This window comes from Rhodococcus huquni (assembly GCF_055231055.1).
Map to the genome: position 1 here is coordinate 228,189 of NZ_JBUYWE010000004.1, position 57,671 is coordinate 285,859.

53 protein-coding genes and 1 riboswitch (2 of these 54 cut by a window edge) are annotated in these 57,671 nt (G+C 65.1%); of the genes, 35 read left to right on the forward strand and 18 right to left on the reverse strand.

Translation table 11 applies throughout. The features are described from left to right. From ACZI8R_RS10340 to ACZI8R_RS10350, 3 genes are all read left to right on the forward strand, one after another. Positions 1–453, forward strand: the end of a protein-coding gene (locus ACZI8R_RS10340) for a glycerate kinase family protein (protein ID WP_463379506.1). The gene continues 642 nt to the left of window position 1, outside the view; 453 of the gene's 1,095 nt are visible here — the last part of the coding sequence; its start codon lies beyond the left edge, outside the window; its stop codon occupies positions 451–453. A 110-nt stretch (positions 454–563) separates the two neighbouring features. Beyond that, positions 564–914 carry a HesB/IscA family protein gene (locus tag ACZI8R_RS10345; protein ID WP_463379507.1) on the forward strand — a complete coding sequence of 117 codons (351 nt, stop codon included), beginning with the start codon at positions 564–566 and terminating at the stop codon, positions 912–914. Between the two features lie 112 nt (positions 915–1,026). Continuing rightward, positions 1,027–2,001, forward strand: a complete 975-nt coding sequence (locus ACZI8R_RS10350) for a carbohydrate kinase family protein (protein WP_463379508.1) — start codon at positions 1,027–1,029, stop codon at positions 1,999–2,001. Between the two features lie 60 nt (positions 2,002–2,061). Here ACZI8R_RS10350 and asnB read toward each other — a convergent pair whose 3' ends face one another. Beyond that, positions 2,062–3,987, reverse strand: coding sequence for an asparagine synthase (glutamine-hydrolyzing) (asnB, locus tag ACZI8R_RS10355; protein WP_463379509.1), 1,926 nt, complete (start codon positions 3,985–3,987; stop codon positions 2,062–2,064). A gap of 225 nt (positions 3,988–4,212) precedes the next feature. On the opposite strand from asnB, the gene ctaC reads away from it, so the two are divergent. Continuing rightward, complete coding sequence (gene ctaC / locus ACZI8R_RS10360; RefSeq protein ID WP_463379510.1) at positions 4,213–5,289, forward strand: aa3-type cytochrome oxidase subunit II; 1,077 nt, start codon at positions 4,213–4,215, stop codon at positions 5,287–5,289. A 40-nt stretch (positions 5,290–5,329) separates the two neighbouring features. Further along, positions 5,330–5,746 carry a cytochrome c oxidase subunit 4 gene (locus ACZI8R_RS10365; protein WP_463379511.1) on the forward strand — a complete coding sequence of 139 codons (417 nt, stop codon included), beginning with the start codon at positions 5,330–5,332 and terminating at the stop codon, positions 5,744–5,746. 540 nt (positions 5,747–6,286) lie between these two features. On the opposite strand, the gene qcrB is transcribed toward ACZI8R_RS10365, so the two are convergent. The 4 genes from qcrB to ctaE all read right to left on the reverse strand — a co-directional run bounded on the left by qcrB (position 6,287) and on the right by ctaE (position 10,626). Continuing rightward, the gene (qcrB, locus tag ACZI8R_RS10370; protein ID WP_463379683.1) at positions 6,287–7,906 is read right to left on the reverse strand and encodes a cytochrome bc1 complex cytochrome b subunit; all 1,620 of its coding nucleotides are present in this window, start codon (positions 7,904–7,906) and stop codon (positions 6,287–6,289) included. A gap of 53 nt (positions 7,907–7,959) precedes the next feature. Beyond that, on the reverse strand, positions 7,960–9,102 hold the full coding sequence (qcrA, locus tag ACZI8R_RS10375) for a cytochrome bc1 complex Rieske iron-sulfur subunit (protein ID WP_463379512.1): 1,143 nt from the start codon (positions 9,100–9,102) through the stop codon (positions 7,960–7,962). Further along, positions 9,099–9,950, reverse strand: a complete 852-nt coding sequence (gene qcrC, locus ACZI8R_RS10380) for a cytochrome bc1 complex diheme cytochrome c subunit (RefSeq protein WP_463379513.1) — start codon at positions 9,948–9,950, stop codon at positions 9,099–9,101. Before qcrC ends, qcrA begins: the two co-directional genes overlap by 4 nt. Before the next feature lie 64 nt (positions 9,951–10,014). Continuing rightward, positions 10,015–10,626, reverse strand: coding sequence for an aa3-type cytochrome oxidase subunit III (gene ctaE / locus ACZI8R_RS10385; RefSeq protein WP_463379514.1), 612 nt, complete (start codon positions 10,624–10,626; stop codon positions 10,015–10,017). 126 nt (positions 10,627–10,752) lie between these two features. Here ctaE and ACZI8R_RS10390 point away from each other — a divergent pair, with 126 nt between their 5' ends. Further along, positions 10,753–11,217, forward strand: coding sequence for a hypothetical protein (locus ACZI8R_RS10390; protein ID WP_463379515.1), 465 nt, complete (start codon positions 10,753–10,755; stop codon positions 11,215–11,217). A 66-nt stretch (positions 11,218–11,283) separates the two neighbouring features. Further along, entirely contained in the window at positions 11,284–12,357 is a 1,074-nt protein-coding gene (gene trpD, locus ACZI8R_RS10395) for an anthranilate phosphoribosyltransferase (RefSeq protein WP_463379516.1), read from the forward strand. Between the two features lie 21 nt (positions 12,358–12,378). On the opposite strand, the gene ACZI8R_RS10400 is transcribed toward trpD, so the two are convergent. Both ACZI8R_RS10400 and ACZI8R_RS10405 read right to left on the reverse strand, forming a co-directional pair. Further along, on the reverse strand, positions 12,379–12,654 hold the full coding sequence (locus ACZI8R_RS10400) for an Lrp/AsnC family transcriptional regulator (protein ID WP_463379517.1): 276 nt from the start codon (positions 12,652–12,654) through the stop codon (positions 12,379–12,381). Between the two features lie 55 nt (positions 12,655–12,709). Beyond that, positions 12,710–14,461: a DEDD exonuclease domain-containing protein gene (locus tag ACZI8R_RS10405; protein WP_463379518.1), complete on the reverse strand. Its 1,752-nt coding sequence runs from the start codon at positions 14,459–14,461 to the stop codon at positions 12,710–12,712. Between the two features lie 463 nt (positions 14,462–14,924). Further along, positions 14,925–15,093, forward strand: a riboswitch (cyclic di-AMP (ydaO/yuaA leader). A gap of 13 nt (positions 15,094–15,106) precedes the next feature. On the opposite strand from ACZI8R_RS10405, the gene ACZI8R_RS10410 reads away from it, so the two are divergent. From ACZI8R_RS10410 to ACZI8R_RS10425, 4 genes are all read left to right on the forward strand, one after another. Further along, on the forward strand, positions 15,107–15,658 hold the full coding sequence (locus ACZI8R_RS10410) for a C40 family peptidase (protein WP_463379519.1): 552 nt from the start codon (positions 15,107–15,109) through the stop codon (positions 15,656–15,658). 282 nt (positions 15,659–15,940) lie between these two features. Continuing rightward, positions 15,941–17,002 (forward strand): C40 family peptidase, encoded by a 1,062-nt coding sequence (locus tag ACZI8R_RS10415; protein ID WP_463379520.1) that lies wholly within the window; start codon positions 15,941–15,943, stop codon positions 17,000–17,002. A gap of 74 nt (positions 17,003–17,076) precedes the next feature. Continuing rightward, positions 17,077–18,420, forward strand: a complete 1,344-nt coding sequence (locus ACZI8R_RS10420) for a peptidase MA family metallohydrolase (RefSeq protein ID WP_463379521.1) — start codon at positions 17,077–17,079, stop codon at positions 18,418–18,420. A gap of 28 nt (positions 18,421–18,448) precedes the next feature. Beyond that, positions 18,449–19,579, forward strand: a complete 1,131-nt coding sequence (locus ACZI8R_RS10425) for a glycosyltransferase family 4 protein (protein ID WP_463379522.1) — start codon at positions 18,449–18,451, stop codon at positions 19,577–19,579. Between the two features lie 76 nt (positions 19,580–19,655). Here ACZI8R_RS10425 and ACZI8R_RS10430 read toward each other — a convergent pair whose 3' ends face one another. After that, entirely contained in the window at positions 19,656–21,473 is a 1,818-nt protein-coding gene (locus ACZI8R_RS10430; protein ID WP_463379523.1) for an AMP-dependent synthetase/ligase, read from the reverse strand. Positions 21,474–21,633: 160 nt separating this feature from the next. On the opposite strand from ACZI8R_RS10430, the gene ACZI8R_RS10435 reads away from it, so the two are divergent. From ACZI8R_RS10435 to ACZI8R_RS10470, 8 genes are all read left to right on the forward strand, one after another. Then, positions 21,634–22,014, forward strand: coding sequence for a polyketide cyclase / dehydrase and lipid transport (locus tag ACZI8R_RS10435; RefSeq protein WP_463379524.1), 381 nt, complete (start codon positions 21,634–21,636; stop codon positions 22,012–22,014). 144 nt (positions 22,015–22,158) lie between these two features. Then, positions 22,159–22,596 (forward strand): SRPBCC family protein, encoded by a 438-nt coding sequence (locus ACZI8R_RS10440; RefSeq protein WP_463379525.1) that lies wholly within the window; start codon positions 22,159–22,161, stop codon positions 22,594–22,596. An 11-nt stretch (positions 22,597–22,607) separates the two neighbouring features. Then, positions 22,608–23,828 carry an ArsA family ATPase gene (locus ACZI8R_RS10445; protein WP_463379526.1) on the forward strand — a complete coding sequence of 407 codons (1,221 nt, stop codon included), beginning with the start codon at positions 22,608–22,610 and terminating at the stop codon, positions 23,826–23,828. Next, a complete protein-coding gene (locus ACZI8R_RS10450) occupies positions 23,825–24,232 on the forward strand; it encodes a hypothetical protein (RefSeq protein ID WP_463379527.1) in 408 nt (135 codons plus the stop codon). The genes ACZI8R_RS10445 and ACZI8R_RS10450 overlap by 4 nt, the downstream gene beginning before the upstream one ends. A 50-nt stretch (positions 24,233–24,282) precedes the next feature. Then, positions 24,283–25,254 (forward strand): ROK family protein, encoded by a 972-nt coding sequence (locus tag ACZI8R_RS10455; protein ID WP_463379528.1) that lies wholly within the window; start codon positions 24,283–24,285, stop codon positions 25,252–25,254. Between the two features lie 110 nt (positions 25,255–25,364). After that, entirely contained in the window at positions 25,365–26,138 is a 774-nt protein-coding gene (locus ACZI8R_RS10460; RefSeq protein ID WP_463379529.1) for a lysophospholipid acyltransferase family protein, read from the forward strand. A gap of 48 nt (positions 26,139–26,186) precedes the next feature. Then, the gene (locus ACZI8R_RS10465) at positions 26,187–26,678 is read left to right on the forward strand and encodes a polyadenylate-specific 3'-exoribonuclease AS (RefSeq protein ID WP_463379530.1); all 492 of its coding nucleotides are present in this window, start codon (positions 26,187–26,189) and stop codon (positions 26,676–26,678) included. A gap of 68 nt (positions 26,679–26,746) precedes the next feature. Beyond that, a complete protein-coding gene (locus ACZI8R_RS10470) occupies positions 26,747–28,132 on the forward strand; it encodes a class II 3-deoxy-7-phosphoheptulonate synthase (RefSeq protein WP_463379531.1) in 1,386 nt (461 codons plus the stop codon). Positions 28,133–28,136: 4 nt separating this feature from the next. On the opposite strand, the gene pknB is transcribed toward ACZI8R_RS10470, so the two are convergent. Next, positions 28,137–30,164, reverse strand: coding sequence for a Stk1 family PASTA domain-containing Ser/Thr kinase (gene pknB / locus ACZI8R_RS10475; protein ID WP_463379532.1), 2,028 nt, complete (start codon positions 30,162–30,164; stop codon positions 28,137–28,139). Between the two features lie 114 nt (positions 30,165–30,278). Here pknB and ACZI8R_RS10480 point away from each other — a divergent pair, with 114 nt between their 5' ends. Next, positions 30,279–30,647, forward strand: coding sequence for an Rv2175c family DNA-binding protein (locus tag ACZI8R_RS10480; protein WP_463379533.1), 369 nt, complete (start codon positions 30,279–30,281; stop codon positions 30,645–30,647). A gap of 65 nt (positions 30,648–30,712) precedes the next feature. Further along, complete coding sequence (locus tag ACZI8R_RS10485) at positions 30,713–31,072, forward strand: VOC family protein (RefSeq protein ID WP_463379534.1); 360 nt, start codon at positions 30,713–30,715, stop codon at positions 31,070–31,072. Here the strand turns inward: ACZI8R_RS10485 and ACZI8R_RS10490 are convergent. The 4 genes from ACZI8R_RS10490 to ACZI8R_RS10505 all read right to left on the reverse strand — a co-directional run bounded on the left by ACZI8R_RS10490 (position 31,044) and on the right by ACZI8R_RS10505 (position 36,419). Beyond that, complete coding sequence (locus tag ACZI8R_RS10490; protein WP_463379535.1) at positions 31,044–32,009, reverse strand: phytoene/squalene synthase family protein; 966 nt, start codon at positions 32,007–32,009, stop codon at positions 31,044–31,046. The genes ACZI8R_RS10485 and ACZI8R_RS10490 overlap by 29 nt on opposite strands. Continuing rightward, positions 32,006–33,643: an alpha-(1->6)-mannopyranosyltransferase A gene (locus ACZI8R_RS10495; RefSeq protein WP_463379536.1), complete on the reverse strand. Its 1,638-nt coding sequence runs from the start codon at positions 33,641–33,643 to the stop codon at positions 32,006–32,008. The genes ACZI8R_RS10490 and ACZI8R_RS10495 overlap by 4 nt, the downstream gene beginning before the upstream one ends. A gap of 121 nt (positions 33,644–33,764) precedes the next feature. Next, positions 33,765–35,315 (reverse strand): phytoene desaturase family protein, encoded by a 1,551-nt coding sequence (gene crtI / locus ACZI8R_RS10500; protein ID WP_463379537.1) that lies wholly within the window; start codon positions 35,313–35,315, stop codon positions 33,765–33,767. A 6-nt stretch (positions 35,316–35,321) separates the two neighbouring features. Beyond that, entirely contained in the window at positions 35,322–36,419 is a 1,098-nt protein-coding gene (locus ACZI8R_RS10505; RefSeq protein WP_463379538.1) for a polyprenyl synthetase family protein, read from the reverse strand. Between the two features lie 166 nt (positions 36,420–36,585). On the opposite strand from ACZI8R_RS10505, the gene ACZI8R_RS10510 reads away from it, so the two are divergent. Next, positions 36,586–37,533, forward strand: coding sequence for a methylenetetrahydrofolate reductase (locus tag ACZI8R_RS10510; RefSeq protein WP_463379684.1), 948 nt, complete (start codon positions 36,586–36,588; stop codon positions 37,531–37,533). On the opposite strand, the gene ACZI8R_RS10515 is transcribed toward ACZI8R_RS10510, so the two are convergent. The 5 genes from ACZI8R_RS10515 to ACZI8R_RS10535 form a co-directional block, all read right to left on the reverse strand. Further along, complete coding sequence (locus tag ACZI8R_RS10515; protein ID WP_463379539.1) at positions 37,526–38,683, reverse strand: glycosyltransferase family 2 protein; 1,158 nt, start codon at positions 38,681–38,683, stop codon at positions 37,526–37,528. The genes ACZI8R_RS10510 and ACZI8R_RS10515 overlap by 8 nt on opposite strands. After that, on the reverse strand, positions 38,680–39,405 hold the full coding sequence (locus ACZI8R_RS10520) for an LppM family (lipo)protein (protein ID WP_463379540.1): 726 nt from the start codon (positions 39,403–39,405) through the stop codon (positions 38,680–38,682). The genes ACZI8R_RS10515 and ACZI8R_RS10520 overlap by 4 nt, the downstream gene beginning before the upstream one ends. Positions 39,406–39,503: 98 nt before the next feature. Next, entirely contained in the window at positions 39,504–40,304 is an 801-nt protein-coding gene (locus ACZI8R_RS10525) for a carotenoid biosynthesis protein (protein WP_463379541.1), read from the reverse strand. Then, a complete protein-coding gene (locus ACZI8R_RS10530; RefSeq protein ID WP_463379542.1) occupies positions 40,301–41,899 on the reverse strand; it encodes a phytoene desaturase family protein in 1,599 nt (532 codons plus the stop codon). The genes ACZI8R_RS10525 and ACZI8R_RS10530 overlap by 4 nt, the downstream gene beginning before the upstream one ends. After that, on the reverse strand, positions 41,896–42,534 hold the full coding sequence (locus tag ACZI8R_RS10535; protein ID WP_463379543.1) for a GNAT family N-acetyltransferase: 639 nt from the start codon (positions 42,532–42,534) through the stop codon (positions 41,896–41,898). Before ACZI8R_RS10535 ends, ACZI8R_RS10530 begins: the two co-directional genes overlap by 4 nt. Positions 42,535–42,693: 159 nt before the next feature. Between ACZI8R_RS10535 and ACZI8R_RS10540 the strand changes: the two genes are divergently transcribed. From ACZI8R_RS10540 to murC, 13 genes are all read left to right on the forward strand, one after another. After that, positions 42,694–43,137, forward strand: a complete 444-nt coding sequence (locus ACZI8R_RS10540; protein ID WP_463379544.1) for an SAV_6107 family HEPN domain-containing protein — start codon at positions 42,694–42,696, stop codon at positions 43,135–43,137. 223 nt (positions 43,138–43,360) lie between these two features. Beyond that, positions 43,361–43,795, forward strand: a complete 435-nt coding sequence (locus tag ACZI8R_RS10545; protein ID WP_463379545.1) for a DUF3040 domain-containing protein — start codon at positions 43,361–43,363, stop codon at positions 43,793–43,795. 485 nt (positions 43,796–44,280) lie between these two features. After that, the gene (mraZ, locus tag ACZI8R_RS10550; protein WP_463379546.1) at positions 44,281–44,712 is read left to right on the forward strand and encodes a division/cell wall cluster transcriptional repressor MraZ; all 432 of its coding nucleotides are present in this window, start codon (positions 44,281–44,283) and stop codon (positions 44,710–44,712) included. 176 nt (positions 44,713–44,888) lie between these two features. Next, positions 44,889–45,905 (forward strand): 16S rRNA (cytosine(1402)-N(4))-methyltransferase RsmH, encoded by a 1,017-nt coding sequence (gene rsmH / locus ACZI8R_RS10555; RefSeq protein WP_463379547.1) that lies wholly within the window; start codon positions 44,889–44,891, stop codon positions 45,903–45,905. After that, the gene (ftsL, locus tag ACZI8R_RS10560; RefSeq protein ID WP_463379548.1) at positions 45,902–46,570 is read left to right on the forward strand and encodes a cell division protein FtsL; all 669 of its coding nucleotides are present in this window, start codon (positions 45,902–45,904) and stop codon (positions 46,568–46,570) included. The genes rsmH and ftsL overlap by 4 nt, the downstream gene beginning before the upstream one ends. Continuing rightward, entirely contained in the window at positions 46,567–48,420 is a 1,854-nt protein-coding gene (locus ACZI8R_RS10565; protein ID WP_463379549.1) for a peptidoglycan D,D-transpeptidase FtsI family protein, read from the forward strand. Before ftsL ends, ACZI8R_RS10565 begins: the two co-directional genes overlap by 4 nt. Before the next feature lie 170 nt (positions 48,421–48,590). Beyond that, a complete protein-coding gene (locus tag ACZI8R_RS10570; protein WP_463379550.1) occupies positions 48,591–50,234 on the forward strand; it encodes a UDP-N-acetylmuramoyl-L-alanyl-D-glutamate--2,6-diaminopimelate ligase in 1,644 nt (547 codons plus the stop codon). Then, positions 50,231–51,760 carry a UDP-N-acetylmuramoyl-tripeptide--D-alanyl-D-alanine ligase gene (locus ACZI8R_RS10575; RefSeq protein WP_463379551.1) on the forward strand — a complete coding sequence of 510 codons (1,530 nt, stop codon included), beginning with the start codon at positions 50,231–50,233 and terminating at the stop codon, positions 51,758–51,760. Before ACZI8R_RS10570 ends, ACZI8R_RS10575 begins: the two co-directional genes overlap by 4 nt. After that, positions 51,757–52,836: a phospho-N-acetylmuramoyl-pentapeptide-transferase gene (mraY, locus tag ACZI8R_RS10580; RefSeq protein ID WP_463379552.1), complete on the forward strand. Its 1,080-nt coding sequence runs from the start codon at positions 51,757–51,759 to the stop codon at positions 52,834–52,836. Before ACZI8R_RS10575 ends, mraY begins: the two co-directional genes overlap by 4 nt. Before the next feature lie 4 nt (positions 52,837–52,840). Then, positions 52,841–54,355, forward strand: a complete 1,515-nt coding sequence (gene murD, locus ACZI8R_RS10585; protein ID WP_463379553.1) for a UDP-N-acetylmuramoyl-L-alanine--D-glutamate ligase — start codon at positions 52,841–52,843, stop codon at positions 54,353–54,355. Then, entirely contained in the window at positions 54,352–55,950 is a 1,599-nt protein-coding gene (ftsW, locus tag ACZI8R_RS10590; protein WP_463379554.1) for a putative lipid II flippase FtsW, read from the forward strand. Before murD ends, ftsW begins: the two co-directional genes overlap by 4 nt. After that, a complete protein-coding gene (murG, locus tag ACZI8R_RS10595) occupies positions 55,947–57,113 on the forward strand; it encodes an undecaprenyldiphospho-muramoylpentapeptide beta-N-acetylglucosaminyltransferase (RefSeq protein ID WP_463379555.1) in 1,167 nt (388 codons plus the stop codon). The genes ftsW and murG overlap by 4 nt, the downstream gene beginning before the upstream one ends. Further along, a protein-coding gene (gene murC, locus ACZI8R_RS10600; RefSeq protein WP_463379556.1) for a UDP-N-acetylmuramate--L-alanine ligase crosses the window boundary here: on the forward strand, positions 57,110–57,671 show its 5' portion. It continues 920 nt past the right edge of the window; the window shows 562 of its 1,482 coding nt (coding positions 1–562); its start codon is at positions 57,110–57,112; the stop codon falls past the right edge of the window. The genes murG and murC overlap by 4 nt, the downstream gene beginning before the upstream one ends.

The following is a 57,671-nucleotide window of genomic DNA, read 5'->3' on the forward strand; positions in this document are numbered from 1 at the left end:
CGCGAACTGGCGGGCGCGGCGGGGCGCTCCGTGGACGAGGTGCCTGGTGCCGGAGCGGCCGGCGGGCTGGGCGCGGCACTTCTGGCAGTCGGGGCGATCCGCGTATCCGGCGCCGACGTCGTCGCCGAGCGGACGTCGCAGGACGACACCCTTGCCACGGTGGATCTGTTGATCACCGGCGAAGGGCGACTCGACGATCAGTCGTTGCGTGGGAAGGTCGTGACCGCGCTCGCCGGTCGGGCTCGCACGCTGGGTGTACCGGCGATCGCGCTCGCCGGACAGGTGAACCTCGACCCGGACTCGCTCGCCGCTGCGGGAATAGTCGACGCGAGGTCCATCGCCGACATCGCAGGGTCCGTAGAGGTGGCCATGTCGGATGCAGCAGCGCAACTGCGCAGACTGGCGGAGCGTGTAGCGCACGAGTACGGCGGCACTTCCCGACCGAGGACGTGACAGGGGCCGTGTGTCCGATACGATGGGGTAGTTGCTTTGCGGCCCGGGAATAAGATCGGCGCGGAGTACCGTTGAAGCGTTCACGGGTCGACGAATTACAGGGAGAGCCCATGACTGTGCAGAACGAGACCGCCGTCCACGGCGTCAAGATGACCGAGGCAGCGTCCTCGAAGGCGAAGGCATTGCTCGACCAGGAAGGCCGCGACGATCTCGCACTGCGGATCGCCGTGCAGCCGGGCGGCTGTGCCGGCCTGCGCTACCAGCTCTTCTTCGACGACCGCAACCTCGACGGCGACCTGATCGTCGACTTCGACGGTGTCAGCCTCGCGGTCGACCGTATGAGTGCCCCGTACGTCGAGGGCGCCGCTATCGACTTCGTCGACACCATCGAGAAGCAGGGTTTCACGATTGACAACCCCCAGGCCACGGGTTCGTGCGCCTGCGGTGACTCGTTCAACTGAGTCCGCTCGCTCGATCGAGCCGAGACACGGGGCCACAGGGCTTCGCGTCTCGGCTTTTTCGTGCTCTGTACGGTGAGAATTCTCTGTACACCTCCTTGAAAGGCATTCACCCGTGACCATTGCGGTATCCGGTTCCATTGCCACCGACCACTTGATGCGATTCCCCGGCCGCTTCGCCGAGCAGTTGCTCGCTGATCAGCTCAGTCACGTTTCGCTCAGCTTCCTCGTCGACGATCTCGTCGTTCGCCGTGGCGGCGTCGGCGGCAACATCGCATACGCGATGGGAGTCCTCGGAGGTTCACCCGTTCTGGTCGGTGCCGTCGGTGCCGATTTCGCCGACTACCGTCAGTGGCTCGAGTCCAACGGCGTCGACTGCGGTGGTGTCCGGACGTCCACGAGCGCGCACACGGCACGATTCGTCTGCACCACCGACGAGGACATGGCTCAGATCGCGTCGTTCTACCCGGGTGCGATGAGCGAGGCCCGTGACATCACGCTGGCAGACGTGGCGAGTGCCACCGGAACGCCGGAGCTCGTGCTGATCGGCGCCAACGACCCCGAAGCGATGATCCTTCACACCGACGAATGCCGTCGGTCGAACCTCCCGTTCGCTGCCGATCCGTCGCAGCAGCTCGCGCGCTTGGACGGAGACCAGGCGAAGACGCTCATCGACGGTGCGGAGTACCTCTTCACGAACGAGTACGAGTGGGGTCTGCTCCAGCAGAAGACGGGGCTGACCGAGGAAGAGATCAGGGGTCGGGTGAAGGTGCGAATCACCACCCTCGGTGCAAAGGGTGTCGAGATCGTCGACGCGAACGGTGACGTCACCCGAGTCGGTGTCGTCCCGGAGAACGGAAAGGTGGATCCCACGGGTGTCGGCGACGGTTTCCGGGCCGGTTTCCTTCTCGCTCACCTCGGTGGGCTCGGTTTCGAGCGTGCGGCACAGCTCGGTTCACTCGTGGCGGTCCTCGTACTGGAGACGGTCGGAACGCAGGAGTGGACTTTCGATCGTGACGAGGCGCTGAAGCGTCTCGGTGATGCGTACGGCAGCACGGCAGCCGACGAGATCGCTGCCGTCCTGCCCTAGGCGGCTCCGCCGCCTGTGAGTGGTCGACGAGTCTGTGGACTCGTCAACCACTCACAGGGGTCAGAGGGAAACCGGGTAGGCCGGCTCGGAGATCTCCGGCACGATGCGCTTCTCGACGAAGATTCCGTGCCACACCATGAACGTCAGGATCGTCCACAGTCTGCGGCTGTGATCCGACGCGCCGTCGCGGTGGTCGTTGAGCATCTTCGTTACTGCGGTTTTGTCGAACAGATGATCCGTCTCCGAATCCGCGATCTGCTGGTGAGCCCAGTCGAACAGTTCCGTCCCTCGCAGCCAATGGCGGAGGGGGACCGGGAAGCCCAGCTTCGCGCGGTGCAGAACATGCGGCGGCACGATTCCTTCGAGTGACTGCCGCAGCGCGTACTTCGTGGTGTGCTTCGTGATCTTCTGTTCGAGAGGCACCTGGGACGCCACTTCGAACACCTCGGGATCGAGGAACGGAACGCGAAGCTCGAGCGAGTTGGCCATCGTCATCTTGTCGGCCTTGACGAGGATGTCACCTCGCAGCCACGTGAAGAGGTCCAGGTGCTGCATCCTGGCCACCGGATCCCAACCCTGCGAGCGCGCGTAGATCGGCGCTGTCACGTCCTGGTGCGTCCAATTCGGACGGAAGTCACGCAAGACCGAACGCAATTGCGCGTCGCTGAAGCTGCGGGCATTGCCGTAATAGCGTTCTTCGAGGGGCATCGATCCTCTGTGCAGCAGGCTCTTGCCGCGGGTTCCTTCCGGGATCTTCTCCGACAACCGGCCTGCAGCCTTGCGTAGACCACGCGGCAGACGCTCGAAGGGCTTCAAGGACAGCGGCTCGCGGTAGATGGTGTATCCACCGAACAGTTCGTCCGCACCTTCGCCGGACAGCACCACCTTGACGTGCTTGCGCGCCTCTTTCGCCACGAACCACAGCGGGACGAGGGCGGGGTCCGCGACCGGGTCGTCCAGGTACCAGACGATCTCCGGAATCGCTGCCGCGAACTCTGCCGGGCTGACGACCTTCACCACGTGCCGGGCGCCGATCGCCTCGGCGGACTCGGCTGCCACGTCGACCTCGGAGTAGCCCTCACGCTCGAACCCGGTTGTGAACGTGATCAGGTTCGGGTTGTGACGCATCGCGAGCGCAGCGATGGCTGTCGAGTCGATACCACCGGAGAGGAACGAACCGACCGTGACATCTGCCCGCATGTGCTTCGCGACGGAATCCTCGAGAGCTTCCGCGATCTCCGCGTAGCGCGCCTTCTCGGTACCGGCCGCGAACGGACGCACCGGAAAGGTGGGTTCGAAGTATCGGGTGATGACAGGAGCCTCGCCCGGGCGGACGCGAGCACTGCATCCTGATTCGAGGCGCCGAATGTGCTTGTGAAGCGATTCGGGTTCGGGTACGTACTGCAGCACGGTGTAGTGCTCGAGAGCGCGCGGATCGAGTTCGAGTCCGATACCGATCAGGTCCGCGAGTTCGAGCAGGCTCTTCTTCTCGCTACCGAAGGCGGTGCCACCGGTTCCGGTGGCCAGGAAGAGGGGCTTGATTCCGAACGGATCGCGGGCGAGGAACAGTTCGCGTTCCTGTGTGTCCCAGATCGCGAAGGCAAACATTCCGCGAAGACGCCGCACTGCGTCCTCGCCCCAGTAATGGAACGCGGCGACGATTGACTCGCTGTCGCCCTCGGTGTGGAACTGTGCACCGAATTGTTCCGTCAGCTCGGTCCGGATCTCGAGGTAGTTGTAGATCTCGCCGTTGAACGTCAGGGCGTACCGGTCCGGTGCCTCCGGAGGGCCCCAGCGGAGGGGCTGATGTGAATGTTCGATATCGATGATCGACAACCGGTTGAAGCCGAAGACCATGTGGTCGTCGTGCCACGTCCCGTGCTCGTCCGGTCCGCGATGACGTAGGCAGTGCATTGCCTGATCGACCTGCGAAACGGCGTTGTCGCTGGTCTCGTCGGAGGTCAGTAGCCCGAGCAGTCCGCACACAGCGTCCGGTACCTCGTTTCAGAATTGGGATAACACTCCACCGAGTGGAGAGGACAGAGAACTCTCCCGAAAGTATGCCGCAGAAGATCCGAGGCGCCTGCTCGGGCACGCGACGACACGAGTGTGACCCTGAGAGTGGACGGTGCCCGGCTTTGGTCTACGCTGCGTAGTAATTGGGCCTTCCTTTCGGGTGTGCCCTGATGGAATCTGTGCGATCAGGAAGGCGTGAACGTGGCGCAAGGTCGGATCCTTCGGCGGGCAGGGTTGGCAGTATCTCTAGGCATCGCTGCCTTGCTGCTGTCGGGTTGCTCAATCGACAACCAAGTGCTGCGTTTCGGGTGGCCCTCGGGCATCACCCCGCAGGCGCACCGCATGCGTGAGCTGTGGACATGGTCGGTCATCGCGGCACTCGCGATGGGCGTTCTCGTCTGGGGCCTCATCTTCTGGACTATCCTCTTCCACCGCAAGAAGAAGAACTCGCCGGAGTTCCCCAGGCAGACGGCATACAACGTGCCGCTGGAGCTGGCGTACACCGCCGTGCCGTTCCTGATCATCGCGGTTCTCTTCTACTTCACGGTCGTCGTGCAGAACCACGTGCTCGAGAAGGACGACAACCCGAACGTCGTCGTGGATGTCACGGCATACCAGTGGAACTGGAAGTTCGGCTACCGCACCATCGACCTCCGCGACGGCGAACCGAAGTACGACGGTGTCGACCAAGAGGCAGAGGCTGCAGTGCAGTCCAAGGTCGTTCCCGAAGGCGAGTCGGCCGAGCACGGCGAGGGCCACGCCAAGCCGGGTGCAATCCACGGCAAGGATCCGCAGGATCTGTCCTACCTGCACTACGACAAGATCGAGACTGTCGGCAGCAGCCAGGAGATTCCGATCCTCGTTCTCCCGACCGGTAAGAGCATCCAGTTCGAGCTTGCATCTTCCGACGTCATCCACGCGTTCTGGGTCCCCGAGTTCTTGTTCAAGCGGGACGTGAACCCGAACCCGAAGGAAAACCATTCGGACAACGTCTTCCAGATCAGTGAGATCGAGAAGGAAGGCGCGTTCGTGGGCCGCTGCGCAGAAATGTGCGGCACCTTCCACGCGATGATGAACTTCGAGATTCGCGCGGTGAGTCCGGAGAAGTTCGATCAGTACATCGATCTCCGCAAGCCGGCCGAAGAAGGCGGACGCGGACTCACGACCGCCCAGGCGCTCGGAGAGATCGGTGAGACCCCGGTCGCCACTTCCACGACGCCGTTCAACACAGACCGCGAATATCGTCAGGCAACGGTTGCCGAGGGCAACTGAACCGGCTGTCGATTACCACTGACCAAGGACAAGTGCTGATATGAAGATCGAAGCCAAGCTCTTCGAGATCCTGACGGTGTTCTTCATTCTCGTCGCGATCGTGTACGGCGTGTTCACCGCGCTCTCGCGCACCGGCATCGAATGGGCGGGCCTGACCGCAATTTGCCTCTCCGCAGGGCTGACGCTGATCGTAGGAACGTACTTCCGGTTCGTCGCGCGTCGTCTCGATACCCGTCCCGAGGACTACGAGGACGCCGAGATCGCGGACGGTACAGGCGACCTGGGATTCTTCAGCCCCGGAAGCTTCTGGCCGATTCTGCTGGCCGCAGCTGTCGGGCTGACCGCCGTCGCACTGGCCTTCTTCCAGCCCTGGCTTATCGCAGGCGCCGGTGTCGCCGTCATCGCCGCTACAGCAGGTCTGGTCTTCGAGTACTACGTCGGGCCCGAGAAGCACTAGTTTCTTCCGGCACGGACGCACAGAGAGGCGCCGAATCCCATCTGGGTTTCGGCGCCTCTCTTCTGTGTGGAGGCAGTTGTAGGTGATTCCCGGGCCGGGCCCCGACGAATGTCACACCGGTGTTCGTGGGTTGAACGCGTGTGACATTGGTCGGGTGGGTGGTCTGTCTGTGTGGCGTTCTGGGGCAGGTGTGCGGTCGGCCTCGACCAGTTGTCCGATGGTTGGGTGTCGGGTCCGCCTGCCCCTGACGAATGTCACACCGGTGTTCGTGGGTTGAACGCGTGTGACATTGGTCAGGTGGCCGTCGGTGCTCGCATCGCTGTCGGCACCGATAGCGTGATCCATGTTTGGAAATGCACCCTGCGGTGCGCGTTCCCCTGTCGAATGTCACACCGGTGGTCGTGGGTTGAACCTGTGTGACATTGGTCGGAGGGGGAGGGGAGCACATCCGGAGTCGACTGATTCTCGGATGGATGCAGCACAACGACGGGGCCCCGAACCGAATGGTTCGGGGCCCCGTCGTTGTCTGTCTCAGGCGAACTAGTGCGACTCTCCGTTCGAGCTGTCGCCATTGCTGGTCGAGCCGTTTCCGTGTGCACGGTCCTGGTACTCGGTCAGCATCTTCAACTGTTCGTGCTCGCCTTCGTGGTGTGCAGCCTCGAGTGCTGCGCTCTCCTCGGCCGGGTCGGCCTTCACGAGGCTGCCGGAACCGGGCTTGCCGGCCGAACCGAGCTTGTTCATCTTCTTCGGCACGGCCGCACCCTGGTAGGCGAGCGGGATCGCGTGACCGTGATCGTCCACCCCTCCGAGGGGCTGGTGGATCTCGATGTACTGGCCGTTCGGCATCCGCTTGATGACGCCCGTCTCGATGCCGTGCTCGAGTACTGCACGGTCGCTGCGCTGGAGACCCAGGCAGAAGCGGTACGTCACGAAGTACGCGATCGGAGGCAGGAGCACCATGCCGATGCGACCGATCCACGTCATGGCGTTCAGGGAGATGTGGAAGTGGTACGCGATGATGTCGTTGATGCACGACAGCGTGAGGACCACGTAGAACGCGATGGCCATCGCACCGATCGCCGAACGGACCGGAACGTCACGCGGACGCTGCAGCAAGTTGTGGTGTGCATCGTCCTTGGTGAGACGTTTCTCGATCCACGGGTAGGCGATCAGAACCGTGAACACCAGACCCATGATCAGCGCAACGGCGAACACTGCAGGGATCGTGTATCGGTCGAACAGATAGATCTCCCACGCGGGCCACAGACGTGCCATGCCGTCCGTCCACATCATGTAGATGTCGGGCTGAGAGCCGGCCGAGACCTGAGATGGGTTGTACGGACCGATGTTCCAGACCGGGTTGATCTGTAGAACGCCGCCCATGATTGCGAGCACGCCGAAGGTCACGGCGAAGAACGCGCCCGACTTGACGGCGAACACCGGAAGGATGCGAACGCCGACGACGTTGTTCTCCGTGCGACCGGGGCCGGGGAACTGAGTGTGCTTCTGGTACCAGACCAGCGCCAGGTGACCTGCAATAAGGGCGAGAATGATGCCCGGGAGAAGCAGGACGTGAGCGACGTACAGGCGCGGAATGATGAGCTGACCCGGGAAGTCGCCGTCGAAGATCAACCAGTGCATCCAGGTGCCGACGATCGGGATACTCAACGTGATGCCCGAGAACGCGGCGCGGAGGCCGGTGCCGGAGAGCAGGTCGTCCGGGATCGTGTATCCGAAGAAGCCCTCGAACATCGCGAGGATCAGCAGCAGGCAGCCGATGACCCAGTTCGCTTCACGCGGGCGACGGAACGCACCGGTGAAGAAGATGCGAAGAAGGTGAACGACGATCGACGCCGCGAACATCAGAGCTGCCCAGTGGTGAATCTGCCGGACGAACAGGCCGCCGCGCACCTCGAACGAGATGTTCAGGGTGGTCTCGTATGCGCGAGACATGGTGACACCGCGGAGCGGTTCGTACGCGCCGTCGTACACCACGTGGGCGAGCGACGGGTCGAAGAACAGCGTCAGATATACACCGGAGATGAGCAGGATGACGAAGCTGTAGAGCGCGATCTCGCCCAGGAGGAAGGACCAGTGCGTCGGAAAGACCTTGTTGATCTGACGGCGCATACCTGCGGCGAGGTGGTAGCGCGAGTCCATCGCTTCGGCCTGGCCGGCGGCAATGGTCGCTGCTTTTGACTGCGTTGCTGTACTCACGGTCGACGCTCCCAAAATGCCGGGCCGAGTGCTTCGATGAAGTCACCGGTGGTGACAAGGAAGCCCTCTTCATTCACTGTAATAGGCAACTGCGGAAGTGCACGAGCCGCAGGACCGAAGATCGGCTTTCCGTACGTCAGCGCATCGAACTGCGACTGGTGGCACGGGCAGAGGATTCGGTTGGTCTGCTGCTCGTACAGCGACGTCGGGCAGCCGAGGTGGGTGCAGATCTTCGAGTAGGCGAAGTAGTCGCCGTAGTTGAAGCTCTCCTGGCCCTTACGCTTGACGACCTTGGCGGTGTCCTCGGTACGCAGGCGGATCAACATGACCGCATTGCGGATGCCGCGGAGCGATTCGAGAAGTGCGTGCTCGTCGCCACGATCGGACTCGCGGAACGGGAACACCGTCTCCATGGAACCGGCGTCGAGATCTTCCGGACGAACCAGAACGACATCGTTGGGACGACCGGTGTCGCGGCGAATGTAGATCGTCTCGCCCTCGTAGCGAGGAGTCCACCCGGACACCCACAGGGGCGAGTCGTCACCCTTCGACCACGGGTTCTTGATGAGACCACCGAGCGGCATGATCATGCCGAGGCCCAATGCGCCACCACCGAAGATCAGACCGCGCTTGATGATCTTGCGACGGCCGAGCGTGGACGTTTCGAGCGAGTCACCGAGTTCGGCGACGATCGTCTTGCGGTCGGTCTCGGCAGATCCGCCGTCGTGGCGATCCTGGATCGACACCTCTTCGGGGATGAACTTCTTGGTGAAGAGCACCGCGCCGACGCCGACACCGAGGATCGACAGACCGAGGGTGAGGCCGATCAGCGGGGTATAGAGGCTGTATGCGCCGTAAGTCTCCTCGCCCTGACCGGCGTACTCCCACGGCCAGAAGAGGTAGATGGCGATGAACGCGAGAGCGGACAAGCCCGCGATACCGAACCAGATTGCGACCGCACGCTCGGCGCGCTTCTCCGCCTTGGTTCCCTCGACCGCCCAACGATGCCGACGATAGGCAACGTCGACTCCGTCGAGGTTGGTGCCCAGCTCGACCAGTTCGTCACGGCTGAGCTGCTCGAGCTCCTCGTCCGTGTACTTCTTCGGCGTCGCGCCGCCCGAATGGCCAGCGTCGCTCATGACCTTGCTCCGATCCACAATGCTGCACCGACGACAGCGACGATTCCGATGACCCACATGGTCAGACCCTCGGATGCGGGGCCGAGGCCACCGAGTCCGTAGCCGCCGGGGTTCTTGCTCTCACCGGAGGACTTGATGTAAGCGATGATGTCCTTCTTCTCCTCCATCGTCAGCTGACGATCGGAGAACTTGGGCATGTTCTGCGGGCCCGTGACCATTGCCGCGTAGATCTGCTGCTCGTTGGCGGGGTCGAGGACCGGCGCGTACTTACCGGAGGACAGCGCGCCGCCGCGACCGGTGAAGTTGTGGCAGGACGCGCAGTTGAGGCGGAACAGCTCACTGCCTCGTCCGACGTCGCCGCCCCTCAACGAGGACTGTGCGATCTCGCCGTTCTCGTCCCGGATGACAGTGGCGCCGCCACCGTTCGCCTGAACGTAGGCGCCGATCGCGTCCGTCTGCTCGGCGTTGAACTTCGTGGGCTTGCGCTCTGCCTGGGCTTCGTTACGCGCGGCAGGCATGCGGCCCGACGACACCTGGAAGTAGACGGCGGCTTCACCGACGCCGATCAAGCTGGGGCCGCGATCCTGCACACCCTGAAGGTTGGCGCCGTGGCACGTCACGCACGAGGTGTCGTACAACTGCTTGCCCTCACGGATCAGGGCCGCCTGATCGTCGGTCGCGGTTGCGACCTGGGGTGCCGGCGTCAGGGCAGACGCGAGGAATCCGGCGCTGACCAGTCCCATCATCAGGACCAAAGCGCCGGTGACGCGCCTGCGGAGCTTCCGCTGACGTCGCGCTCTACGCGCGGACGCTGTGGATTCGGATGCGGGAGGTGGGGATGAGCTCATCTGTATCCCTTTGGTATGTCGGGACGGACTGGACGATCAGGGGCTGCCTGGGGCGTTCAGCTGATCAACGGATGAAATAGATGGTGGCGAACAGTGCGATCCACACGATGTCGACGAAGTGCCAGTAGTACGAGACGACGATGGCTGCGGTCGCCTGCGCCGGAGTGAACTTGCCGACCTTGGTGCGGAAAATGAGGAATACGAATGCGACGAGACCACCGATGACGTGCATGCCGTGGAAGCCCGTGGTCATGTAGAAAACGGAGCCGTAGACGCTGCTCGAGATCGTGGTGCCGTGCTCGACGAGGTGGATGTACTCGTATGCCTGACCACAGACGAAGAACGTGCCCATGGCGAGGGTGACGAGGTACCAGCGGCGGAGGCCGAAGACATCTCCGCGTTCAGCTGCGAAGACGCCGAGCTGGCAGGTGAACGACGATGCGATCAGGACCAACGTCACCGGCACCGCGAGCCACAGATTCAATTCTGTCGGCTCCGGAGGCCAGTTCCCGTTCGCCTGCGCCCGTGCAACGAAGTACATGGCGAAGAGCCCTGCGAAGAACATGAGCTCGCTTGACAACCACACGATGGTGCCAACGCTGACCATGTTCGGTCGGTTCAGCGAGTGCACGCGTTGGGTGATTGCTGATCCTGAAGTCCCTACTGCGCTCGTCACATGAGGAAGTATGACGCTTCGTCGTAACACCCGGCCACTCGGGTCCGACATCGGCGCGTCGGCGCGACCCGTTTGCCGGGTTCCGCCGATGAATCGCCAGGTCGTGACCCATGAGAAAGTTGTCGCATGGGATCAGTCAACGAACGCAAGGGATGGCTGCGCCGATTGTTCGGCCGAACCATCGCGTCCTCTCTAGACCCTACGCGTGGCGATCTGGTCGTGGTTGTGTCCGGTTTCGACGACGTCGAGGCGTGCTCGACGACCCTCGAAAGAGGGGCCTCCGAATCGCCGAGGTGGAACCCTGAGGAGGAAGCGGTGTTGCGGCATCATCTGCAGTTGCCGGTCGAGAGTGTGGACGACGCGATCCGTATCGCCGGCCAGGACGGCTACTCGCCCCCCGAGGGACATCGGAATTCGGTTGCCGAGGCCACGGTCCTCGTTCTGCAGAGAGTTCAGGTGCTCGACGCTCTGCACTGCTCGCAGGAACGATCGCGGATGGCCGGGCTGGCTCAACGGCTCGGCGGAACAGTCGACGGCTGGGATGCGATGCAACCGGCCACCGACGACGAGGGCGTCGCCGCCGCTGGATAGGCTGCTGGGGACGAGCTACGACACCATGAGCTTTCCGAGAAGCATCACATTCGAGGGGCGGTACGCATGCAGAGCCCGACCGGCAGTCCGACCGACGTGAAGTCTCTTCAGGCGTGGCCCTCCGTTCTGGGGGCACTGACCTCCGGGCAGGACCTCTCTGCTGCGGACGCTCGATGGGCGATGGACGAGATCATGTCGGACCATGCGACGGCCGCGCAGATCGCGGCGTTCGGTGTCGCCCTGAAGATGAAGGGGGAGACCCCGGCCGAACTCGAAGGGCTGGCGGACTCGATGCTTGCGCATTCGCGCTCCGTGGAGGTCGCGGGCGATGTGGTGGACATCGTGGGTACCGGTGGCGACCGCTCCAACACCGTGAACATCTCGACGATGGCCTCCGTGGTGGTCGCGGCCGGCGGGATTCGTGTGGTCAAGCACGGGAACCGAGCGGCGTCGTCGAAGAGTGGCGGTGCGGATGTTCTCGAAGCCCTCGGTGTGCGGATCGCATTGGGGCCCGACGAAGTCGCGCGCTGCGTGAACGAGGTCGGAATCGGCTTCTGCTTCGCGCCCGTGTTTCACCCGGCCCTGCGCTTCGCTGCGGTGCCGCGCAAGGAAATCGGAATTCCCACGGTTTTCAACGTCCTGGGTCCCTTGACCAATCCGGCGTCCCCGCGGGCCGGATTGATCGGGTGTGCGTTCGAGGAGTTGGGTCCGGTGGTCGCGGGAGTGCTGGCCCGTCGCGGAAACTCGGCGCTCGTCGTTCGTGGTGACGACGGACTCGACGAATTGACGACGTCCACCACGTCCACGGTTCGCGTCGTTTCGGATGGGCAGGTCACGGACCGCACGCTGGATCCACGAGACATCGGGATCGAACGGGTCGCGCTGGACGAATTGCGTGGCGGGGACGCGGAATTGAACGCCGCAGTGGCACATCGGTTGTTCGACGGCGAGAAGGGGCCGGTTCGCGATGCGGTACTGCTCAACGCGGCCGGCGCAATCGTGGCGTTTCGCGGACTGGGCGACGCCACCCTCGAAGAGGCGTTGAGCTCCGCACTGGAGACGGCCGCAGAGGCCGTCGACAGTGGGAAAGCGGCCCGGCTGCTGGCGGACTGGGCGGCGCTCACTTCTTCACTCGGCTAGTACCGGCACCGGCCGGTCGAATCACTCTCCGAGGGAGAAGCCTGCCTCGACGTCCGCGCTCGAGTACGACTGGAAAGCGATGTGCGTCGCCGTGCGCACGACGCCGTCCACCTTGTTGATGTGCTCGGTGACGACCTGTGCTATTTCACCGTGGTCTCGCACCCGCACGATCGCGATCAGATCGATGTCGCCGGCACAGGAGTAGACCTCTTTGACCCCGGAGATGTCGGCCACGGCCTGCGCGGTTTCGGGAATCCGCTGTGCCTCTGCGTGGATCAGAACTATCGCGTTGATCATGCCGCTCCTCGTTCTCGGGTCGAATTCGGATGTGACCGAAAGCCTGCCACGGAGCCTATGTCGATGTCTCGTACTGCGTGCGGGCGGCGTCGATCCGCGTTTCGGCGGTCGCGAGCCGACACCAGGACTCCCACGAGCCGGCGCCGTGCGCGGGTTCCGAATAGCCGCTCGATGCGTGCACGATTCGGACCCCGTCGGTGTCGATCCATCTCGCGATCAGCGCCACTTCTTCGGGCGAGGCCCCGCGCAGCGGCGTGGACTCGGGCATCACGGTGGTTGCCGCGCTGACCAGTTGGTCGACGACGGGCATGGGGCTCGTGCCGCGCCTCGCCGTGCCGGCAGATGCAAGGCGTCCCGCACGGATCACGACGAACTCCCACCCACCTTCGGGGGCGGGCCGCGCAAGTACCAGCTCGTCGACCGCACAGAGAGAGGCGAGGCGTTGCATTCTGCGGAGCGCCGTGGCCACGGCCACCGCGCGGTCTCTCAGGCGGGCGGCGTTCTCGAACAGTTCGTCCGTGGCCAGCACCTCGATGCGCGCGCGCAGGTGGCGCAGCGGTGCGTCGTCCATACCTGAGAACAGTGCTCGTACTTGGTGGATCGCACTCGAATACTCGGCGGCGGTCAGTGGCTCGCCGGTCGCAGCAGGGCACGGGGTGAGTTCGCGTGGTGGGCATCGGGGGCCGTGCGGCTCGTCCGCGCGCAGTCGCGTGGTGCACGTGCGGATTCTGCAGTGTTCTGCGATGGTCTCGGCGACGTCGGCGGCATCCGCGCGTACGCGGAAGGGGCCGAGGGAATCCGAGCCGGGCATTCTGGCCACGGACAGTCTCGGGAAGGCCTCGGACGTGAGGTTGATCCACCAGCCTCTACGTGGGTACTTCGAGCGGCGGTTGTACGGGGGAGTGTGCGCGCTGATCAGGGTGAGCTCGCGAACGCCCGCTTCGAGTGAGTGGGCACACTCGACGTGATCCACGCGGGTGGCGAGGGCAACCATCTCTCTCATCCGGCCTCGTGTTTCCGATCCCGTGAAGTACGTGCGTACTCGACGCCGGAGATCGGTGGCAGTTCCCACATACAGAACCTCGTCCGAAGGGCCACGAAACAGGTACACCCCGGGCGCCCGCGGAAGGGAGTGGGCGAGATTACGTTTCGCGCGTTGCGGGGAGGTGACGTTCGGTAGGTAGTCCGTGAGTTCGGTGAGACTGTGTACCCCGAGATTGCCGACCCGCTCGATCAACGCGTGCAACACGTCGACGGTGGCGCGGGCGTCGTCGAGTGCGCGGTGCGTCGGCGTCGTACCGACGTCGAACAGTCGCGCGAGATTCGACAACTTCACCGACGGTGCCTCGTCGCGAGTGAGAACGCGGCGCGCGAGTTTGACCGTGCACAGCACCCGGAAGCGAGGCCACGGGGTGCCCGTTTCCGCGGCGGCAGCCTTGAGGAAGCCGGTATCGAAGGGGGCGTTGTGTGCAACGAGCACTGCGCCTTCGGCGAACTCGAGGAAGCTGGGCAGGACGCGCTCGATAGGGGGAGCGTCGATCACCATCGCCGTGGTGATGCCCGTGATCTCGACTATGTGCGGTGGGATGGATCGGCCGGGGGCCACGAGGGTGGCGAGTTCGCCGAGCACCTCGCCGCCCCGAATCTTCACGGCCCCGATCTCGGTGATGGCGTCCGCACCCGGCCGGCCACCGGTGGTTTCGAGGTCGACCACGACGAAGGTGGTCTCACGCAGCGGGGTGTCCAACTCGTCGAAAGCGAGTTGCTTCGCGACGGCGGGGCGGGGTGGGACTGCGGGGACGCTCACGATCGGGACCCTATGGTCCGGTACCGACATGTTTCCGGCCCGATCCGGAGCGTCTTCGGAGGCTCGGAGACGAGGATCACAGCAACGAATTCTGCGATTCCGAGCGCCGACGGTGAGCCGAGGGGATTCGCCACCGAAGGCCACGGTTCGATAACGGTTCGGGGGTGGTCGGGTGAACTGTCGAGGCCATGCTGCCCTTCCGGCAAACGCACCTTCACGTGCACTTATCGGTAGCGGTGGCACGGACGGCCGAGGGGGTGGTGGTCGTGTTTCGAAGAGAGGAGCCCGTGCGAAACAGACCGGTTGTTATCCGTCCGTTATCAACATGTCGTATTTCGCGGGTGCGAGACCGGAATCGGACAAAAGGTTCAATCTCCGCGTGTTCCGGTCGACATCGACGTATTCCGTTTCGTAACCTTCCTGAGACCTAGCGGAGTCTTGCCGATCCACACAGGAGCGGCATCGCTAGTCACCGCCTAATCGACCCTCTCGTGAGAGGGGTCGTACCGGGGACCCAAGTTTTCATCGGGGTGAATCCTGCCGGGGCACATCGAGTGTGCACCGGCGGGTAGGGCCGATCTTCCCGGCCCGAACCCGTCAGCTAACTCGGTCGGCGGACGAACGGAAGAATGGAGTACCCCCTTCGTGGCGTCACAAGTTTCCAAGCGGAATGTGCGGCGAGCAGTCGTCGCCAGCGCTCTGGCAGTCGGAGCGCTCACCGCTACTGCTGCACCCGCGGCAGCCGACCCGATCACCATCCCCGGCGTCGGAACCTTCGAGATTCCCGGCGTGGCAATTCCGCCGCTGCCCGCGCTTCCGCAGGCACCCGGCATCGCGCCCCCCGCACCGGTGCAGACCCCCGGTGATCGCGCAGTCAGCGCGGCAGAATCCAAGCTCGGCTCGCCGTACGTCTACGGCGCCTCCGGCCCCGACTCGTTCGACTGCTCCGGTTTGATCCAGTGGGCATACAAGCAGGCCGGCCTCAATCTCCCGCGCACCAGCTACGACCAGGCTTCGGCAGGAAACGCTGTGTCGCAGTCCGATCTGCGGCCCGGTGACGTCGTGTCGTTCTACGGCGGATCGCACTCCGGAATCTATGCGGGCAACGGCAACGTCATCCACGCATCGACTTCGGGACAGCCGGTCAAGCTGGCGCCGATCTCCTCGATGCCGTTCGACGGTGCTCGCCGCTACTGATTCCGTTCCGAACGGCCACCGCATCGTCGTGCGTACAGCTGACGGCATCGCACGATGGGATGCAAGGGGTAGCTCGAGTTCGTGAAGCAAAACCGATGAGGGCGGGTTCGAACGACGAGTTCGAGCCCGCCCTCATCGCGTCTACTGCCGAGTATCTACCGCCGGGTAGACACAAACGTATGCCATTCCGTAACCTGTCCGAGACCTTGTGAACTTCTGTCGTGACCGAGAGCGCAGCGCGAGGGTTCGGGTGCTTGATTGATGATCGGAGAACCGCGTCACGTGGCCTCACAGAAGATGAAGCGCGGGAGCGCATCCCTGCGCGCCGTGCTGATCGCGGGCACGTTGTCCCTGTCTCTCGTCGCGATGCCCGGTATCCCCGCAGGGGCGGATCCGGTCGTGGCCGGTCCGACCGACGCACTCGACAAGCTGACCACTCTGGCTCGCGAGTCCGAGCAGACCACCGAGGCGCTGCACAACGCGAGGATCGACCTCGAGGCGAAGGAAGCCGCGCGTGCCGAGGCCGACGGTGCCGCTGCGGTGAACCAGGGCGCCCTCGACGCCGCGAACGCTCGAATCGCACAGTTCAAACCCACCGTCGACAAATTGGCGACCGCCAACTACAACGGCGCGCGTACCAACCGCCTCTTCGCGGTGATGGTCAGTGACTCGCCACAGCAGCTTCTCGATCAGATGTCGGCACTCGACGTCATCTCCAACGACACCGCCAACCAGGTGTCGCAGTTCACCGAGGCGACCGACGAGGCCGCGGCGGCTGCAGAAGCGTCGAAGAAATCGGCCGATGCCGCACGGGTCGCAGCGGAGCAGGCCAAGGGCTTGAGTGACGATCTGCAAAAGAAGCAGGGCGACCTGAAGTCTCAGATCGCCGACGTGACCAAGGCCTTCGGAAACCTGTCGAGTGCCGAGAAGGCAGAACTCGCCGGCCGTCCGTTCCCTCCCGGTTTCGATCCCCAGACCTTGTTGGCCGGCCTCGTTCCCGGCGCCGGCTCCAGCGCTCTTCAGGCCGGATTGACTCGCGTCGGCAGTCCCTACGTGTGGGGCGCCACCGGTCCAAGCGAGTTCGACTGCTCGGGTCTGGTCGTGTGGGCCTACAAGCAGATCGGCAAGACTCTGCCGCGCTCGAGCCAGGCGCAGGCGAGTGGCGGCGTCGCAGTCTCACGCGACCAACTGCAGCCGGGTGACGTCGTGCTGTTCTACAACGACGCCTCGCATGTCGGTCTGTACGCGGGTAACGGAAATATCTTGCACGCATCCACTTTCGGCGTTCCGGTGAAGGTCGAATCGATGGCTTCGATGCCCTTCTACGCGGCGCGGCGCTACTGACACAGCGCAGTCCGGGCCGTGGACAGCGGTCACTGCCGAAAGCGATTGCCGACGATTCTCATACACTCTCCGTCGTGCATGAATCACGTGAGTCGCCGAGCGACGTCGGGAGAAGGCGTCGAGTACGGCCGTGGGAGAAGACCGCTCTGGTCGGACTCGTGGTCGCGGTGGCGGCGGTGTTGGTGTTCACAGCAGTGGACGGCCGCGAGAACGACGACGATTCCACGGTCGCAACCGAGCGCGCCGCCGCGGTGCAGCAACTCCTCGATTCGTGGAGTCGGTCGATCAGAACCGACGACACGGATGCACTGACCGGCCTCTTCGACTCTGCCGCGAAGCCGTCCTTCATTGCTTCCGAAGCTGCGCGCGCCGCCAACATGAACCAACTCGCGTTCTCGGACTGGGGTTACGAACTGGTGGCGGGTGAGGACCACGAGGTCGATTCGGATCTGGCCGCGAGTATCGGAGCCTCCGAGGTGTGGGCACCGACTGTCCGGTTGCGGTATGCGATCGACGGCGTGGATCCCGTACCTACCCGTAAGTCCGTGTCGCCCACCGTCGTGCGCAGAGGCGACACGTGGGCGCTGCTCGACGACGGAGAACCCACTCGACCGGGCACGACATGGCGAGGCCCGTGGGACTTCGCCCCGCTGACGACACGGGAGGTCGATACCGGGGGTGATCGAACCTCGATGATCGTCGGTCACCCGGACAACGAGGTGATGGTCGACCGCTTGGCGGAGGAGATCGGACCGGCAGTGGACACCATCACCGAGGTCTGGGGATCCCAATGGTCGCGCGGAGCAGTCGTGATGGTGGCCTCGTCGTCAGCCGAGTTCACATCCCTGGTCGGTGCCGATCACGACGGTGAGGGAATCGCTGCGGTTTCCGTCTCCGACGCACCGACACCCGGCGATCCGGTGGTCGGCGGTCAACGAATCGTGTTCAGTCCTGCTGCTGCCGCGCGCCTCGACGACGATGCTCGCCGCGCCATTCTGCGCCACGAACTGACCCACGTCGCGGCGCGGGCGGCCACGGTCGACGGTTCACCGATGTGGCTGCTCGAGGGATATGCCGAGTATCTCGCGCATCGCTCGACCGGCGCCCCGGGGCGCGAGATGGCGCCGACCCTTGCCGCACAGATCGATGCCGGGGATACGCCGGACGCGTTGCCCGCCAACGAAGATTTCGCCGAGCGCGGCAATCACGGTTCGCTCGCCTACGAGACGGCCTGGTCGATCAATGCATTCGTTGCAGACGAGTTCGGTGAGGAGCAACTCACCGAACTGTATCGGGCACTGGCCACCGGAAGTTCGCGCGAGGAGGACGTGGACCGGACGCTGCAGGAACAGTTGGGCGTCGACACCGAAACTTTCACGAGCCGGTGGTCCACCTGGCTGGGCAACCGGTTCGCATGAACGGCATTCGACCGAATACGGTGAGCAGATGCGCCGAACCCTGCTGGTGACGAACGACTTTCCACCGCGTCCCGGTGGGATCCAGTCGTACCTGCACACCTTCACGAAACAGTTGCCGGGCAGCGAACTGGTCGTGTACGCACCCCGATGGCGAGGAGACTCGCACGAGAAGTTCGACGCGCGGCAGCCGTTCGAAGTGGTGCGTCACCCGACGACGCTGATGTTGCCCACCCCGTCCGTATCGGCGCGTGCCGCCGATTTGGTCCGGGACCACCGATGCGACAGCGTCTGGTTCGGTGCGGCGGCGCCACTGGCGCTCCTTGCCCCCGCCATGCGCAAGGCAGGCGCGGAACGAATCGTGGCGAGTACCCACGGACACGAAGTCGGTTGGTCGATGTTGCCGGCCGCCCGGTCCGCGCTGCGTCACATCGGAGAGAACACCGACACGGTCACGTACGTCAGCAAGTACACCCGCGGACGCTTCGCTGCGGCGTTCGGGCCCGACGCCGCCCTGGAGCATCTGCCCTCGGGCGTGGACACGGACACCTTCCGACCCGACCCGTCGGCACGAGAGGAACTACGTCGGCGATACGGTCTCGGGTCTCGGCCCACGATCCTCTGCCTTTCACGTCTGGTCCCGCGGAAGGGGCAGGACAAGCTCATCGAGGCTCTGCCGCGGATCCGAGAACGCATCGACGGGGCCGTGCTGGTGATCGTCGGCGGTGGACCGTACGAGGATCACCTTCGTTCGCTCGCACGTTCGGTCGGTGTGTCGGACCACGTGGTGTTCACCGGCACGGTCCCGTCCACGGAATTGGCCGCGCACCACACGGTCGCCGACGTGTTCGCCATGCCCTGCAGGACCAGGGGAGCGGGCCTGGACGTCGAGGGTCTCGGAATCGTGTACCTCGAAGCGTCCGCATCCGGTGTTCCGGTCATCGCCGGACGCTCGGGTGGGGCGCCGGAGACCGTGCGCCAGAACGAGACCGGTCTCGTCGTGGACGGAACCTCGATCGGGTCGGTCGCCGAGGCGGTGGTGTCGGTGCTGTCCGATCCCGACCGCGCGGCAGCGATGGGCGCAGCCGGTCGTGAATGGGTGAAGTCGCAGTGGCGATGGGACGTGCTCGGCGGAAAGCTGCGCTCACTCCTCGCCGGCTGATCGATCCGAAAGACACGAAACTGCCCCTGCGACCTTTCGGTTGCAGGGGCAGCTTCGTGTGCGATCTCGGTACGCGCTACTTGGCGTAGATGGCATCGATTTCTGCAGCATGAGTCTCGTGTACGACGTTGCGCTTGAGCTTCATGGTCGGCGTCAGTTCACCGGTCTCTTCGCTGAAGTCCGCGGGGAGCACTCGGTACTTCTTGATCGCTTCTGCGTGTGACACGAGCTTGTTGGCCTGGGCCACTGCTTCGTCGATCTCGGCGGTCAGATCCGCATCGGTCAGCAGGTCTGCGGCCTTCGTGTCCGCGGGCTTGCCGTTGCGCTCGTTCCACGCCGGCAATGCCTCGGCATCGATGGTGACGAGCGCGCCGATGAACGGCTTCTGGTCGCCGACGAGAATCGCCTGGCTGATCAGAGGATGCGACCGAAGACTGTCCTCGAGCTGACCGGGCGAGACGTTCTTGCCGCCGGCCGTGACGATGATTTCCTTCTTGCGGCCGGTGATGGAAATGAAGCCGTCGCTGTCGAGCGATCCGAGGTCGCCGGTATGGAACCAGCCGTCCTCGAGTGCCTGCGCGGATGCCTCGTCGTTTCGCCAGTAGCCACCGAAGACCACCGGGCCCGACAGCAGGATTTCGCCATCCTCTGCGATCCGAACGGTGTTGCCGTCCAAGGGCTTACCGACGGTGCCGATCCGCTGGTTGCCGATCGTGTTGACGGCGAACGCGGCCGTCGTCTCGGTGAGTCCGTAGCCTTCGTAGATGGTGATGCCGATGCCGCGGAAGAAGTGGCCGAGCCGGGCGCCGAGGGGTGCGCCGCCGGAGATGGCGAGTTCGCACTCACCGCCGAGAGCGGCCCGCAGCTTCGAGTAGACGAGCTTGTCGAACAGAGCGTGCTTGGCCTTGAGCAACAGTCCGGGCCCGCCGTTGTCCTGAGCCTCGCTCCAGGCGATCGCAACGTCGTCGGCAGCGTCGAAGATCTTGCCCTTGCCCTTGCCCTCGCCGTGTGCCTTGGCACGTGCGGTGTTGTAGACCTTCTCGAACACACGGGGCACCGAAAGGATGAACGACGGTGCGAACTCGCCGAACGTCGGAACGAGGTTCGGGATGTCGCTGGTATGTCCGAGAGCGGCGCCGGCGTCGAACGAAGCGATGCTCAGCGCGCGGGCGAAAACGTGCGCCATCGGCAGGAACATGAGCGTGGTCGTCCCCGGACGGCAGAGCATTTCCCCGAAGTTCGACGCGAGAATGCCCCGAGATTCGGCGACCAGGTTCGAGTGGGTGAGCTGGCAGCCTTTGGGCCGCCCGGTGGTGCCCGAGGTGTAGATCAGGGTCGCGGGATCTGCAGCCTTCAGTGCGGACACCCGTGCGGTGACGTCGTCGTCGGAGACGTCGGCGCCGAGCGCGGTGAGTTCCTCGACGACTCCGCGCGCGCCGTCGGAGCCTTCGATGCGGTAGACGGTGCGAAGCGCAGGTGCGGCCTCGGCGACCTCTTTCACCAGTTTCGCGTGGTCGGCGTTCTCGACGATGAGGTCGATCGCTTCCGAGTCCTCGAGGATCCAACGGACCTGTTCGGCCGACGAGGTCTCGTAGATCGGGACGGTGACGCCGCCGGCTGCCCAGATCGCGTAGTCGATGAGGGGCCACTCGTATCGGGTGGCCGACATCAGTGCCACTCGGTCACCGGCCTGGACTCCGAGTGCGATCAACCCTTTCGCTGCCGCCCGGACCTGCGATGCGAACTCCGCAGCCGTCACGTCGTTCCAGGCGGAACCGACCTTCCGCCGGTAGACCACGAGATCGGGCCTCGAGGCGGCATGGGCGAACACCGAGTCCACGGCGGATTCGTCCTCCGCGATCGTGAACGACTGTGGTGCGCTGAACTCGGGCACTGAAGACCTCCGACACTGACGTACTGACAAGTAGGTATTGCTTCGGAACACCTTAGACCTACTGTTTCGTCGTGTTTCGACGACGGTTTCCGCGGCGCCCGCGTGCGTGATCCGGAGGTCTGTTCACCGGCCGCGGGAACCGGTGTGTGAAGCTGTCCGTGTGAGCAGCATTCAGGTCGCAGACCAGACGTTCGTCGCCGCAACGCCCGAGCGCGTCGCCGGTGCACTCGGTTCGCCCTCGCGCTGGCGTCGTTGGTGGCCCGACCTGCAGGTGAAGGTGGGGGAGGATCGAGGCGAGAAGGGGATCCGCTGGTCGGTCGACGGCCCCGTCGTCGGGACGATGGAGGTGTGGTTGGAGCCCGCGCTGGACGGCGTGATCATCCACTACTTCCTCCATGCAGAGCCTTCGACCGAAGAACTGCGCGCGAAATTCGATCCGGCCGCGAGTAACCGTGAGCGTCGTGTTCAGGGCAAGGTCATGTCGTTCGAAGTGAAGAAGGAACTCGAAGCGGGCCGGCCGGCCGGCGAACCTCCACGCTGATCGTTCGTCGGGTTCCGGTGTCGCCGTACTCCTGTTGTGCCGGACATGTCCGATCGTGTGTGATAGGCAGGCACACGTACCGATCGACCGGCCGAGCGGCGTAGCCGAAAGTGGCCGGATCCAGGGAAAGGAAGCGTTCGTCGCATGCCCGAGAAGACCAAGAGGTCGATCAGCATCGAGGCCCCGGCGGTCGACGTGATGAACGTGATCGCCGATTTCGACGACTATCCCACCTGGGTCGCCGCAGCCAAGTCCGTGGAAGTACTGGAGACCGGCAGCAACGGTCGCGCCGATCGCGTCCGCTTCGTGCTCGATGCAGGAATGGTCAAGGACACGTTCGTGCTCGAGTACGACTGGGCTGCGGACGGTAACTCGGTGGCGTGGAATCTGGTGTCCGGCGAGATCCAGAAGGCTCAGTACGGTGCCTACACATTGGTCGAGGAACCGGACGGTGGCACGACGGTGACCTACGAGCTGACCGTGGACCTCAACATCCCGGTGATCGGCCTGTTCAAGCGCAAGGCGGAGAAGGCGATCACCGACACGGCTCTGAAAGAACTGAAGAAGAGAGTCGAAGGCTGATTCGCGACAACTTGCGCGGCAACAACTCTGCCGCCACTCGGCTCCAGTTCTTCGTCGGCAAAGGCGGGACCGGAAAATCCACCCTCGCAGCCGCAACCGCGGTAGCAGTCGCGGCCGATCGCCGGGTTCTGCTCGTCTCGATCGACCAAGCGCACTCCACGAGCGAGGTACTCGGATCGTCCGCTCAGGCGCGTCCGGCCGGTCTCGAAGTGCTCGAGCTGGACACACTGACGCTCGCCGAGGACCGATTCCGCGACCTCGGTTCGCTTCTGGCGCTGAGCGGTAACCACGAACACGGTGCTCAGTTCGATTCGTTGGCCCCGGAAGAGTTGCTCGGCGTTCCCGGAATCGAAGGGCTGTTGGGCCTGCGCGAAATCGTCGACCGTGCACAGACCGGCGACTACGAGTTGATAGTGGTGGACTGTCCGGCGACAGCCGACTCGTTGCGTCTGCTGGGCGGCCCGGCGATGGTGGCCGACTACATCGAACGAGTGTGGCCGCAGCAACAGCGCATGATGGCGGTGTCCGGCACGGATCCTCGGCTCCTGGTACTGGTTTCGCTCGTCGAGCGGGTCGTCTCGAGCCTCGAGCGCATCCGTGGGCTGCTGTGCGATCGGGAGTCCACGTCCGTTCGGGTCGTGACCACGGCGGAATCGATCGTCTTGCTCGAGACGAGGCGCATGCTCAGCGCCCTCGCACTGTCGCAGATGAACGTCGACGCGGTCGTCGTGAACAATCTACTTCCGCAGTTCGATTCGGCGGAGGGCAGTGGAGCGGCGTACGAGTGGTCCTCCCGCAGGCGAGCGTCTCAGGATGCGGTGGTGAAGGAGTTCGCAGATGCTGTGGGCATCGCACGAACCCGCTCGGTCACGGTGTGCCCGGAGGAGCCGGTAGGGTTGGCCGATCTCGGGGCGATCGCGCAGCAGATGTACGACCGCCACGAGGACGCGGCCGCCCTGCTCGATGGCGATGTCCCGCCGATAAGGGTGGGGCTCGAATCCGGTGCAGGACTGGAGTCGGTGTATGTCATGCGGATGTACCTGCCCATCGTGGACGCGTCGACGCTGACCTTGGGGCGAGTGGAGGATGACTTGGTGGTGGGAGCCGAGGGAGTGCGACGTCGGGTGCGTCTGGCATCCGTCCTTCGTCGATGCACTGTGTCCGGTGCAGAACTGGACGGTCAGGACCTCGTCGTACGCTTCGTACCCGATCCGCAGGTGTGGCCGGTATGAGTGACGATCACGTACAGCTCGTCGCCGAACTGCGCGCCCTGACGGAGACTGTCCTCGACCGGGTCGAGCCGATTCTGCGCAAGGCCGCAGATCCGCTCGCCGATCAGCACGAACATTCCGATGACACCGCGAACCCGGAAGCCGATGCATCGCAGGTGGACTCCGGGTGCTCGTGGTGCCCGGTGTGCGCGGTCGCGGCTCTGGTACGCGGTGAACAACACGATCTCGTGACACTTGTCGCAAGCCAACTTTCGGCACTGATCGCGTTGCTCCGTCAACTGCTGGACGAGTACTGGCCGCGTAATGTTGCCGGGCCGGACGACACGGCGGCCGAGTCCGAAGCCGCCGAGCCCCGCAGTCGGTCGGGCCGTTTCGTCCCCATTTCGGTGACGATCAAGACCTGATCGCACGGTCCTCTGTGTGAAGTGGCGTCGCTGCGGTGACAATCGAGAACATGAACAGTGCGACTGCCATTCAGGCGCTCACAGTGGGGATCGACGTCGGGGGTACGAGCATTCGGGCGTCCGTCGTCGATTCCGGGGGTGACGTCCTCGACTCCATACAGGCACCGACACCCTCGTCGGCGAAGGCCCTCGAGAACGCGCTGGACCGAACAGTGCGTGAACTCGCGTCCAGACACGAGGTCGCGGCGGTGGGTCTGGCGGTCGCGGGATTCATCACCCCGGATCGAGCAACTGTCAGGTTCGCTCCACACCTTCCCTGGGTGGAGGCGCCCGTCGGGCGAGATCTGAGCAACCGGCTGAACCTTCCGGTCGTACTCGAACACGACGCCAATGCCGCAGCGCTCGCCGAACACCGTTTCGGTGCGGCGGCAGGCGGTCAGAACGTGGTGATGGTCGCGATCGGAACCGGCATCGGCGCCGCACTGTTGCAGGACGGAGTGCTGTACCGGGGCAGTCACGGTGTCGCACCGGAACTCGGCCACATTCAGGTGGTGCAGGGCGGTCGACCGTGTGCATGCGGAAAGCGTGGTTGCTGGGAACGCTATTGCAGCGGAACGGCGCTCGTGGACACAGCGATCGAGTTGCTGGCCGACGATCCTGCTCGTTCCACCGTGCTTGCGCGAGAAGTCGCGGTCGACCCGGGCTCGTTGACAGGACGTCGCATTGCCGGCGCGGCGCAGGACGGTGACCCGATCGCGTTGGACACCTTCGCCGAGTTCGCGCGCTGGCTGGGTGTGGGACTCGCGCTCGTCGGGGATGTGTACGACCCGGATCTCGTCGTGATTGCCGGTGGCGTGGCAGGCTCTGCCGCCCTCTACCTGGACGATGCACGCGAGCATTACAGTGCGCTCGCGACCGGTGCGGGACACCGCCCGCTCGCGCGGATCAGGGGCACGCAGCTGGGCGAGTCCGCGGGGTTGATCGGAGCCGCGGAACTGGCACGCGCCGCGATCGCGGTGTGATGTCCGATTTTTGTGATCGGCGCGCAGAAGGTATCCCTTGTGTAGCGACGCTCACGGGCCCGAAGTAGAGTCCTACGCAACGAACGTCGCACGTCATCGGGAGGAAAGCCATGTGGTATTGGCTCGTCAAGTACGTTTTCGTGGGCCCGTTGCTGTGGGCTCTCGGACGTCCTTCCGTGAAGGGGATCGAGAACGTTCCGGACACAGGCGGAGCGCTCCTCGCCAGCAATCACCAGGCCGTGCTCGACTCGTTCTATCTCCCTCTCATGGTGGAGCGGAAGATCACCTTTCTCGCGAAGAGTGAGTACTTCACGGGCAAGGGTCTCAAGGGTGCATTCCAGCGCTGGTTCTTCACCGCGGTCGGGCAGGTTCCGATCGATCGCACCGGAGCGGACGCCGCGCAGGACGCACTGAACTCCGGGCTGCGAGTGCTCGATCAGGGCAAACTGCTCGGCATCTACCCGGAGGGCACGCGGTCGCCCGACGGCCGTCTCTACAAGGGCAAGACCGGGATGGCGCGGTTGGCGTTGGAATCGGGCGTCAAGGTCATCCCCGTGGCGATGATCGGCACGGACAAGATGAACCCCATCGGCTCTCGGGTGTGGCGTCCCGCCAAGGTCACGATCAAGATCGGCAAGCCCATCGACTTCTCCCGATTCGAGGGAATGGGTGGGAACCGATTCGTCGAACGCGCCATCACCGACGAGGTCATGTACAAGTTGATGAAGCTGTCGGACCAGGAGTACGTCGACATCTACGCGGCAACCCTCAAGAATCCTCCGGCCGGATCGGCGTCGGAAAAGGGAACCGAGCCTGTGACGGCTCCGCAGCCCTCGGCGGATGCGACGGACGCCACGCGAATCCCCGACACTCAGGCAGGCTGAGCAGGTCGCGGTGCGGCTCCCGACAGGCCGGGCATAGAGTTTGCGGCCGTGCGCTACTTCTACGACTGCGAGTTCATCGAAGACGGTCACACCATCGAGTTGGTCTCCATCGGGGTGGTGGCAGAGGACGGTCGTGAGTTCTATGCCGTCTCGACCGAGTTCGACCCTTCGCGTGCCGGTAAGTGGGTCCGCAAGAACGTCCTACCGAAGCTGCCGCAGCCGTCTTCTCCGCTGTGGAAGAGCCGAGCGCGAATTCGCGAAGACCTCTTGGCGTTTCTGATTCCCCGGCCGGGCATCGTCCCCGAACTGTGGGCCTGGGTGGCGGCCTACGACCATGTCGCTCTGTGTCAGCTGTGGGGGCCGATGACCGCGCTACCTCAGTCGATGCCGAGGTTCACGCGTGAACTGAAGCAGTTCTGGGAGGACGACGGCAGCCCTGCGCTGCCGCCCGTGCCCGATGATGCCCACGACGCGCTCGCCGATGCTCGGCACAACCTGGCCAAGTTCGAAGCGATCCTCGCCGCACGTTCGCTGCGCTGAACCTGGGTGGGGGAGCCCCCTGGGTGACCTGAGTCGCCCACCAGAATCCGAACGAATATCCTGTAGTAGTGAACTGGACTGTGGACGTGCCCATCGATCGTCTTCCCGAGCTCCCGCCGCTGCCGGTCGAGCTTCGCGACAAGCTCGATGCAGCTCTCGCCAAGTCGGCCGCTCAGCAGCCGCAGTGGCCGCAGGACCAAGCCGCCGCAATGCGTACCGTCCTCGAGAGCGTGCCTCCGATCACGGTGGCCAGCGAGGTCGAGGCGCTCCAGGAGAAGCTCGCACAGGTTGCCCGCGGTGAAGCCTTCCTGCTGCAGGGTGGCGACTGCGCGGAGACCTTCGCGGACAACACCGAGCCGCACATCAAGGGCAATATTCGTACGCTCCTTCAGATGGCGGTCGTGCTCACCTACGGGGCCAGCATGCCTGTCGTCAAGGTGGCTCGGATCGCCGGCCAGTACGCGAAGCCGCGTTCGTCCAACCTCGATGCACTCGGCCTGCCGTCGTACCGCGGCGACATGGTGAATTCGATCGTCGCGGACGAGGCGGTCCGTGCTCACGACCCCTCCCGACTCGTCCGTGCCTATGCGAATGCCAGTGCGGCGATGAACCTCGTGCGCGCGCTCACCGGTGCCGGTATGGCGGATCTTCACAAGGTGCACGACTGGAATCGCGAGTTCGTGACGTCCTCGCCCGCCGGCGCGCGATACGAAGCGCTCGCGGAAGAAATCGATCGCGGCCTTCAGTTCATGAACGCGTGTGGGGTCACCGATCCGAGCCTGCATCAGGCCCAGATCTTCGCGAGCCACGAAGCTCTCGTCCTCGACTACGAGCGTGCAATGTTGCGTCTCGACGACCAGGGCGACCACCCCAAGCTGTACGACCTGTCTGCGCACTTCCTGTGGATCGGTGATCGGACCAGGCAGCTCGACGGCGCCCACATCGCCCTGGCGGAGTTGCTGGCCAATCCCATCGGTCTGAAGATCGGCCCGAGCACGACCCCCGAGATGGCCGTCGAGTACGTCGAGCGGCTCGACCCCACGAACAAGCCGGGTCGTCTCACCTTGATCTCGCGCATGGGAAACAACAAGGTCCGCGACCTGCTGCCCCCCATCATCGAGAAGGTTCAGGCGACCGGACACCAGGTGATCTGGCAGTGCGATCCGATGCACGGCAACACCCATGAGGCATCGACCGGCTACAAGACACGGCACTTCGACCGCATCGTCGACGAGGTGCAGGGCTTCTTCGAGGTCCACAACGGTCTCGGAACGCACCCGGGCGGCATCCACGTGGAACTCACCGGCGAAGACGTCACCGAGTGCCTCGGTGGTGCTCAGGACATCTCGGATCTGGACCTGTCAGGACGTTACGAGACTGCGTGTGACCCGCGTCTGAACACCCAGCAGTCGCTCGAACTGGCCTTCCTCGTCGCCGAGATGCTGCGGGGCTAGACGGTCAGGGGAAGGACACCAGGCCGACACTGCTGCCGGGTTCGACGAGCGATCCACCGCCTGGTGTCTGGTTGATGATCAGCGACATGTCGGTTTCGGCAACCTGTTTCACCGCGACGTCGAGACCCAGTCGGGACAATTCGTCGCGCGCCGAATTCACCGACCTGCCGAGCAGGCTGGGTATCTTGACCGAGTTGGACATCATGAGGGTGGCGCTGCTGCCGGCACGAACGGTCTCGCCGATTCGAGGGTCGGTTCCCATCGCGCGGCCGGCCTCGACGTCGGGGGAGTAGTCCTCCGTCACCGAGCGCACCGTGATTCCCACCGAGTCGAGAGCCTTGCGTGCCTCGTCTTCGGTCATGCCCTTCACGTCCGGAACGGCCACGGGCGGGCTCCCCTTGCTCGTGATCATGGACACCGTGGCGCCGACGGGGAGGACGGTGCCCGGAGCGGGATCGAGTGCCGCCACCCCGCCTTCGGGAACCGAGGCGCTGAACGCGTCACCGCCGTCCACCGGTGTGAAGGTGTGCTCCCGCAGTACCTGTTCGGTACGAGCACGATCGCCGTCGGCGGCGAGCGTCGGGACCGCCGGGCGTCCCAAGGACACGAGGAGGGCGACGGTTCCGTCGCGGGCAATTCGCGAACCTGCGACGGGATCGGTACCGAGTACCGATTCCTCCGCTACGGAATCCGAGTACTGCCCTCGTACCTCCGTGGCCAGTCCCGCTCCCTCGAGGGCGCTCGTGGCGGCGCCGCGGTCGAGCCCGTCGATCGGAGGGACAGCGGTGTAGCGGCCCGATCCCATCCACCAGCCGCCGAATCCGACAGCGAGGGCCAACGCGACCACGATGAGGAGCCACACCATCGTGGTACGCCTCGACCGACGTCGTTCGGCGTCGAAACTCGAGCCGTCGTAGCCGCCGGCGTCCTCGAATTCGTCTTCGAGTTCACCGTCGGAGTCGTCCAGCATGTCGCTGCGGGGGGTGAGCCCGGTGACCATTCGGGTGTGCTGCACTCCGCCGGCAACCGGTGGGGCAGCGGGCGGGTGCGCCGCTGCTGCCGGGACCACCGCGGTGGCACCGTCGACAGGGTGAAGGCCCGGTTCGGGGCTTTGCGGCCCAGGCGGCACATCGGTTGCCTGGGTGGCGAAGCGTTCGGCGCTCGCGTGTTGTGCCGAGCGGCGCGGTGCCGGTACCCGGTAGTCGGGTAGTTCGAGGGTGGTGGCCACCCGCCGCAGGGCGGCAACGAGATCTCCCGCGTTGGTGAATCGATGGTCCGGTTCGCGATGTGTCGCCTCGGCGACGAGATCGTCGAACTCGGCGGGGACACCGGCAATGAAGGAACTGGGACGTGGCACGTCCTGATTGATTCGTTGGTATGCCACCGAGAGTGTCGTGTCGCCCGTGAACGGGGTTCTGCCCGTCAGGAGTTCGAACAGCAGGATCCCGGTCGAATAGACATCGCTCCTGGTGTCCGAGACGCCCGTGGTGACTTGCTCGGGCGACAGATACGCGGCTGTACCCAGAATGACGCTGTTCGATGTGGTGTTGGCCGCTGCGGCGGCGCGCACCAACCCGAAGTCGGCGATCTTCACCTCGCCGGAGTCGGAGATCAGAATGTTCTCGGGCTTGATGTCACGGTGGACGAGTCCGCCTCGGTGCGCGACGGCAAGGGCGTCGAGAACCGGGCCGGCGACGGCGGCGACGGCGTGTGGCGGCATCGGGCCGCGCTCGCGGAGAAGTTCCCTGAGTGTGCCGCCTTCGACCAACTCCATCACGAGGAAGGCCCGGTCACCGTCGTGACCTTGGTCGTACACAGCGACGAGCGCCGGGTGTTTGAGGCGTGCCACGGAACGTGCCTCGAACTCGAATCGGGACACGAACGCTGGATCTGCGGCGAACTGCGGGTCCATGACCTTGATGGCCACCGGACGGTCCAGGCGCGTGTCGAGTCCTCGATACACGGTGGACATGCCGCCCCGAGCGATCGTCGCATCCACCCGATAGCGTCGTTCGAGCAGTTCGCCGATCAAGCTGTGTCCTCCCACTCATCCGATACCGAGCCTGGTGTGCCCGGCGCGTCCAATCGTAGCCAGCGGCACCGACCGGTAGTACGAGGCGCGAAACGACCCGATAATGTTGGGAGCGTGAGTGCCATTCCCTACAGTGCCGATGTTCTGGACCGATCCGTCTCGCTGCTGCAATTGCCCGACGTTGCGAAGAACCTTGGATTGGTAGTGACCCGCGTGCAGCAGATGCTGCGCGATCGAACCCTCATTGCCGTCCGCCGTGACAGCGTTCTCGGCGTGCCAGAGGCCTTCTTCGACGACCACGGCGAGGTCCTGCAGCGCCTTCCTGGCCTGCTCTCCGTGTTGCACGACGGCGGCTTCGACGACGAGGAGATCCTCGAATGGCTGTTTCGTGAAGACGACACCCTGCCCGGGACACCGATCGCCGCGATGCGCGGAGACCTTGCCAGAGAAGTGATCAGGCGTGCCCAGGCGATGGGTTTCTAGCAGAATAGGCTTCTGGAGCCGACCACGACCGATCGGCTGACCTCGAGGAGAGAGTGGAGCCTGCGATGAAGCCGACCGGAGTTGTGACGAACATCAACGTCGCCGACATAGGCGAGGCGAAGAGTTTCTACGCGGACTTCCTGGGCCTCACCGACGAGGCTTTCAACCTCGGCTGGGTGGCCAACCTGCAGTCTCCCGACGGCCGCGCGAGCGTGCAGTTGGTGAGTGGGGACGCGACGTCATCGGTGGACTCGTCGATCTCTGTCCACGTCGGCGACCAGATCGACGAGGCGTATGCCGACGCTCAGCGGCGCGGGTACGACATCGTCCACCCCTTGACCACCGAACCGTGGGGTGTGACGAGGTTCTTCGTTCGGGCTCCGGACGGAACCGTCGTCAATGTCGTGAGCCATTCCGACGAGTAGTGAAATACGGCCGACGAGTAGTGAGAGACGGTCGGGCTGCCACCCGAGCGACTTGAGGGAGTGTGACCGCCAGACGCCCGCCGACCGGTACGGCCGCGCGACGGTCGAGCACCCGAAAGTCGTTGCGCTCGATCTCGTCGAGGATCCGTGAATAGAGCGTGAATGCCGTTCGGATCCCGGGCTGGACCCGGTCGTCCAGCATGGCGATTCCAGGTTCCGCGGTGCGATAGGTGGCGCGCGTCGTGGCGATGAGATGAGCAAGCGCGCGCCGCACCGGTGGCGGTGTCGTGCTGGACTCCCGTGAGGCGATCAGCATGTCCCTGTCGACACCGAAGGCGGCGATCTCGTCGAGCGGGAGGTAGAGCCGGCCGCGCCGTAGGTCCTCACCGACGTCACGCATGAAGTTGGTGAGCTGGAAGGCCTCGCCGAGCGCTGCGGCGTGGGGGGCGGCTTCGTCCCTTGGCGCTTTCGTCCCGAGAACGGGTAGCAGCTGAAGCCCGATCACGACGGCCGAGCCGTACATGTACTCGCGTAGTTCCTGCATCGAATCGTATTCGGTGCGGTGCGAAGGAGAGCCGGGGATGTCCATGCGCATGGATTCGAGAAACGCGCGGAAGTACTCGACGGATATGTCGAACCGGTCCACGGCGTCGTAGAACGCGGGAAGAACCGGGCCCAATGCAGCAATACTCGCCGGCGGGGTCGACCGATCCAGCAAGCGGTTCTCGATTTCGTCGAGTAACCGGACGTCGGGACTGCTGTTCTCGTCCACCAGGTCGTCGACCACTCGTGCGAAACCGTAGAGGGCGTGAACCGCGGTGCGGCGGGCGCGGGGAAGCAGCCTGGTCGCGAGGAAATACGTCCTGCCGTGCTTCGCGGTGACCTGTGCGCAGTGCCTGTACGAATCGTCGAGCTGCGAGGGCCGGGTGGAGGTCACTTCGTGCCGGACACCGCAGCCGTCGCGGCGGTTTCGGATGCAGCGACGCGATCTGGTCGTGGTGCTCGAAGCCGAAGTGGATCGACGGTGCGAAGTGACATGGCGGCCACGACGGCCGCGAAGGTTGCCAGCATCACGTGGGGCAACGTGTAGAGGCCGATGGAACCGTCCGGCTGGAAGACGAGCATGAGCCAGGTGGAGAGCCCGACCAGGATCATCAGCGTGCGGTGTGACATGGCGAAACCTGCGGCCACTGCGAGCGGCCACGAGTAGTACCACGGAAGCGCCGCGGGCGAGAGCACGACGATCGCGACCAAGACGATCAGAATGCCCATGACAGCGTCGCGTTCGGTCTTCCGGAACCGCCACCATGCGGCGAGAACGATCCCGACGAGCACGACCGAGCAGATCACACGAGTGATCTCGAGAACTCCGCCGAGCCGTAGATCGGCGAACCAGGATGTTCCGACCGTGACGAAGTGCGCCATGATCGTGGGCAGCGACAGCCAGTTGATGATCTTCGCGGACCCGGAGAGTGCCGTCATCCAGCCGAGGCCGACGCCGGCGATCGCAGAGGCCCCGGCGAAGATCGCCACGAACATGGCGAAGCCGGTACCGGCCGTCTTTGTGAACAGTGCGAGGGGCTTCGGCGCTGGTCGTCCTTCGGCTTCGGCGCGTTCCTTCTCGTGCACCATCCAGATCCAGACCATGAACGGCAGTGCCGCACCTGCTGTCGCCTTGATGGCGACCGCCACGGCCACGAGCGCAATGCCACCCAGGTGTTTGCGTTCGAGCACGAGAACGATGCCCGCAGTCATCAGACCCACCATGAGCAGCTCGTTGTGAACGCCACCGATGAGATGGATCAGCACCAACGGATTCAGAACCGCCAACCACACCGCAATGGTGGGATTGCCGCCGAAGTGTCGTGCGAGTCGCGGAACGGCCCACACCATCAGCGCCAGGCCGGGCAGCATGGTGAGCCGCAGCAGCATGGTGCCGGCTATGACGTTGTCACCGGTGAGTGCGGTGATGCCGCGGCCGAGCAGTAGGAAGAGGGGACCGTAGGGCGCTGTGGTGGTCGTCCATACGTTGCTGACGTTGTCGAGCAGGATGCCAGGGCTGACGACCGGGCCGACGGCGTACGGATCGAATCCGTCTCGGAGGAGAGCGCCCTGGGCGAGGTAGGAATACGCGTCGCGGCTGAACATGGGCACTGCGAGGAGCAGAGGTGCGATCCAGGCGATCACGATGTTTCGCAGGTGGGACAGGCTCACTTGCTGGGCGAGTGTGCTCCGGCCGAGCCGGACCCAGGCGGTGATCATCGAGACGACCCCGAGCCAGACGATCGCGGTGGACAGAATCTGCCCGTGTCCGAAGCGGAGCCACGACAGGTACATCGACTCGAGCAGTGGGTCCTGGCGGCGAACGCTGCCGGCGCCGAATCCGCCGAAGGTGATGAACACGGCTCCGACGAAGCCGAGAAGTGACGCGTGCCCCTCCGGACTCCGGAGGAAGTCGCCGGTGGTCCGTAACCATGACCGGGTCGGCGCCACTGCGGGCGGTGCTTCGTCGGTGTCCGACGTGATGATGCTGTCGTCGGGCGTCACGGCTCCACGGGTAGAGGACGTCATATTCGGCGGATTCCTCCCCCCGAGGTCTTCGGCTGTAGTCGGCGCACACCGTAGGGCGCCCCGGATTCTGCGTGGTCGAGAGACCAGTTTAGAGGGTGATCGGACGGACTCCGACCGCGGCTCACCGACGTATGCCGGTAATTCGCTCGGCAGCGAGCCTTCCCGAGATCAGAACAGTGGGAACGCCGACACCCGGAACAGTCCCGGAACCAGCGAGAACAGCGTTTTCCAGACCCTTGACCAAGTTGCTGCGACGAAATGGTCCGGTCTGTCGGAAAATATGTGCCGCTGCGAACGGACTGCCGGCCGACATGCCCTGTGCGGCCCAGGTCTCGGGTGTGTCGACGTGATCGACTGCGAAGTGTTCGGAGATACCTGTGTAGCCGCGTTGCTCGAGCGTGTCCAGGAGTTCGGCGGTGTACGGCTCGGTGATCGATTCCCAGTGCAACGGCGCGCTGTGGAGGTTGGGACAGGGAGCGAGTACGGAAAGCGGCTCCCGAGGCTTGTCCGACCGGTGGGTGCGCAGATTCGGGTCGGTCACCGCGGGGCGGGTGAGGAGGAGCGAAGGGTCGGCCATCAGTCGGCCGCGGCCGCGGCGTGCTGTGATCTGCGCGAAAGTGGCATTCCACGCGTTGCCGAAGTCGATGGTGTGGTGTCGACGGGCGGGCCATCCGTCCGCGACCGTCGAATCGACAGTTCCGTGCAGCACGACTGCCGACGGGGAGATTCGCGCCTGTCTCGGGAGCGATCGTGTCACCGGCCCCAGTAGTCGGTCCACGACGGCGATGTCCGGCGTCAGAACGACGCTGTCGCACTCGATTCGTCGGCCGTCGTCCAGTACGACGGCCCGCACTCGGTTGTCGGACACTTCGAGCGCTCCGACAGACGTGTCGGTGCGAAGGTCACCACCCGCTGTCTCGAAGGCGTCGGCCATCGCCCCGGGGATCGAACGCATCCCTCCTTCGGGGAAGTACACGCCGAGGGACGTGTCCATGTGAGCGATCGCACCGTAAACGGCCAGAGCGCGCGCAGGCGGAACACCCGCATACAGGGCCTGGAAGGTGAATATCCGCCGCAGCCGAGGATCGGTGAGGAAGTGGTCGACCCGCGCGCCGAGCCGGCCGAATCCGCCGAGACGGAGGAGTCGGGCCAGATCCTTGGCCGCAGCCGGTGACGACACGAGATCGAGTGGCGAATCGAAGTTCGAATCCATGAACCGGTCGAACTCGGCGTCGAAGATGTCGGCGAGCCAGTTGCGTAGCCGCATGTACCTGCGCGCTTCGGCCGGCCCGCACAGTTCGGCGACCGCAGCCGACATGCGCTCGGGATCGGAATGCACGTCCATCGCGGTGCCGTCCGCGAACCGCGCGTGGTAGGCGGGCTCGAGGCGACGAATACTCAACTTCGGGCGGGTGGTGCCACGATCTGCACCCACTGCTGCCAGCGCGTCGTCGACGAGTTCGGGCATGGTCAGAACCGTCGCGCCGTTGTCGATCGCGTAATCGGAGAACTCGTAGGTGCCGACACGGCCGCCCGGCGCGGAGTCGCGCTCGAGCAAGGTCACGCGCTTTCCCGCACCGAGCAGGTGGAGTGCGGAGGACAAGCCCGCCAGACCCGCACCGACCACCACGACGTGATCGGTCCGCCCCGGGATCGTCCGGATGTCGCCCACCGCGACCTACGACGCGCGGCGAGTGGCGGCTCTCGCCATCTCGGTGAGCGTCTCTTTGGCCGCTGTCGTCGTGGCACTGGATTCGAGCACGCCGAGTGCTCGATCCGTGAGGGTGGCAATCCGCTGTTCGACGTCGTCGATCGCGCCGACCCGGGTGATGACGTCCCGGAGTGTGTCGACCTCGGTGTCGGTCAGATCGCTTCCGATTCCGTCGCGAAGCAGTTGCGCGGCCGCCGGGTCGTTGGCGTCGGCCCGCTGCAGCGCGGTGGCGAAGAGCACGGTTCGTTTTCCTGCGCGAAGGTCGTCTCCGGATGGTTTACCGGTCACTGCCGGATCACCGAAGACACCGAGAACGTCGTCACGGAGTTGGAACGCGATGCCGATGTCGCACCCGAATGCTCGGTAGTCGGCAATGAGCGCAGTGTCGGCTCCGGCGAGTGCGGCGCCCAGATGGAGCGGTCTTTCTATCGTGTACGCGGCGGTCTTGTATCGGTTCACGCGCAGCGCAGCTTCGACGGATTCGTCGCCACCGGCCTCACCCGAGATATCGAGGAACTGGCCGCCGAGCACTTCGGTTCGCATGGCCGCCCACACCGGGGAGACCCGAGCAGCGGCCTCGGTGCCGATGCCGGACTCCCTGATCATGTCGTCGGCCCACGCGAGGGCGAGATCGCCCAGGAGAATCGCGACGGCTTCACCGAAGTGCGCAGCGTCGCCGTTCCACTGCTTGCGTCGATGGGCTTCGGCGAATTCGACGTGGACGGTTGGGTAGCCGCGTCTCGTGGTCGAAGCGTCGATGATGTCGTCGTGCACCAGGGCACAGGCCTGGACGAGTTCGAGGGCGGAGCACGCCCGCAACACGGGGTCGGCGCCCTCGCCGGTCGGGTCGCCACCGGCACCGATCCAACCGGTCCACGCGAACGACGGTCGGACGCGCTTGCCGCCGCGCAGGACGAAACTTTCGAGGGCGTCGACGGCCTCGCGGTAGCCAGCACCGAGTTCGTCCACCACGTCGGCTCTGGAGGCGAAGAAATCACGCAGGGCGGTCTCGACCTGTGCCGCCAGTGCGGTCGGTCGCGGTCCAGCAGACAGGATGGCCTCCAAGCTAGCGGTCCATGAGAATCAACGACCACCATAGTGAACGCATAAGTTGGCTGCACGCTGGGGATATGGCCGCGACCGCGGACGCAGTGTCCGGTTCACCCCCGATCGAACATATGCTTGACGGGTGACATTCGATTCCGTCAGGGGGCGGGCCAGCGAAGGTTGGGTGACTCGTACCCCGTCCATCGTCGACCGGATCGACGCGGCACCTGCCGGCCGCGTTCCGTTCTCGGTCGAGTTCTCTCCGCCTCGCGACGAAATGGCCGAGGCAAGACTGTGGCGTGCCGTTCGCGTGTTCGAACGGCTGGGACCGGCCTTCGTGTCGATGACTTACGGGGCCGGGGGATCCACCCGTGACCGCACCGTGCGAGTGACGGGCGAGCTGGCAGAGGAGACGACGCTTCTTCCCGTCGCACACCTCACAGCGGTGTCCCACAGCGTCGACGAACTTCGTTCCATGGTCGGCGCGTATGCGGACCGTGGGATCAGCAACATTCTCGTGCTCCGTGGTGACCCCCCGGGGGACCCGCTCGGTGAATGGCAGCAGCATCCAGAAGGCGTCGAGTACGCCGAGGAACTGGTGCGGCTCGTTCGGGACCTCGGTGATTTCCACGTCGGTGTCGCCTCGTTTCCGGAAGGGCACTACCGGGCTCCGGACCTGGCTCACGACACCCGCTACCTGGTGTCGAAGTTGCGGGCCGGCGCGGAGTATTCGATCACGCAGATGTTCTTCGACGTGGACGACTACCTGCGTCTTCGTGACCGCGTGAGCGCTTACGACGCCGAGCAGGGACGTAAGCCGATCATTCCGGAGATCATGCCGATCACGTCGTTGCGGTCGGTACGCAGAATGCTGGAACTGTCGGGGTCTTCGCTGCCCGCGCATCTCGAGCGGAAGTTCGATCTCGCGGCCGGTGACGGTCCCGAGGAGAACCGTGCCGCCGTACGAGAGATCGGCATCGACCTCGCGACGGAGATGAGCGAGCGACTCATCGCCGAAGGTGCGCCCGGATTGCACTTCATCACCCTCAACTACGCACGCGCCACCAGTGAGGTTCTCACTCGGCTCGGCGACAAGGTCGGTACCGCAGTGGACTCTGCCTCGGTCAGCTGAGTTTTCTACCCTTCCAACGTGTTCGGCCCCGCGAGTGGTCTCGATGCGACACCGCGACGAGGTAGGTCGCGGCCACGACGGATACAGGATGGGCGAGTGCGTCCACGATGTCCGACTCGTCGGGCGCTGCGCCTTTCTCCGCGTATCGCGTGATCATCCGTGAGCCGACGGCGCAGGCGTAGGCGCCGACCGCCCACCGTCTGACCGCTCCTCGTCCGAAGATCGCGGCGATCGGCGGCAGCACGTACGCAGACCAGAGAGTCGCCGACAACGCTGCTGCACCGGCGCGGCCACCGAAAGCGGACCACAGCCACCTGCTGTACCCGTCGCGCAACGATGTCCCGCCCTCGTACATTCGGCACGTCGCATACTCGCCCGCGGTCGCGACCGCGGTGCGATGTCCGGACCTGCGTAGTACGCGGGCGATGTCGAGGTCGTCCGTGACGCTGGAGGCGACGGCGCGATGGCCACCTACTGCGAGATAGGTCGCCCAGTCGAACACGAGAAATTGTCCGCACGCGACGACGGTGGACGTTCGTCGGTCTCGGTTGGCGAAGGCGATCGGAAGGGTCGATGCCCACGACCAGGCCAGCAGTGGCTGGATGAATCGCTCCGGCCACGACTGTGCGATCTGGAACGGCCAGGGTGAGAGCATGTCGCACCCGAGTCGGCGCGCTTCGAGGCACGCGGTGGCGATTGCGTTGGGGTGCAGGCGCACATCGGCGTCGAGAAAGACGATCACGCCCGTGTCGGGTGTGGGTGGTGCGGCGGCGACCGCGGCGACGCATGCCGCTGGTTTGCCGACCCAGCCGTCGGGGGGTTCGGCGGACCCTCGAATCACCAAGAGTCGGTCGTCTTCACCGCACGCGCGCTCGGCCGCATCGGCCGTGTCGTCCGAGGACTTGTCGTCGTAGACGATCACTCGAAGGGCGGACAGGCCCGTTTGTGCCCGCAAGTCGCCGAGAAGCGCAGGCAGCCTGCGGCTCTCGTTGCGAGCGGGAACGACGACCGTCACCGGCTCGCCGAACTGGCCCGGCGTGACCGTGGGACGCGGAAGTCGGGGGAGGGTGAAGGCGTTCGCCACCGCGGTGGCGAGTCCGAGTCCGGCGAGTCCGGCGGCTGCCGCTACCGGAAGTCGGCCGATTGTCACACGTCGGATCCGGAGGATGACGCCTTGCGGCCACCGCCCACAGCGGGATCCCTGTTTCGGCCGATCCAGGCGAGCGCGCCGACGATGACAGCGACCCCGATCGTCACGCCCCCGACGATTCCGGCCCAGCCGGCGAAACTGCGGGTGTTCGGATCCGCATAGCGAACCTCGGCGCGAATCGTGCTCTTCTCACCGGCCGGAAGCTTCCAGGACACGATCGAATCACCCTCGCGGGTGCCGTTGGTGGTGGCGACTCTGGCAGGGAAGGCGATCGTGAACTGGACGTCGGAGCCCGTGGCCGGCACAGCTTCCAGGTCGGCCTTGCCTTCGAGGGTCACGAAGTCACCGGAGCGGCGCAGCGCGATCTGCAGGGCTCCACCGGCTTGTTCGCTCATCGACCCGAGCTGCGTCACGTCGCCGAACGTGAGGTCGCTGAAGAATGCCTGGGTCCCGACGTAGCCGTCCCTCTTGTATTCCTGGACCCGAATCTTGTCGGCAAGCGAGTCCGGCGGCACGAGTTGAGGACCCTTGTCCTGTTCGTCGACGGGCACTGTGGCCGCAACGATCTGCCCGGACACCCGGTCGTTTGCCGACACACCCATGGAGACCTGGACTCGCAAGCAGGCGGTCAGCGCTGGGACGAGAAGGAGCGCGAGGACGACGATGGACAGGGCCCGACGCCCGGAACGTCGGGTCGTGGCCGTAATCGAGGGCAGTTGCACAGGGCTATCGTGCCAGTACAGGGGTGTCGGTGTCGGAGGATGGGGGGTGTGTTGCCCATCCGCGCGGCGGCGTCGGCCCCATCGGGGCGCATCTTGGCTCAGGACGGACGGGTTCGTTCGGACAAATACTTTCGGACGAGTGGAACTCCGAGCACCCCCATCGCCGCGAAACCGTAGACGGCGGAGAACCGCAATTCCGGCGCACTCAGGAAGACCGCGTGGGCGAGGGCGGACCCGAGCCACGTCCATACGAACAGCACGAGGGGAACCGCGTCGCTGCTTACGTGCTCGGTCCGGGTACGTCGAATCCGTGGATCGAACGCCTGCACGACCGCGACCATCAGAGCCGCGGCCACGATCCAGCCGACGTAGTTGGTGAGCGGAATGTGATCGATTCCGGGAAGCCCGGAATCGGTGACGCACCAGTTCCATTGACCGTCGGCCACCATCTGCGGGTCGAGGTACAGATCCCAGCCCACGACGCCGACGACGGTCAGAATCGCGCGCGCCCAGCGGGTTCGCGCGATTCGTTCGGCGACGCACCAGACCGGATAGAAGCCGGCGACCCAGGCGAGCGGCACTACGAGCGGTACGCCGGCGATGTCGGGGCCGAGTCGATCGAGGGCGTACGAATAGCAGCCGTAGGGGATGCCTGTCGCAGTGCCGATCACCTCCGACGCGAAGCCGATGCCTGCCGTAGCCGACAGCATGGCCAGCATCCAGGTCGTGCCACGTGTCGATGCGGCGTGCACGAGACATGCGGCGGCCGACAACAGAACCACGATCGCGGTCACCACGTCCCGCACGTCGCCCTGAGTCAGGGGATAGACGATCTGTGCTGCGATCGCAGAACCGGCCAGCACTGCCGAGAATCTGACCCCGGCACGTGACGGTGTCATGGTCGCGATCGCTTGCCGAGCTTCAGGACTCGTCGCGCCCGATCGGTGCGGAAGTCGCCCAGCGCGATTCGGGCGGCCGTGCGTCCACTCGCGCCCGAGACGCCGCCTCCGGGGTGCGTCGATGCGCCGGTGAGGTAGAGGCCGTCGGCGCCGGGCACACGATGGCCGGACAGTTCGGGCAGCGGCCGCCACATCATCATCTGGTCGAGCGACATCTCGACGTGCATGACGTTCCCGCCGATCAGGCCCATTTCGTCTTCGAGATCCGGAGGCGACTGAACGTGTCGCGCCCGAATCGAGTCGGTGAATCCGGGAGCGAGCGCCTCCATTTCACCAACGATGCGGTCCGCTTCACTCTCGGCAAGGTCGTTCCAGTTGCGATCGCCCGAGAGTCGATACGGATGCCACTGTGACCAGAGAGTGACCTGGTGCTCACCCGGCGGACTGATGGTCGGGTCGAGTCCGCTGAAACTCATCCCCAGGACTGCGGGACGGGGTGGTAGCTCGCCCGCGAGGGCCGCACCGTGTGCCTGCCGTAGCTGCGAGCGATCCGAGACGAGAAGCTGCAATCCGTTCGTCACCGCAGAATCGGTCGACGGGTATTGGGGGAGTGATCGGGTCGCGAGCCGCACCACCATTCCGATGCCCGGCCCGACCCGGATGCGTCGGCGCCATTTCGTGAGGACACCTGAATCGAAACCGCCCTGTTCCAGCAGGTCGAGTGTGGTGAGAACGTGACATCCCGCGATCACCGAGCGCGAGCGGATCTCACGGCCCGTGGCGGTTCGGGTGAGCCAGTGCTCGCCCGAGCGGCGAATCGAGACCACGGCGTCGCCCGTGGACAAGCTCCCGCCGTCGGATTCGAGTCGCCGGGCGAGTGCGGCGGTGAGCGCACCGCTGCCGCCCACCGCGCGGCCGGGCGGAGTCGTGTGCATGAGGGCGGCGAACCCGATCATCGGGGCGGTGCCGGGTTCGGACATCGGTGGCCCGGATTGAGCTCCGAACCAGGCGAGGGCCGCCCTCAGCGGTTCGTCGTCGAAGTACTCGTCGAGGAGTGCGTCGCCGGAGCCCAGGAACTGGCGGGACAGATCGCTGCCGCCACCTTCGGCCTCGAGACCCCAGAACGACGACGCCAGAGACGGTCCGGTCGGGGGGCCGGAGAAGGCGCGCATCACACGTGCGCTGCGCGGACCCCAGACCTGCACGAATCGTCGGTAGGCGTCGGCTTCTCTCGCGCCACAAGCTGCTTCGATCGAACGGCAGGTTGCGTCGAGGCTGCGCTCGAAGACGATGCCAGGGCGGTCCGAGCCTGTCGGCGGCGGTGCGAATGCCCATGGGTCGCAGTCGATGTAACGGAGGCCGTGAGCTGCGAGGTCGAGTTCCTCGATGATCCCGGTGTGTCGGATCATGATGTGCGCGGACGAACCGCGATCGACCTGATGGCCGGGAAAGCGCTCGACGGTCGATACGGCGCCACCGACGACGGTGTCGCGTTCGAGGACCTCGACCGATCTGCCGGCCCGAGCCGTGTAACAGGCTGCGACCAGTGCATTGTGGCCGGATCCCACTACGACGACGTCGACAGGCGCGCTCACGACGTCGCCTCGGCTTCCGTGAACGGAAGCCCGCGTCCGAGTACGGCGAAGGGGCGGCGGTCGCCCGCGAAGTGGTGGTGGCGAAGGACATCCTGAAACCCGAGTCGGCGGTAGAGGCGCCACGCGCGGTTGTCCTCCTCGGCGATCTCGGGGGTGGAGAGGAGGACACCTCGCTCCGGTCTCTCGGCGAGGAGGCGACGCAGTAGACGCTCGCCCGTGCGATGTCCCTGGGCGGACGGAGCGACGTGCAGTTCGGTCAGTTCGAAATAGTCGCCGAGTGTGGCGTCGATGGTGGTGTCGTCCCAGCCGGATCGTTGCATCCCCGATTTCACCTGTTGGTACCACCACTGTTCCGGGGAGCCGCGGTATCCGTAGGCGACGGCGACGAGCGGGGCACCGGTACCGGCGTCCGCAGAGGTGCGTCCGGGCTCGGCGGCAAGCGCGCCGACTGCCTGCCAGCCCGGGCGCCGCAGATGCTCGGTCCACATCGGCGCGCGGTGGTACTCGGTACCGAGGGGATAGTTCATCGCGGCCACGTAGATCGACAGCGCTTCGTGCATACGTGTCCGGAAGTCGTCCTCGTCCAGTTCGACGACGAGAGGCGTGCGGGCTTCGTTCGTGTCGACCTGTCTCACCTCATCTCTTGACGGTCTGTCGGTGGGTGCAGTTACATTGAATAGGTCGAACACACGTTCGATATCGGTGATCCGGTGATGCTCGAGGGAAGCGAGCATCACCGGATCCCGAGCAGTCGTCCCGATACATCCTCGAAACAAGGATGCGCCGGGGTCGAGATGGAGGTGTTGGAAGTGACGGCATACCCGCACGCGCATCCGGTCTCTCGTCGGGCATCGACATTGTTGAATAGGGCGGACGCACTTTTTTCAGAGGCCGTTGGTGCAGAAGTATCGGCAGATCGGTTTCATTGCGCGTATCTGGCTGCATTGAGAGGGGCCGGCGCGGTGTTGGCCGCGGCCGAAGGGGCGGATCGTGGGTCGGCTCGGCGGACTCGTTCGCGTAACGCGTGGGTGCTCCTGGTGCAGGCCACTCCGGAGTTCGGAGGTTGGGCCGACTATTTCGCCGGCTGGTCACCGACCCGCATTGCGATCGAGGCCGGTGTATCCGCCGCCGTGACCGAGTCGGACGCGAATGCTTTTCATGCCGCAGTCGGCGAATTCCTCCACGAGGTGGAGGACTTCATCGGGCTCGCTGGGCGACTCGATCTGCGCGCGTCCTGAGACGCTTGTGTCGCGTGGTGCAGCTGTGTCCCCTGGGGTTTTGTCGTCGTGTGAGCGGCGTTGAATACCTCTGTCGGAATCACCTGAATCGAACTGGTTCTCGGAGTAGGTGGTACGTGGCACGATGTACTCGTATTATTGAAAGCAGGTAGCCGGGAAAGTCGGTTACCCACCTTCTCGCACCGCGGGAAGGCTGCCACCATCCAGTGCCGGGGGAGGTACCGTGCCACTCTCCGAGCACGAGCAGCGCATGCTCGATCAGATCGAGAGCGCTCTCTATGCCGAGGACCCCAAATTTGCCTCCACAGTGCGAGGCGGCCGCATGCGTGCGGCATCAAGTCGACGTCGACTCCAGGCGATCGCGTTGTTCGTCCTGGGGCTCGTTCTGCTGGTTGCGGGAGTTGCACTTCCGTTCAAGCCGGGTGGATTCCCGGTGATCAGCCTGATCGGTTTCATCGTCATGTTCGGTGCCGGCGTTCTCATGTTGTGGGGCGGCGGGAAGAAGGCCGAGCAGGCACACGACGAAGACTCGGATCGCAGCGCAACTTCCAAGGGAGCGGGGCATCCAACGAAGCCGCGTGCTCCGAAGAAGAGCGCGGGAGGTGGATTCTCCTCCCGAATGGAAGACCGGTTCCGTAGGCGGTTCGAACAAGAGTAGATACTTTTCTCGACACGAAGGCGGCGTCACACCACCGGGTGTGACGCCGCCTTCGTGTGTTGCCGGCTGCCCTGCTCGAATGGGCGTCGCCATCGCGGAACCGACACGCCAGCGAATCTGACCGGATGGGCGACTCCGCCCAGTTTCACCCCCGGTCCCCACTTTCACCCACACCGGTGTGCGGTCCCTGTCTCTGGCGCCGAGTATTCGGACTGTATGGGACATTCACCTGCTGTTATCGCAGATGGGGAAACGTTGGAGGGGGCGATTTGGGCGTTTCTCGATGGGAGGATCGTCACCCTCGAAAGTTTCCCCCACCGCCCTTAATGTCGTGTGACCAGTAAGTACTTGGCAAACAGCCAGAAAACTCGAACGGATCTGCCTTGAGTGTGGGGGAAAGTGGGGTATTGTGGTGAGCAGCGGAGAGCAGAGGTGATCCGTTCGAGTGCAAGACGTTCGGCTGTGAACACAGTGGGAGGTGTCGAGTGTTTCTCGGTACCTACACGCCGAAGCTCGATGACAAAGGGCGACTGACATTGCCTGCAAAGTTCCGGGAAACGCTGGCGGGAGGGTTGATGATCACCAAAGGTCAAGATCACAGCCTCGCCGTGTATCCCCGGGAGGAGTTCACAGCGCTCGCACGACGTGCGGCGGCGGCTTCGCGAAACGATCCCGAGGCTCGGGCGTTCGTTCGAAACTTGGCCGCTGGAACCGACGAACAGTACGCAGATGCCCAGGGGCGAATCACCCTCTCGGCAGATCATCGGCGATACGCAGGCCTTTCCAAGGAATGCGTGGTCATCGGCTCGGTCGACTTCCTCGAGATCTGGGATGCGCAGGCATGGCAGACCTACGTGGATGTGAACGAGGAGAACTACTCGCAAGCGACGGGCGTATCCCTCGGAGGGATCGTTTGACCGCACTCTCGCGGTGAGTGCCGCGAGGCCTCTGTCCGACGGGACCCTGACGCACTTCCCCAGCGCCAGGTTCCCACTTCGGACAGGGACCCCGAAGCATTCACTCGACCCCACGACCACAGAGTCGGCGGGCCAGGTAACAGAAGTAGCAGCGAGGAAGCAGGCCGGAGGACAGCATGGTGGAAGACGAGGCGACCAACTCCTCGCCGACCGGTGCCTTCGGCCACGTTCCGGTTCTCCTGCACCGAGCCGACGAACTGTTGTCTCCAGCACTGACCGGTATCGACGCCGACGGAACCGACGCAGTCATGATCGATGCGACGCTCGGCCTCGGCGGTCATTCCGAACACTTTCTTCGGACCTACTCGAACATGCGCATGGTGGCGCTCGATCGCGATCCGAACGCGCTTCGCATCGCCGCCGACAGGCTCGCCGAGTACGCCGACCGCATCACGTTCGTCCACACTCGATACGACGGAATCGTCGACGCCCTCGAGCAGGCCGGTCTCGCCCCGCACGAGTCAGTGCACGCGATTCTCTTCGACCTGGGTGTGTCGTCGATGCAACTCGACGAGGCGGATCGAGGCTTCGCGTACTCGATCGACGCACCGCTCGACATGCGAATGGATCCGACAGTCGGTATCACGGCTGCCGAAGTTCTCAACACGTACTCCCACGGTGATCTTGCTCGCATCCTCAGTACGTACGGGGAGGAGCGCTTCGCAGGAAAGATCGCGTCTGAGGTGTTGCGGCAGCGGGAGAAGGAGCCGTTCACCACGAGCGCTGCACTCGTGGAATTGCTGTACCGCGCGATTCCTGCTGCAACGAGGCGCACGGGTGGTCATCCGGCCAAGCGCACATTCCAGGCTCTGCGGATCGAAGTGAACAGTGAGCTGGAATCACTGCGAGCTGCCGTGCCCGCCGCGCTCGACGCGCTCACAGTCGGTGGCCGGGCCGTCTTCATGTCGTACCAGTCCCTCGAGGACCGCGTGGTCAAGCAGGAGATCACACCGCGCGCGAAGTCGAAGAGTCCGGAAGGGCTCCCTGTCGAACTCCCCGGTATGGGACCCGAGTTTCGAATCGTCACCCGGGGTGCAGAACGTGCCTCGGAACAGGAAATAGAAGAGAACCCACGATCAGCCCCGGTACGTCTGCGTGCCGCGGAAAGAATTGCCAGGAGGGCGGCGGCATGACTGTTCAGGTGAGTTCCCCACGTTCGACGCGTGGCGGTCGCCGTTCGAGCGCGGCGCAGCGGGCGTACGAACGACGTACCCAGCGTGCAGGGGTCCGTAGCGATTCCGGAGTCTCTGCGCAGGCAGGGAAGGTTCGTGCCGGCACGATGGCGGCCCGGATCCCGTTCGTCGCGACCATCATCGGGATGTTGGCGCTCGGCCTCGCGCTGACCCTGCTCCTGACGACGCGAGCGGCAGAGGATTCCTACGGGCTCAGCGAGGCGCGCGAGCACAACCAGAGCCTCGTCGAGCAGAAGGCGGCACTCGAACGCGACGTCGAGACCGCCAATTCCGCGCCCAAGCTTGCCGAGGAAGCGGCCAAGCTGGGCATGGTGCCTGCCATCGATCCGGCCCGTCTGGTGGTCCACGCCGACGGTGCGGTCGAGGTGGTCGGCACCCCGGCCCCCGCTTCCGGTGCTCCGGTCCCGCCGCTCAATGCTCCGGCACCGTCCAATCAGACGCGGAACACGATCACCACACGTACCGAAGGGTCCTCCAGGCAGGCCCCTGCTGCGCCCGGCCGGTCCGCCACGCCGACTCCTCGCAATGACACGGGGATCCAGGCGGAGGGTGAACAATTGGTTCCCGTGATTCCTTCTACGTCTTCATCGGGTGGTCGCGGGTGACCCGAAGCGCTCCACGAGGTAGGCCACGGCGCCCCAACGCCGGAGGAACGAATTCGTTTCGATTCCGCCGGCGGATGGGGCGTCTTGCAATGTTCGGCGCCCTCGGCCTGGCCGCTGCGCAGCTACTCTGGGTGCAGGGCGTCGATGCGCCACGTCTGTCGGCGGAAGCGGCGAACCAGCGCACCACGACCAAGGTCGATCCTGCGGTGCGTGGCTCCATCGACGACCGCAACGGCAATCCCATCGCCTTCACCATGGAAGCGAAGGCGCTGACGTTTCAGCCCGCGCGCGTCGAGAAGGAACTGGAAGAGGCTCGTAAGAAGAGTCCGGATGCGCCCGAGGTCGAAGAGCGACTCGACGCCATCGCCAAGGAGATCCACGACAAACTCGGGGACGCCGCGCCGGAGAAGGACGTCCTCGAGAAGCTGCACAGCGACGAGACCTTCGTGTACTTGGCGCGAAGCGTGGACCCGGCGGTTGCCGCCGAGATCAGCGAGAAGTACAGCGAGGTCGGTCTCGAACGGCAGGACATTCGCGAGTACCCCGGCGGGTCGTTGGCTGCGAACCTCGTGGGCGCCACCGGCTGGGACGGTCACGGTCTACTCGGACTCGAGGATTCGATGGACTCGACCCTTGCGGGTACCGACGGGTCGGAGACGTACGACCGGGGTTCGGACAACGCTGTCATTCCTGGAAGCTGGCGCGACAAGCAGCCGGCGGTCGATGGTTCGAGCGTTCAGCTCACGATCGACTCCGACCTGCAGTACTACGTGCAGCAGCAGGTTCAGATGGCCAAGGACAAGTCGGGGGCCAAGAACGCGTCGGCGGTGGTGCTCGACGCGAAGACGGGCAAGGTCCTGTCGATGTCGAACGATGGGACGTTCAACCCGGCGATCGGGGTCGGCAACAATTCCCGTACGGCCGAGATGGGCAACCTTCCCGTGAGTACTCCGTTCGAGCCCGGATCGGTGAACAAGATCATCACGGCCGCGGCGGCGATCGAGTACGGCCTGACGAAACCCGACGAGGTGCTGCAGGTTCCGGGAGGCATCGAGATGTCGGGTGTGACGGTGCGAGACGCGTGGGAACACGGCGTCGTTCCGTACACGGCGACGGGCATCTTCGGTAAGTCGTCGAACGTGGGCACCCTGATGCTTGCGCAGCGAGTCGGCGAGGACCGATTCGCGGACATGCTGAAGAAGTTCGGGCTCGGCCAGCGCACCGATGTCGGCCTGCCCGGCGAGAGCGGCGGCAGCGTGCCACCGCGCGATCAATGGTCGGGCGGTACTTTCGCCAACCTGCCCATCGGTCAAGGCCTGTCCATGACGTTGCTGCAGATGACCGGGATGTACCAGGCGATGGCCAACGACGGTGTGCGGATACCCCCACGGATCGTCGAGGCCACGACGGACGCGGACGGAAACCGCACCGAAACAGAGCAACCTGAAGGCGTAGAGGTCGTGAAGCCGGAGACGGCACGCACCGTGCGCGACATGTTCCGGGCAGTGACACAGCGTGACCCCACGGGTGTTCAGCAAGGATCGGGCGCGGGTGCGTCCGTCGACGGATACCAGATCACGGGTAAGACCGGCACGGCGCAACAGGTCGATCCGGCCTGCGGCTGCTACTCGAACTCGGACTACTGGATCACTTTCGCCGGGATCGCGCCTGCCGACGATCCCCGGTACGTGATCGGGATCATGCTCGATGCGCCGCAGCGAGGTACGGACGGTTCGGGTGGAGCCTCGGCGGCGCCCTTGTTCCACAACATCGCGTCGTGGATGCTCCAGCGTGACAGCGTTCCGATGTCACCCGATCCGGGCCGTGAACTCGTGTTGCAGGCCGACTGACGGCCTCGGGTGCGCAGGTACCGCTTGCCGAGTCCAGCTTCGAAGGAAGGCGCGGTAATCTGACACGTCGACGTAGCGTCGGGCGCCCACCGAGTGGATCGACCTGCAGTTGTTCGACGACCGACCGATGAACGACGTCCGAGCTGTTCGGATGTCCCGAGAGGAGCCAGGTGCCCGAGCCGTCCCGTTCTCAGACATCGCCGAGTTCGGTTGCCGCCGTCACGAGTCTCCGTCCCACTCAGCCCGTGGTCACGGCGCTCGGCGACCTCGCCTCTCTTACCGGCGCGCGGATCGAGTGGATCGGCGCAGAGCCCGAAACCGACGGTGGAGCCGTCACGGTCACCGGAATCGACCTGCGGGCTCAGGCGGTCTTTGCCGGTGACCTCTTCGCGGCCTTGCCCGGAGCGCGGATGCACGGTGCGCGTTTCGTGGCGGACGCGGTTGCGCTGGGTGCGCGCGCAGTGCTCACGGACGATGCCGGTCTCGACCTCGCCAAGGAGACCGGCGCGGACACCGGCGTACCTTTTCTGGTTCACGAGAACCCCCGTGCGCTCCTGGGCATGGTGTCCGCCACGATCTACGGACACCCGACCGAGAAGATGACCGTGATCGGAATTACCGGGACCTCGGGTAAGACGACTACGTCGTACCTCGTCGAGGCGGCGATCACGGCGGGCGGGCGTACGCCTGGGCTCGTGGGCACCATCGAGACTCGCATCAAGGGAAACCGGGTGCCGAGTGCGCTGACCACACCGGAGGCGCCGCAGCTGCACGCACTCTTCGCAGTGATGCTCGAGCAGGGAATCGACACCGCGGTGATGGAGGTGTCCAGCCATGCCTTGGCGCTCGGTCGGGTGGACGGAGTCCGGTTCGCCATCGGTGCCTTCACCAATCTCTCGCAGGATCACCTGGACTTCCACCGCGACTTCGAGGACTACTTCGCGGCCAAGGCTCGGCTGTTCGAAGGCGGGTCTCCGGTTCGGGCGCGCAAGGCTGTCGTGTGCGTCGACGACGAATGGGGGCGACGCATGGCCGGCATCGCTCGGGACGCGGGCGCGGAAGTCACCACCGTCGCGACCGTTCCGGTGGGCCCGCAGCCGGCGCAGCCGGCGGACTGGCGAGCGAAGGGCGGCAGCCTCGACACCACCGGGATGCAGAGCTTCGATCTCGTGGACCCGGCGGGTCGCTCGAGCGTCGTACGGTTGCGGCTGCCCGGCGACTACAACGTCGCCAACGCCAGCCTTGCCGTCGCAATCGCGGAGGCGGCCGGCGTTCCGGAAGACGAATCGATAGGCGCATTGGCTGCCGTCGACGTGCCTGGCCGAGTGCAGCGGGTCGACCGTGGTCAGGATTTTCTCGCGGTGGTCGACTACGCGCACAAGCCCGCGGCTCTCGGTGCGGTCATCGGAACCTTGCGTGGGCAGTCGTCCGGCCGCCTGGCCGTCGTTGTCGGCGCCGGGGGAGATCGCGACAAGGCCAAGCGTGAGCTGATGGGTGCCGTTGCCGCACGTGGCAGCGAACTGCTGATCGTCACCGACGACAACCCCCGTACCGAGGATCCGGTCGACATCCGCGCGGCCGTACGTGGGGGAGCAGAAGAGGTACCGGCCACGGAACGCGGTGAGGTTCGCGAGGTGGCGGACCGAGCGTCGGCCATTGCGACGGCCATCGAATGGGCGCGCACCGGCGACGTCGTACTCGTTGCAGGCAAGGGCCACGAGACGGGACAGGAAGTGGACGGGGTGAAGCATCCGTTCGACGATCGCGCGGTAGTTGCCGACGCGATCGACCGGAGAATCGGAGGCGGGAAATGATCCCGATGACCCTCGCACGCATCGCCGAGGTCGTCGGCGGTCGTCTCGTGAACGTGGACGATTCGTCGCGGCTCGTGACGGGCAGCGTCGAGTTCGATTCACGGAAAGTCGGTCCTGGTGGCCTGTTCCTGGCGCTCCCGGGGGCCCGTGTGGACGGTCACGACCACGCCGCCGCCGCAGTGGCGGCCGGTGCGACGGCAGTGCTCGCTGCTCGAGACGTCGGCGTGCCCGCGATCGTGGTGCCGACCTTGCCTCCAGCAGATCCCAGCCGGGCGATGGCCCTCGAACACGACACCGACGGGTCCGGCGCTGCGGTCCTCGCAGCTCTCGCGGCTCTGGCCAACGCGGTGGTGACCGAATTGACCTCTTCCGGACTGACCGTGGTCGGCGTGACCGGATCGGCGGGCAAGACCTCGACGAAGGACCTGATGGCATCGGTGTTGAGGCCGCTGGGTTCGGTGGTTGCCCCGCCCGGGTCCTTCAACAACGAACTCGGACATCCCTGGACCGCGCTGCGTGCCGATGCAGACACCAAGTTCCTCGTACTCGAGTTGTCGGCGCGGGGGACCGGTCACATCGCCGCGCTGGCACGCACGGCCCCACCGACACTGGGCGTCGTCCTCAATGTGGGCACCGCGCACCTGGGTGAGTTCGGTTCGCGCGAGGCGATTGCGGCGGCAAAGGGCGAGCTCCCCGAATCATTGCCTTCGGCGGACCTCGGCGGAGTCGCGATCCTCAATGCGGACGACTCGCTCGTGACGGACATGGCGAATCGCACCCCGGCAAGGGTGGTCCTCGTAGGGCGTTCCGCCACTGCGCAGATCAGGGCGACAGATGTGCATCTCGACGAGCAGGCACGCGCGAGTTTCACACTCGCGACGCCGGCCGGGAGTGCGCAGGTCGAGCTGTCGGTGCACGGCGAACACCAGATTGGTAACGCACTGTCGGCGGCGGCGGTTGCGCTCGAATGCGGTGCGACGGTAGAGCAGGTTGCCACCGCTCTGTCCGGCGCGTCGGCCGCCTCGGAACGGCGGATGGACGTGCGTGACCGTGCAGACGGGGTGACCGTCGTGAACGACTCGTACAACGCGAACCCGGACTCGATGCGCGCCGCACTCAAGGCACTCGTCTCGATGGCGCGTTCGAGCCGGGAGGGCAAGCGTCGAAGCTGGGCGGTTCTCGGTGAAATGGCCGAGTTGGGCCCGGAATCAGTGGTCGAGCACGATGCCATCGGACGATTGGCAGTCCGGCTCGATGTGAGCCGGCTGATCGTGGTGGGCACCGACCGGCCGGCGCGGGCGCTCCATCAGGGCGCGATCATGGAAGGCTCCTGGGGTGACGAGTCGATGATCGTGCCGGACATCCCGGCAGCCATCGCGGCGCTCGAAGCCGAATTGGCGCCCGGAGATCTGGTGTTGGTGAAGGCATCACAGTCGATAGGACTGTGGGAAGTTGCAGAAGCGGTGTTGGCCGATGACGGTCGGCGCGCGAAACAGACGGAAACCGGTTCGGAGGCAACACGGTGAGACAGATCCTCTTTGCGGCAGGCATTGCGCTCGCCGTGTCGATTCTGCTGACGCCGGTGTTGATCAAGGCGTTCTCTCGGCAGGGGTTCGGCCAGGAGATCCGTGTCGAGGGCCCCAAGACTCACCAGTCGAAGCGCGGCACACCCACGATGGGCGGCGTCGCGATTCTTGCAGGTCTGTGGGCCGGCTACTGGGGCTCGCACCTTATCGGGGTGGGGTACAACGCAGACGGACCCTCGGCTTCAGGTCTGTTGGTCCTGGGATTGGCGACCTCGCTCGGCATCGTCGGATTCCTCGACGACTTCATCAAGATCCGCAAACAGCGCAATCTCGGACTGAATGCGACCGGAAAGTATGTCGGACAGGTCGTCAGTGCGATCATTTTCGGCATACTGGCGCTGCAGTTCAGGGGCGGAAACGACCTGACACCGGGTAGCGCCAACTTGTCCTACGTGCGCGACATCACGACGGTCACGCTGGGCGCCATCGTATTCGTTCTGTTGACGTGCCTTCTCGTGATCGCATGGTCCAACGCTGTCAACCTCACCGATGGCCTCGACGGACTCGCGGCCGGCTCGATGAGCTTGGTGCTGGGCGCTTACGTGATCATCACCTTCTGGCAGTACCGCAATTCGTGCGAAACGGCTCCGGGCAAGGGCTGCTACGACGTCCGGGATCCGTTGGACCTGGCGCTGATCTGTGGTGCGGGCGCCGGCGCGTGCATCGGCTTCCTGTGGTGGAACGCCGCACCGGCGAAGATCTTCATGGGAGACACCGGGTCGTTGGCCCTTGGTGGCATGCTCGCGGGGCTGTCCATCACGACCCGCACCGAACTGTTGATGGTGGTGATCGGCGCGCTGTTCGTTGCCGAGGCGGCTTCCGTGGTCATCCAGGTGGCAGTGTTCCGTTCGAGTCGGCGGCGAGTGTTCCGAATGGCGCCTTTCCATCATCACTTCGAGCTTGCCGGGTGGGCGGAAACCACGGTGATCATCAGATTCTGGCTGCTCGCGGCGATTGCGTCCGCGATAGGCCTTGCGCTGTTCTACAGCGAGTACCTGGCCGCGATCGGAGGCTGAGCGCGTGGTCCACAAGACGACCGTGACCGACCTGGGATTTCTGCGAGGCCGATCGGTTCTGGTCGCCGGGGCCGGCATCTCCGGCCGGGCGGCCATTGCGCCGCTCGGCGACCTGGGGGCCGAGATCACCGTCACGGACACCTCCGCGGACGCGTTGGCACGATGCGCAGAACTCGGCGCGGAGACGGTGCCTCTCGATCACCTCGTCGAGGCTCCTGCACGCGTGGCGGAGTTCGCTCTCGTCGTCACCAGCCCAGGATTCCGTCCGGATTCGCCCCTTCTTTCTGCCGCGGCAGGGGCGGGTGTTCCGGTGTGGGGCGACATCGAGTTCTCCTGGCACGTCGACCAGTCGACCCTCTACGGCCCACCGCGTCGCTGGCTGGTGGTCACGGGAACCAACGGCAAGACCACGACCACGTCGATGCTGAACTCGATACTGGGTGCAGCGGGAATCCCTAGCGCGGCCTGCGGAAACATCGGGCTTCCGGTGCTGGACGCGCTACGCGTCGAGTCCCCGCGTGCCGAGGTCCTCGCGGTGGAACTCTCCTCGTTCCAGCTGTACTGGGCGCCGTCCGTGCGGCCCGAGGCCGGGGTGGTCCTGAACATTGCAGAGGATCATCTGGACTGGCACGGCGGAATGGACGGTTACGTCGAGGCAAAGGCGCGGGCCCTGACAGGAACGGTCGGTGTCGTCGGTCTCGACGACGCCGTTGCGTCGACGCTGCAGAGTACGTCGCCCGCGCAGCGCACGGTCGGATTCCGGCTCGGCGCACCAGGCCCGAACGAACTCGGAGTCCAGGAGGGACATCTGGTGGACCGGGCGTTCGGTGACGCCGTGCGTCTGGCGCCCGAACAGGGCATTCTTCCGCCCGGCCCGGCGGGGCTGGCGGATGCGCTCGCCGCGGCGTCCCTCGCACGGGCGATCGGAGTCGGGCCCGAGGACGTCGCGAGCGGTCTTGCCGACCACGTCGTGGGCCCTCACCGGGGCGCGACGGTGGGTGTGTTCGAGGGAGTCACCTACGTCGACGATTCGAAAGCCACCAACCCGCATGCCGCGCAGCCTTCCGTCCTTGCGCACGATCGGGTCGTCTGGATCGCGGGTGGCCTCCTGAAGGGGGCCGGCGTCGACGAGCTCGTGGCCGAGATCGCGGACCGTCTGGTCGGTGCCGTCCTGCTCGGGCGAGATGCGACCAAGATCGCAGACGCCCTCGCACGACACGCGCCGGATGTGCCCGTCGTCCACGTCGCGACGGGAGACGATGCAGAGGTGAGCGCAGTCGGACAGGTCGGAGCACGTCGAGTCGCGCTGCCTTCCGACGCGGATGGTGACGCCGTGATGGGAGTCGTGGTGCGTGAAGCCGCCGCGATGGCCACTGCGGGTGATGCCGTGGTGCTCGCACCGGCGGCGGCATCACTCGACATGTTCACGAGCTACGGACATCGAGGCGACAGTTTCGCCGCGGCCGCCGCGGCGCTCGTCGCGGAGACACTGGACAAGTCCGACATCGGCAGGGCATGAGCATGAGCAATCGGCCGGCCCGCGAACAAGGACCCCGGAAGGCGCGGGGGAAGACGCAGAGCGTGCCTCGCACGCGCATCAGTGCATGGCTCGCTCGTCCGCTCGCCTCGTACCACCTCGTCGTCACGATCGCCTTTCTCCTGACGGTGCTCGGACTCGTCATGGTGCTGTCGTCGTCGAGCGTCGAGGCGTATGCGCGCGAAGGCTCTGCGTACTCGCCTTTCGTTCGGCAGGCACTGTTCGCAGCACTCGGCCTGGTCCTTTTCTACGTGGCGCTTCGAATACCGATTCGTCGCATGCGTGCGTTGTCGTTTCCGGCCTTCGCCGGCACGATCGTGCTCTTGGTTCTCGTCCTCATTCCCGGTATCGGCACCCTGCAGCAGGGCACCCGCGGTTGGTTCGTGCTGGGTCCGGTGTCGCTGCAGCCCGCAGAGCTGACCAAGATCGCGCTCGCTCTGTGGGGTGCACACCTGCTGGCCTCGCTTCGGCGCGAGCGGACCGGGATCAAAGAACTGCTGGTGCCCTTGGTGCCGGCGGCGTTGGTCGCGTTCTTCCTCATCATTCTGCAGCCGGACTTCGGCACCACGGTCTCGCTGGCCATCATTCTCGTGGCTCTTCTCTGGTTCGGTGGCCTACCACTCAAGATCTTCTTCAGCGTGGTCGGTACTGCCGCTGTCGCCGCATTGATCCTCGCGCTCACGGCCGGCTATCGCTCGGCGCGTGTGCAGGCTTTCTTCAATCCGGGCAACGACCCGCAGGGCATCGGCTACCAATCGAGGCAGGCGATGTTCTCGCTCGCCGACGGTGGAATATTCGGACGCGGCCTCGGTCAGAGTCGCGCGAAGTGGAGCTATCTTCCCAACGCGCACAACGACTTCATCTTCGCGATCATCGGCGAAGAACTCGGCTTCCTGGGCGGTGCGGCCGTCATCGGCCTGTTCGCTCTGTTCGTGTACACCGGCTTGCGGATCGCCTCCCGGTCGATCGACCCGTTTCTTCAGCTCCTCGTGTCGACTGCAACCGTGTGGGTGACGAGCCAGGCCCTCATCAACATCGGCTATGTCGTGGGACTCCTTCCGGTCACCGGCCTGCAGCTGCCACTCGTCTCGGCCGGCGGTACCTCGACGGCGACGACGCTGTTCATGTTCGGTGTCATCGCGAACGCTGCGCGACACGAGCCGGAAGCAGTGGCAGCACTGAAGTCCGGCCAGGACGGACGATTCGGTCGCCTCCTTCGACTGCCGGTGCCCGAGGCGTATTCGCCGGTACGGCCTGCCGCTGTGCGTGCCGAAGCAGTCCGCAGAGCGGAGGATCGGCGGCGTGTGGATCGAGGCCGGGCCGCCCCCAGACGTGGCGCCGGGAGTGGACGGGATTCGAACCGCGGGCGTGCCATCCCGAAGGGAAGGCCGGCGGCGGATCCCCGATCCAGGAGCGCGGATCAGAGGTCGAGAGGTTCGAGCCAGCGGGGTAGGGGCGCAGTCGATCCCAGACGGGTCGACCGTGCGGAACCAGGAAGGCCACGGCGCCAGTACGAAGGCGGTCGCGGGCAGCGGAGCTCGGACGGCCGAGCAGGAGAGCGAGGATTTCGTAGGTGAGCGGCGACAAGTCTGCTTTGTCGGTGATCGTGGCCGGCGGCGGTACCGCTGGACATATCGAGCCGGCGCTCGCGGTCGCGGACGCGATCAAGGCAATCGATCCGACAGTGCTGGTGACGGCTCTCGGGACCGAACGTGGTCTCGAGACGACACTCGTGCCGGCCCGTGGATATCCGCTGGAACTCGTTCCGCCGGTCCCGCTGCCCCGGAAGCCGACCATGGATCTGCTGAAGCTGCCGGCCCGAGTTGTGAAGTCGGTACGGCGCACGCGTGCGGTGATGGACGAAACGAATGCCGACGTGATCATCGGATTCGGCGGATACGTGGCACTGCCCGCATATCTGGCGGCCGGACGCGGACTTCTGCGTCGTCGTCGGAAGATCCCGATCGTCGTTCACGAGGCGAATGCGAGTGCCGGCATCGCGAACAAGATCGGGGCCAGGCGCGCTGCACGTGTTCTCGCGGCCGTCGCCGGGTCCGGGGTGGCAGCACGAGGCGCGTCCGACGCCGAGATCCTCGGTATCCCGGTCCGTTCGTCGATCACCGAACTGGATCGCGCCGCTTTGCGCGCGCAGGCCCGTGAGTACTTCGGTCTGCCGGCCGAAGGTCCGGTTCTGCTCGTGTTCGGTGGGTCGCAGGGTGCTCGTTCGCTCAACGTCGCGGTGTCGGGCGCCGCGAAGGAACTCTCCGCCGCCGGGATCGCTGTGCTGCATGCTCACGGGCCGAAGAACACCATCGAGGTCGACTCCGGGGGCGGCGCGGCCCCTTACGTGGCGGTGCCCTACCTGTCGCGGATGGACCTCGCCTATTCCGCTGCGGACGCGGTGGTCTGCCGGTCCGGTGCGATGACGGTGGCCGAGGTGTCGGCGGTGGGTCTGCCTGCGGTGTACGTACCGCTGCCGCACGGCAATGGCGAGCAGGAACTCAACGCGCGACCGATCGTGGCAGCAGGGGGTGGGATGATCGTGGCGGACGCCGACCTCACTTCCGAGTACGTCGTGTCGCACATCGTTCCGCTGCTGCAGGATCTGGCACGGATCGAGGAGATGGGTCTGCGCGCGTCCAGCGTGGGACACAAGAGTGCGGCCGACGATGTCGCACGAATCGCGCTCGAGGTCGCGCGCGATTCGAACATGCACGATCCGAACAGGGGAGCCCGATGATCGACTTGCCCGCACATCTGGAACGGGTCCACATGGTGGGCATCGGCGGGGCCGGAATGTCCGGGATCGCTCGCATTCTGCTCGCGCGGGGTGGCCAGGTCTCCGGATCCGACGCCAAGGAGAGCCGAGGCGTTCTCGCGCTGCGTGCACGTGGGGCCGAGGTGCGCATCGGACACGATGCGAACGCGCTGGACTTGCTCCCGGGCGGTCCGACTGCGGTGGTCACCACACACGCTGCCATCCCGAAGGACAATCCGGAGCTCGTGGAGGCGGCTCGTCGTGGGATCCCGATCATTCTGCGACCTGCGGTTCTGGCGGCTCTGATGGAGGGCAACCGGACCCTGCTCGTATCGGGTACGCACGGCAAGACGTCGACGACGTCGATGCTCGTCGTTGCGCTGCAGCACTGCGGCGTGGATCCCTCGTTCGCGGTCGGCGGCGAGCTGAACGAGGCAGGCACCAACGCGCACCACGGAAACGGTGACGTATTCGTCGCCGAGGCGGACGAGAGCGACGGCTCGTTGCTGCAGTACAACCCCAACGTCGTCATCGTCACCA

What these genes read in the sequence shown, in the direction of transcription:
- ACZI8R_RS10345 (WP_463379507.1), top strand. Translation starts at nt 564, where the DNA reads ATGACTGTGCAGAACGAGACCGCCGTCCACGGCGTCAAGATGACCGAG.
- ACZI8R_RS10365 (WP_463379511.1), top strand. Translation starts at nt 5,330, where the DNA reads ATGAAGATCGAAGCCAAGCTCTTCGAGATCCTGACGGTGTTCTTCATT.
- qcrB (WP_463379683.1), bottom strand. Translation starts at nt 7,906, where the DNA reads ATGGACTCGCGCTACCACCTCGCCGCAGGTATGCGCCGTCAGATCAAC.
- qcrA (WP_463379512.1), bottom strand. Translation starts at nt 9,102, where the DNA reads ATGAGCGACGCTGGCCATTCGGGCGGCGCGACGCCGAAGAAGTACACG.
- qcrC (WP_463379513.1), bottom strand. Translation starts at nt 9,950, where the DNA reads ATGAGCTCATCCCCACCTCCCGCATCCGAATCCACAGCGTCCGCGCGT.
- ACZI8R_RS10390 (WP_463379515.1), top strand. Translation starts at nt 10,753, where the DNA reads ATGGGATCAGTCAACGAACGCAAGGGATGGCTGCGCCGATTGTTCGGC.
- trpD (WP_463379516.1), top strand. Translation starts at nt 11,284, where the DNA reads ATGCAGAGCCCGACCGGCAGTCCGACCGACGTGAAGTCTCTTCAGGCG.
- ACZI8R_RS10400 (WP_463379517.1), bottom strand. Translation starts at nt 12,654, where the DNA reads ATGATCAACGCGATAGTTCTGATCCACGCAGAGGCACAGCGGATTCCC.
- ACZI8R_RS10425 (WP_463379522.1), top strand. Translation starts at nt 18,449, where the DNA reads ATGCGCCGAACCCTGCTGGTGACGAACGACTTTCCACCGCGTCCCGGT.
- ACZI8R_RS10440 (WP_463379525.1), top strand. Translation starts at nt 22,159, where the DNA reads ATGCCCGAGAAGACCAAGAGGTCGATCAGCATCGAGGCCCCGGCGGTC.
- ACZI8R_RS10450 (WP_463379527.1), top strand. Translation starts at nt 23,825, where the DNA reads ATGAGTGACGATCACGTACAGCTCGTCGCCGAACTGCGCGCCCTGACG.
- ACZI8R_RS10455 (WP_463379528.1), top strand. Translation starts at nt 24,283, where the DNA reads ATGAACAGTGCGACTGCCATTCAGGCGCTCACAGTGGGGATCGACGTC.
- ACZI8R_RS10460 (WP_463379529.1), top strand. Translation starts at nt 25,365, where the DNA reads ATGTGGTATTGGCTCGTCAAGTACGTTTTCGTGGGCCCGTTGCTGTGG.
- ACZI8R_RS10485 (WP_463379534.1), top strand. Translation starts at nt 30,713, where the DNA reads ATGAAGCCGACCGGAGTTGTGACGAACATCAACGTCGCCGACATAGGC.
- ACZI8R_RS10495 (WP_463379536.1), bottom strand. Translation starts at nt 33,643, where the DNA reads ATGACGTCCTCTACCCGTGGAGCCGTGACGCCCGACGACAGCATCATC.
- ACZI8R_RS10525 (WP_463379541.1), bottom strand. Translation starts at nt 40,304, where the DNA reads ATGACACCGTCACGTGCCGGGGTCAGATTCTCGGCAGTGCTGGCCGGT.
- ACZI8R_RS10540 (WP_463379544.1), top strand. Translation starts at nt 42,694, where the DNA reads ATGGAGGTGTTGGAAGTGACGGCATACCCGCACGCGCATCCGGTCTCT.
- rsmH (WP_463379547.1), top strand. Translation starts at nt 44,889, where the DNA reads ATGGTGGAAGACGAGGCGACCAACTCCTCGCCGACCGGTGCCTTCGGC.
- ftsL (WP_463379548.1), top strand. Translation starts at nt 45,902, where the DNA reads ATGACTGTTCAGGTGAGTTCCCCACGTTCGACGCGTGGCGGTCGCCGT.
- ACZI8R_RS10575 (WP_463379551.1), top strand. Translation starts at nt 50,231, where the DNA reads ATGATCCCGATGACCCTCGCACGCATCGCCGAGGTCGTCGGCGGTCGT.
- ftsW (WP_463379554.1), top strand. Translation starts at nt 54,352, where the DNA reads ATGAGCATGAGCAATCGGCCGGCCCGCGAACAAGGACCCCGGAAGGCG.